The sequence below is a fragment of the Nocardia sp. NPDC052001 genome, from assembly GCF_040680615.1.
GTDB lineage: Bacteria > Actinomycetota > Actinomycetes > Mycobacteriales > Mycobacteriaceae > Nocardia.
Genome location: NZ_JBFAXC010000020.1, coordinates 1 through 57671 on the forward strand (window position 1 = coordinate 1; position 57671 = coordinate 57671).

At 66.5% G+C, this 57671-nt stretch carries 52 protein-coding genes and 1 other RNA gene (1 of these 53 running past the window's edge); 27 read left to right on the top strand and 26 right to left on the bottom strand.

The window, feature by feature from the left end; genetic code table 11:
• Positions 1-87: 87 nt before the first annotated feature.
• From sigJ to AB0L82_RS41645, 4 genes are all read right to left on the bottom strand, one after another.
• A complete protein-coding gene (gene sigJ / locus AB0L82_RS41630) occupies positions 88-1041 on the bottom strand; it encodes an RNA polymerase sigma factor SigJ (RefSeq protein WP_364650393.1) in 954 nt (317 codons plus the stop codon).
• A gap of 127 nt (positions 1042-1168) precedes the next feature.
• Positions 1169-2104 (bottom strand): cobalamin biosynthesis protein, encoded by a 936-nt coding sequence (locus AB0L82_RS41635; protein WP_364650396.1) that lies wholly within the window; start codon positions 2102-2104, stop codon positions 1169-1171.
• Between the two features lie 79 nt (positions 2105-2183).
• The gene (locus tag AB0L82_RS41640) at positions 2184-3134 is read right to left on the bottom strand and encodes an SURF1 family cytochrome oxidase biogenesis protein (RefSeq protein ID WP_364650399.1); all 951 of its coding nucleotides are present in this window, start codon (positions 3132-3134) and stop codon (positions 2184-2186) included.
• A complete protein-coding gene (locus AB0L82_RS41645; RefSeq protein ID WP_364650402.1) occupies positions 3131-3622 on the bottom strand; it encodes a low molecular weight protein-tyrosine-phosphatase in 492 nt (163 codons plus the stop codon). Before AB0L82_RS41645 ends, AB0L82_RS41640 begins: the two co-directional genes overlap by 4 nt.
• 528 nt (positions 3623-4150) lie before the next feature.
• Here AB0L82_RS41645 and cobC point away from each other — a divergent pair.
• Together cobC and AB0L82_RS41655 are read left to right on the top strand one after the other, a co-directional pair.
• On the top strand, positions 4151-5302 hold the full coding sequence (cobC, locus tag AB0L82_RS41650; protein WP_364650405.1) for an Rv2231c family pyridoxal phosphate-dependent protein CobC: 1152 nt from the start codon (positions 4151-4153) through the stop codon (positions 5300-5302).
• A gap of 31 nt (positions 5303-5333) precedes the next feature.
• Positions 5334-6464 (top strand): Nif3-like dinuclear metal center hexameric protein, encoded by a 1131-nt coding sequence (locus AB0L82_RS41655; protein ID WP_364650408.1) that lies wholly within the window; start codon positions 5334-5336, stop codon positions 6462-6464.
• A gap of 191 nt (positions 6465-6655) precedes the next feature.
• On the opposite strand, the gene AB0L82_RS41660 is transcribed toward AB0L82_RS41655, so the two are convergent.
• Positions 6656-7099, bottom strand: a complete 444-nt coding sequence (locus AB0L82_RS41660; RefSeq protein ID WP_364650411.1) for an OsmC family protein — start codon at positions 7097-7099, stop codon at positions 6656-6658.
• Between the two features lie 167 nt (positions 7100-7266).
• Between AB0L82_RS41660 and AB0L82_RS41665 the strand changes: the two genes are divergently transcribed.
• Both AB0L82_RS41665 and AB0L82_RS41670 read left to right on the top strand, forming a co-directional pair.
• Positions 7267-8004 carry a C4-type zinc ribbon domain-containing protein gene (locus AB0L82_RS41665; protein WP_364650414.1) on the top strand — a complete coding sequence of 246 codons (738 nt, stop codon included), beginning with the start codon at positions 7267-7269 and terminating at the stop codon, positions 8002-8004.
• Between the two features lie 225 nt (positions 8005-8229).
• The gene (locus AB0L82_RS41670) at positions 8230-9504 is read left to right on the top strand and encodes a bifunctional RNase H/acid phosphatase (RefSeq protein WP_364650418.1); all 1275 of its coding nucleotides are present in this window, start codon (positions 8230-8232) and stop codon (positions 9502-9504) included.
• 6 nt (positions 9505-9510) lie between these two features.
• On the opposite strand, the gene AB0L82_RS41675 is transcribed toward AB0L82_RS41670, so the two are convergent.
• A complete protein-coding gene (locus tag AB0L82_RS41675; RefSeq protein ID WP_364650421.1) occupies positions 9511-10398 on the bottom strand; it encodes an alpha/beta fold hydrolase in 888 nt (295 codons plus the stop codon).
• Positions 10399-10428: 30 nt separating this feature from the next.
• Here AB0L82_RS41675 and rnpB point away from each other — a divergent pair.
• The 4 genes from rnpB (at position 10429) to AB0L82_RS41695 (ending at position 13950) form a co-directional block, all read left to right on the top strand.
• An RNA gene (gene rnpB / locus AB0L82_RS41680) (RNase P RNA component class A) lies at positions 10429-10853 on the top strand.
• Positions 10854-10946: 93 nt separating this feature from the next.
• Positions 10947-11738, top strand: a complete 792-nt coding sequence (locus tag AB0L82_RS41685) for a slipin family protein (RefSeq protein ID WP_364650422.1) — start codon at positions 10947-10949, stop codon at positions 11736-11738.
• A 232-nt stretch (positions 11739-11970) separates the two neighbouring features.
• Complete coding sequence (locus tag AB0L82_RS41690) at positions 11971-12471, top strand: hypothetical protein (RefSeq protein ID WP_364650425.1); 501 nt, start codon at positions 11971-11973, stop codon at positions 12469-12471.
• Positions 12472-12486: 15 nt separating this feature from the next.
• Complete coding sequence (locus AB0L82_RS41695; protein WP_364650428.1) at positions 12487-13950, top strand: RNB domain-containing ribonuclease; 1464 nt, start codon at positions 12487-12489, stop codon at positions 13948-13950.
• Between the two features lie 218 nt (positions 13951-14168).
• Here the strand turns inward: AB0L82_RS41695 and AB0L82_RS41700 are convergent, their stop codons facing one another.
• The 4 genes from AB0L82_RS41700 to AB0L82_RS41715 form a co-directional block, all read right to left on the bottom strand.
• Entirely contained in the window at positions 14169-15314 is a 1146-nt protein-coding gene (locus AB0L82_RS41700) for a DUF6596 domain-containing protein (RefSeq protein WP_364650431.1), read from the bottom strand.
• Positions 15311-15718 carry a YciI family protein gene (locus AB0L82_RS41705; RefSeq protein WP_364650434.1) on the bottom strand — a complete coding sequence of 136 codons (408 nt, stop codon included), beginning with the start codon at positions 15716-15718 and terminating at the stop codon, positions 15311-15313. Before AB0L82_RS41705 ends, AB0L82_RS41700 begins: the two co-directional genes overlap by 4 nt.
• Positions 15719-15735: 17 nt before the next feature.
• Positions 15736-16233: a pyridoxamine 5'-phosphate oxidase family protein gene (locus AB0L82_RS41710; protein ID WP_364650437.1), complete on the bottom strand. Its 498-nt coding sequence runs from the start codon at positions 16231-16233 to the stop codon at positions 15736-15738.
• 191 nt (positions 16234-16424) lie between these two features.
• Positions 16425-17372 (bottom strand): DUF4436 family protein, encoded by a 948-nt coding sequence (locus AB0L82_RS41715; protein ID WP_364650440.1) that lies wholly within the window; start codon positions 17370-17372, stop codon positions 16425-16427.
• A 97-nt stretch (positions 17373-17469) separates the two neighbouring features.
• Between AB0L82_RS41715 and AB0L82_RS41720 the strand changes: the two genes are divergently transcribed.
• On the top strand, positions 17470-18060 hold the full coding sequence (locus AB0L82_RS41720) for a TIGR00645 family protein (RefSeq protein WP_364650443.1): 591 nt from the start codon (positions 17470-17472) through the stop codon (positions 18058-18060).
• On the opposite strand, the gene AB0L82_RS41725 is transcribed toward AB0L82_RS41720, so the two are convergent.
• The 4 genes from AB0L82_RS41725 to panB form a co-directional block, all read right to left on the bottom strand.
• On the bottom strand, positions 18040-18987 hold the full coding sequence (locus AB0L82_RS41725; RefSeq protein ID WP_364650446.1) for a CHAD domain-containing protein: 948 nt from the start codon (positions 18985-18987) through the stop codon (positions 18040-18042). The genes AB0L82_RS41720 and AB0L82_RS41725 overlap by 21 nt on opposite strands.
• Positions 18988-19944 carry a prolyl aminopeptidase gene (gene pip, locus AB0L82_RS41730; protein ID WP_364650449.1) on the bottom strand — a complete coding sequence of 319 codons (957 nt, stop codon included), beginning with the start codon at positions 19942-19944 and terminating at the stop codon, positions 18988-18990.
• On the bottom strand, positions 19944-20423 hold the full coding sequence (locus tag AB0L82_RS41735; protein WP_364650452.1) for a hypothetical protein: 480 nt from the start codon (positions 20421-20423) through the stop codon (positions 19944-19946). The genes pip and AB0L82_RS41735 overlap by 1 nt, the downstream gene beginning before the upstream one ends.
• Before the next feature lie 222 nt (positions 20424-20645).
• A complete protein-coding gene (gene panB, locus AB0L82_RS41740) occupies positions 20646-21497 on the bottom strand; it encodes a 3-methyl-2-oxobutanoate hydroxymethyltransferase (protein ID WP_364650455.1) in 852 nt (283 codons plus the stop codon).
• Positions 21498-21758: 261 nt separating this feature from the next.
• Here panB and AB0L82_RS41745 point away from each other — a divergent pair, with 261 nt between their 5' ends.
• The 4 genes from AB0L82_RS41745 to AB0L82_RS41760 all read left to right on the top strand — a co-directional run bounded on the left by AB0L82_RS41745 (position 21759) and on the right by AB0L82_RS41760 (position 28410).
• Complete coding sequence (locus AB0L82_RS41745) at positions 21759-23270, top strand: alpha/beta hydrolase (protein ID WP_364650623.1); 1512 nt, start codon at positions 21759-21761, stop codon at positions 23268-23270.
• 55 nt (positions 23271-23325) lie between these two features.
• The gene (locus tag AB0L82_RS41750) at positions 23326-24666 is read left to right on the top strand and encodes a glutamine synthetase family protein (protein WP_364650458.1); all 1341 of its coding nucleotides are present in this window, start codon (positions 23326-23328) and stop codon (positions 24664-24666) included.
• 174 nt (positions 24667-24840) lie between these two features.
• Entirely contained in the window at positions 24841-27837 is a 2997-nt protein-coding gene (locus AB0L82_RS41755; RefSeq protein WP_364650461.1) for a bifunctional [glutamine synthetase] adenylyltransferase/[glutamine synthetase]-adenylyl-L-tyrosine phosphorylase, read from the top strand.
• An 84-nt stretch (positions 27838-27921) separates the two neighbouring features.
• Positions 27922-28410, top strand: a complete 489-nt coding sequence (locus AB0L82_RS41760) for a hypothetical protein (protein WP_364650464.1) — start codon at positions 27922-27924, stop codon at positions 28408-28410.
• Between the two features lie 47 nt (positions 28411-28457).
• Here AB0L82_RS41760 and AB0L82_RS41765 read toward each other — a convergent pair whose 3' ends face one another.
• Positions 28458-28979 carry an RICIN domain-containing protein gene (locus AB0L82_RS41765; RefSeq protein WP_364650467.1) on the bottom strand — a complete coding sequence of 174 codons (522 nt, stop codon included), beginning with the start codon at positions 28977-28979 and terminating at the stop codon, positions 28458-28460.
• Between the two features lie 248 nt (positions 28980-29227).
• Between AB0L82_RS41765 and AB0L82_RS41770 the strand changes: the two genes are divergently transcribed.
• Positions 29228-29584 carry a cupin domain-containing protein gene (locus AB0L82_RS41770; protein WP_364650470.1) on the top strand — a complete coding sequence of 119 codons (357 nt, stop codon included), beginning with the start codon at positions 29228-29230 and terminating at the stop codon, positions 29582-29584.
• Here the strand turns inward: AB0L82_RS41770 and AB0L82_RS41775 are convergent.
• Together AB0L82_RS41775 and AB0L82_RS41780 are read right to left on the bottom strand one after the other, a co-directional pair.
• Positions 29572-30939 carry a hypothetical protein gene (locus AB0L82_RS41775; RefSeq protein WP_364650473.1) on the bottom strand — a complete coding sequence of 456 codons (1368 nt, stop codon included), beginning with the start codon at positions 30937-30939 and terminating at the stop codon, positions 29572-29574. The genes AB0L82_RS41770 and AB0L82_RS41775 overlap by 13 nt on opposite strands.
• Positions 30940-31024: 85 nt before the next feature.
• Positions 31025-31849 carry a class I SAM-dependent methyltransferase gene (locus AB0L82_RS41780; protein ID WP_364650476.1) on the bottom strand — a complete coding sequence of 275 codons (825 nt, stop codon included), beginning with the start codon at positions 31847-31849 and terminating at the stop codon, positions 31025-31027.
• Positions 31850-32010: 161 nt separating this feature from the next.
• On the opposite strand from AB0L82_RS41780, the gene AB0L82_RS41785 reads away from it, so the two are divergent.
• Together AB0L82_RS41785 and AB0L82_RS41790 are read left to right on the top strand one after the other, a co-directional pair.
• Positions 32011-33087 (top strand): endonuclease/exonuclease/phosphatase family protein, encoded by a 1077-nt coding sequence (locus tag AB0L82_RS41785; RefSeq protein WP_364650479.1) that lies wholly within the window; start codon positions 32011-32013, stop codon positions 33085-33087.
• Between the two features lie 102 nt (positions 33088-33189).
• Entirely contained in the window at positions 33190-34635 is a 1446-nt protein-coding gene (locus tag AB0L82_RS41790; protein WP_364650482.1) for a metallopeptidase, read from the top strand.
• Positions 34636-34639: 4 nt separating this feature from the next.
• Here the strand turns inward: AB0L82_RS41790 and AB0L82_RS41795 are convergent, their stop codons facing one another.
• From AB0L82_RS41795 to AB0L82_RS41805, 3 genes are all read right to left on the bottom strand, one after another.
• Entirely contained in the window at positions 34640-35479 is an 840-nt protein-coding gene (locus AB0L82_RS41795; RefSeq protein ID WP_364650485.1) for a lysophospholipase, read from the bottom strand.
• Between the two features lie 149 nt (positions 35480-35628).
• A complete protein-coding gene (locus AB0L82_RS41800) occupies positions 35629-37035 on the bottom strand; it encodes a M20/M25/M40 family metallo-hydrolase (RefSeq protein WP_364650488.1) in 1407 nt (468 codons plus the stop codon).
• A complete protein-coding gene (locus tag AB0L82_RS41805; protein WP_364650491.1) occupies positions 37032-38684 on the bottom strand; it encodes a CocE/NonD family hydrolase in 1653 nt (550 codons plus the stop codon). Before AB0L82_RS41805 ends, AB0L82_RS41800 begins: the two co-directional genes overlap by 4 nt.
• 163 nt (positions 38685-38847) lie before the next feature.
• Here AB0L82_RS41805 and AB0L82_RS41810 point away from each other — a divergent pair, with 163 nt between their 5' ends.
• The gene (locus AB0L82_RS41810; protein ID WP_364650496.1) at positions 38848-40812 is read left to right on the top strand and encodes a serine/threonine-protein kinase; all 1965 of its coding nucleotides are present in this window, start codon (positions 38848-38850) and stop codon (positions 40810-40812) included.
• Here AB0L82_RS41810 and AB0L82_RS41815 read toward each other — a convergent pair whose 3' ends face one another.
• The 3 genes from AB0L82_RS41815 to AB0L82_RS41825 form a co-directional block, all read right to left on the bottom strand.
• Positions 40813-41727: an oxygenase MpaB family protein gene (locus tag AB0L82_RS41815; RefSeq protein ID WP_364650500.1), complete on the bottom strand. Its 915-nt coding sequence runs from the start codon at positions 41725-41727 to the stop codon at positions 40813-40815.
• Between the two features lie 100 nt (positions 41728-41827).
• A complete protein-coding gene (locus AB0L82_RS41820; RefSeq protein ID WP_364650503.1) occupies positions 41828-43222 on the bottom strand; it encodes an AarF/ABC1/UbiB kinase family protein in 1395 nt (464 codons plus the stop codon).
• Positions 43223-43273: 51 nt separating this feature from the next.
• Positions 43274-43942 (bottom strand): TetR/AcrR family transcriptional regulator, encoded by a 669-nt coding sequence (locus AB0L82_RS41825; RefSeq protein ID WP_364650506.1) that lies wholly within the window; start codon positions 43940-43942, stop codon positions 43274-43276.
• A 175-nt stretch (positions 43943-44117) separates the two neighbouring features.
• On the opposite strand from AB0L82_RS41825, the gene AB0L82_RS41830 reads away from it, so the two are divergent.
• From AB0L82_RS41830 to kstD, 7 genes are all read left to right on the top strand, one after another.
• Positions 44118-44753, top strand: a complete 636-nt coding sequence (locus tag AB0L82_RS41830; RefSeq protein WP_364650509.1) for an SRPBCC family protein — start codon at positions 44118-44120, stop codon at positions 44751-44753.
• Complete coding sequence (locus AB0L82_RS41835; protein WP_364650512.1) at positions 44750-46312, top strand: NAD(P)/FAD-dependent oxidoreductase; 1563 nt, start codon at positions 44750-44752, stop codon at positions 46310-46312. Before AB0L82_RS41830 ends, AB0L82_RS41835 begins: the two co-directional genes overlap by 4 nt.
• Before the next feature lie 425 nt (positions 46313-46737).
• On the top strand, positions 46738-47205 hold the full coding sequence (locus tag AB0L82_RS41840) for a hypothetical protein (protein WP_364650515.1): 468 nt from the start codon (positions 46738-46740) through the stop codon (positions 47203-47205).
• 293 nt (positions 47206-47498) lie between these two features.
• Positions 47499-48269, top strand: a complete 771-nt coding sequence (locus AB0L82_RS41845) for a TetR/AcrR family transcriptional regulator C-terminal domain-containing protein (protein ID WP_364650518.1) — start codon at positions 47499-47501, stop codon at positions 48267-48269.
• Complete coding sequence (locus AB0L82_RS41850; RefSeq protein ID WP_364650521.1) at positions 48266-49147, top strand: LysR family transcriptional regulator; 882 nt, start codon at positions 48266-48268, stop codon at positions 49145-49147. Before AB0L82_RS41845 ends, AB0L82_RS41850 begins: the two co-directional genes overlap by 4 nt.
• A gap of 103 nt (positions 49148-49250) precedes the next feature.
• The gene (locus AB0L82_RS41855; protein ID WP_364650524.1) at positions 49251-49844 is read left to right on the top strand and encodes a helix-turn-helix domain-containing protein; all 594 of its coding nucleotides are present in this window, start codon (positions 49251-49253) and stop codon (positions 49842-49844) included.
• 80 nt (positions 49845-49924) lie between these two features.
• Positions 49925-51592 carry a 3-oxosteroid 1-dehydrogenase gene (gene kstD / locus AB0L82_RS41860; RefSeq protein ID WP_364650528.1) on the top strand — a complete coding sequence of 556 codons (1668 nt, stop codon included), beginning with the start codon at positions 49925-49927 and terminating at the stop codon, positions 51590-51592.
• On the opposite strand, the gene AB0L82_RS41865 is transcribed toward kstD, so the two are convergent.
• The 3 genes from AB0L82_RS41865 to glnA all read right to left on the bottom strand — a co-directional run bounded on the left by AB0L82_RS41865 (position 51585) and on the right by glnA (position 55023).
• A complete protein-coding gene (locus tag AB0L82_RS41865; protein WP_364650532.1) occupies positions 51585-52502 on the bottom strand; it encodes a tyrosine-protein phosphatase in 918 nt (305 codons plus the stop codon). The genes kstD and AB0L82_RS41865 overlap by 8 nt on opposite strands.
• A gap of 168 nt (positions 52503-52670) precedes the next feature.
• A complete protein-coding gene (locus AB0L82_RS41870; RefSeq protein WP_364650535.1) occupies positions 52671-53153 on the bottom strand; it encodes an SRPBCC family protein in 483 nt (160 codons plus the stop codon).
• Between the two features lie 433 nt (positions 53154-53586).
• Entirely contained in the window at positions 53587-55023 is a 1437-nt protein-coding gene (glnA, locus tag AB0L82_RS41875) for a type I glutamate--ammonia ligase (protein ID WP_364650538.1), read from the bottom strand.
• Positions 55024-55460: 437 nt separating this feature from the next.
• Here glnA and AB0L82_RS41880 point away from each other — a divergent pair, with 437 nt between their 5' ends.
• From AB0L82_RS41880 to AB0L82_RS41890, 3 genes are all read left to right on the top strand, one after another.
• On the top strand, positions 55461-55994 hold the full coding sequence (locus tag AB0L82_RS41880) for an RDD family protein (RefSeq protein WP_364650541.1): 534 nt from the start codon (positions 55461-55463) through the stop codon (positions 55992-55994).
• A gap of 215 nt (positions 55995-56209) precedes the next feature.
• A complete protein-coding gene (locus AB0L82_RS41885; protein ID WP_364650544.1) occupies positions 56210-57109 on the top strand; it encodes an alpha/beta hydrolase-fold protein in 900 nt (299 codons plus the stop codon).
• A 100-nt stretch (positions 57110-57209) separates the two neighbouring features.
• Positions 57210-57671, top strand: partial view of a sulfite oxidase-like oxidoreductase gene (locus AB0L82_RS41890; protein WP_364650547.1) — the 5' portion only. Its footprint extends 138 nt past the window's final position; 462 of the gene's 600 nt are visible here — the first part of the coding sequence; it begins with the start codon at positions 57210-57212; the stop codon falls past the right edge of the window.

Genomic DNA, 57671 nt, shown 5'->3' on the forward strand with positions numbered 1-57671 from the left:
GCCGCGCGGCATCGTATTCAGCTTGCTGTCTTTGACCGATTTCGGAGGCCCGCAACCGAATTCGGTTGCGGGCCACCACTGTGCGATCTATTCGGGGGCGTTGGTATTCAGCACCCAGTCCGGCTCGCCGTCCTCGGGGAGGTTGCGCAGCTTATCCGGATTGCGCACCACATCGATATTGGTGATGCGGCCGTCATCGATGGTGAAGGAGAACACGCCGGTGTTCTTGCCGTCGAACACCACCAGGCCCGGACGGCCGTTGACCATGATCGAACGACCCCAGCCGCCACCGACCTCGGTCGCGAACCGCAGGAAGCCCACCAGCGTCTCGGCCACCTTGTTCGCACCGTGCAGCGGATGCCGGAAGGCATTGACCTTGCCGCCGCCGTCGGCGGTGAAGGTGACATTCGAATCCAGCACGCCCAGCAGGGCACTCAGATCACCCGAGCGCCACGCCACCGCGAACGCCGACACCACCTTCTCGTGCTCGGCCGGATCTGCCGGGAAGCGCGGGGTGCCGGACTCCACATGCTTGCGCGCGCGAGAAGCCAACTGGCGCACCGCGGCCGGGGTCCGGCCCACCACCTCGGCGACCTCGGGACCGGTCATGCCGAAGACATCCTGGAGCACGAAAGCGGTGCGCTCGGCCGGGGACAGCGACTCCAGTACCACCAGCAGCGCGGTGGTCACCCGCTCATCCTGCGATACCCGATCGGCCGGATCATCCACCCAACTGGTGATCTCCGGCTCCGGCAGCCACTCGCCGACGTACTGTTCGCGCCGCGCCCGCGCCGATCCGAGATGATCCAGTGCCAGCCGCCCCGTCACCGTGGTCAGCCAGGCGCGCAGATTCTCGATCTCCGCACCGTCATTCGTCTCGTAATACCGCTGCAGCCGCAGCCACGCCTCCTGCACCACATCATCGGCATCACTCAGACTCCCCAGCGTGCTATACGCGACCCGCCGCAAATAGCCCCGATGCTCCTCGAACCGCCGCGCCAACTCGGCCTGATCGGGTACCCCGTGCTGTCCGTCGCTCATTGCCGCCTCACCATTCCTGACCACGCGCCCATCCGGACGACCCTCACCAACCAGACGAACCAACTCCCCACACTGTGACATTCCCCAGCTCGGAGCCGGAACGCGACCTCGCCGAGGCAGCGGGTTTTCAGCGGCGGGCGTACGCGACGGTTGCCGCGGTGAGTGCGGTGGCAAGCTGCACTGCCTCGGAGAGCCGGACCGCGCGGCGTAGATCGGCTACGCGCGGGGCCGGGCCATCGCCGAGGGTCGGGCGCATTTCGATGCCGTGGCGGTACTGCGTCAGCCCGCCGAGCTGCACACCCAGCGCGCCCGCCATGGAGGCTTCTGCCACACCGGCATTCGGGCTCGGATGTTTGCCCGCGTCTCGCCGCCAGGCGCGCCAGGCGTCGGCGGATCGGCCGCCGATCACCGGGGCGAGCAGCGTTGTGATCAATCCGGCGACTCGGGCCGGGCCCAGATTCGCGACGTCATCGGTGCGCGCCGCCGCCCAGCCGAACCGGTTGTAGCGCTTGTTTCGATATCCGACCATGGCGTCGAGCGTGTTGATCGCGCGATACCCGAGCAGCCCCGGCACCCCCGCGATCGCGCCCCAAAACAGTGGTGCGACAGTCGCATCCGAGGTGTTCTCGGCAATCGACTCGAGAGCGGCCCGGGCCAGCCCATCCGCATCCAGCAGTTCGGGATCGCGGCCGCACAGGGAGGGCAACAGCTCCCGAGCGCCCGCGATATCCCCGGACTCCAGGAGATCCGCCATTTGCCGCCCGGTCTCGGCCAGGGTTGTTCCGCCCAGCACGGTCCAGGTGGCGGCTGCGATCATCGCGGCTTCGCCGGCCGACCCGCGAATAGCTCGCTGGGCGAGGACTCCCAAGCCAATGACGCCGCCGACCAGTACGACCTCGTGCACAACCCCGGCCAGTCGCTGATCCCGATAGGTGACCTGTTCCAGCTTCATCGCGGTGGTGCCGAACCCGGCCACCGGGTGCCAGCGGCGCGGGTCGCCTAAGACGCGATCCGCCGCGAAGCCGATCAACAAGCCAGCCGCAGCAACACTCCCGGAACGCACCAGCCGAGGTTATCGACTCCGCCGCACCCGGTGGACACCACCTCTACGACAGCGCCGCGATTGTTCGCCCGGTGTGGAGTCAGCGGCGGGTGTTGCCGTAGCGGTCGGCGAGACGGGCTTCGTTCGTCGGAGGTTTCGGAATCGATGGGGTCGGTACCGGTGCCGCGGTTGTGGTGGTGGGTTCCGCATCCGAATCCGTGTCGGCCGGGGTTGTGACAGGCGCGGTGCTCGAAGCCGGTGCGGCCGCCGATTCGGCGCGTTCGCGGCGGCGGGCTCGGATTTCGGCGTAGATGAAATAGCCGAGGCCGAGGGGAGCCATGATGCCGAAGGCCAGCCACTGCAGGCCGTAGGAGAGGTAGGGGCCCGCGTCCAATTGGGGGAGTGGGACGGGACTGAACGCGCCCGGCTGGTTCTCGTCGAGTTGCAGGTAGCCGCCGCGGCCATCGGTGGGGATGGGGGTGAGCGGCAGGTTCAGGACTGTCGAATCCTGTTGGGTGTCAATGGAATAGACCTGGCGGTAGCCGTCCTCGGTGAGCGGCGGCTTGGTGTCCACGATGCCCTCGGAGGCGCGGACCCGGGCCTCGAGATGTTGCGGTCCGGTCGGCGGGGTGGCGATCACGGGCGGGCGGGAGCCGTTCACGGCGGCGACCAGACCGCGATCCACCAGTACGGTGCGGCCGTCGTCGAGGGTGAACGCGGTCAGCACCGAGAACGCCGGGGCCGAATCCAGGTGGCGCAGGCGCACCAGCACCGTGGAATCCGGGACATAACTGCCATTGGCGGTGACCCGCCGCCATTCGGTGTTCTTATCCGAGCCGCCGAACATGGTGCTCACATCGACCGGATCGGCGTGCACCGAATCCGCGATGCGGGTATTGCGCTCGGAGGTCGAGGTGTTCTTGCCCAGCTGCCACGGCGCGAGCACCGAGAAACACAGGTACGCGAACCCGGCGACTACCACCGCGAGAATCACCCAGCTGGGCCGCAAGAGAAACGTGAGCCGACGAAGCATGGAATTACCGGAACTCATGCGCGATCGCCTTCGCCGAGCTGTAGGCGCACCCAGTCGAGCAGTCCCGGCACCGCGGCCTCGATCTGCTCGCGCACCAGCGCGAAATCGGATTGATCCCCGTAATACGGATCGGGCACATCCGTCCCACCGGCGGCCGGATCGAAACTCCGCAGCAGCCGCCGTCGGTCCGACGGCACCCCCATGCGCGCCAGCGCCCGCTCATGCCCGGTATCCAGCGCGATCAGCAAATCCGCGTCCAGATGATCGTCGCCGATCACCGCCGCGCTATGCCCGACCGGATACCCGTGACTCCGCAATTCGGCATTCGTCCGCGGATCCGCCTCATCCCCGATATGCCAGCTCCCGGTTCCGGCACTGCTCACGCGCACCCGATCGGCCAGCCCGGCTCGTTCCAGATGCGCCGCGAACATCTTCTCGGCCATCGGAGACCGGCAGATATTGCCGGTGCAGATGAAGGTCACATGCAGGTCGCCCACGACAGCCATTCTGTCCCGAACCCCTCGAGCCCGGCCACGTAGGGTGTTCGCTGTGCCCGAGCACACCACCCCACGCCCCGCCCCAGCCGTCCCGGCCCGCTCCGAAACCAGCGCCCACGGCTCCCGAACCCATGCGCCGAACACGATGCCGCCCGGCAACGCCGCCATCGCCGCAGCGCGGTGGACTGTCGCGCCCGGCAAGGCGTCAGCCGCCGGGGCGAACGATCGGATGAAATCCGTGCCGTTCGGCGATCTCGCCGCCGACGGGAGCGATTGGCGGTCGAATCTGCCGACCGATGGTGCGGCAGCTGCCGACGCGGGTCACGCGCCGCGAAGCGCTTCGGGTGTGGAATCAAGCGCTTGGTTTTCTCCCGCACGTGAGCATGAGGTCGTCGCTGACCTGGGCCGCGTGCCCGAGAGCGTTTCGGACGTTGTATCGCGTGTCCCGAGCGGGGCGGCGTGTCACGCGGCTGATTCCGTGCACGGCATCGCGCGGGCCGGGCGGCTCGTGCGGTCGATATCTCGACGGGCCGCGAAATGAGCGATGTGGGTGGCGTGAGTGGTCTTGATGATGCGGACTATGCGAAGTTGCGGCATCACGGGGATGTGGAGACTCGGGTGGGGATGATCGATTTCGCGGTGAATGTGCAGGGGAGTGGGCCGCCGGAGTGGTTGCGGGAGCGGCTGGCCGGGCGGTTGGGGGAATTGGGGCGGTATCCGGATGCGGGGGAGGAGCGGGCCGTTCGGGAGGCGGTGGCCGCTCGGCATGGGCGGCGGGCCGATGAGGTGCTGCTGTTGGCGGGTGCCGCCGAAGGGTTCGCGATGCTGCCTCGGTTGAGGTCGAGGCTGGCGGCGGTGATTCACCCTTCCTTCACCGAACCCGAACTCGCACTGCGGGAGGCCGGGGTTCCGGTGGCACGCGTGGTGCTGGAGCCGCCCTACAGCTTGGAATCGGTTGCGGGGCAGGCGAATATACCTGACGGTGCGGTCGGTGCGGTCGGTGCGGTCGGTGGTAAGGCTGAAGCGTCGGTGCTTGGGGCGCGGGGGGCGTGGGTGCCGGAGGCGGCTGACCTGGTTGTTGTGGGGAATCCGACCAACCCGACCTCGGTGTTGCATTCGCGGGAGAGTCTGCTGGCCCTGCGGCAGCCGGGGCGGGTTGTGGTTGTCGATGAGGCTTTTGCGGATGCCGTGGTTGGTGAGACTGAATCACTTGCGGGGGAAAGCTATTCGGACGTATTGGTGCTGCGGAGTCTCACCAAGACCTGGGCGCTGGCGGGGTTGCGGTGCGGGTATTTCCTGGGGCATCCGGATTTGCTGGCGCGGTTGAATCAGGGGCGGGCGCATTGGCCGTTGGGGACATTGCAACTGGAGGCGATCGCCGCCACCTGCACGCCGGAGGCGGTGGCGGAGTCGCAGCGGCTGGCCGAAAGCATTGCGGCGCATCGGGATGCGATGATTCCCCGGTTGCGGGCACTCGGGATCGAGGTGTGCGAACCGGCGCGCGGGCCGTTTCTGCTGATTCGTGTGCCGGATGCGGAACTATTGCACAAGCGGCTGGCGGGCAAGGGGATCGCGGTGCGGCGCGGGGATACCTTCCCCGGGCTGGAATCGGGATTCCTGCGGCTGGCGGTACGGCCCGCGGCGGAGGTGGATGTGCTGATCGAGGCCATCGCCGAGCTCGGGCTCTAGTGAAAACAACTGTGTCGGAGGAGGTTCGGTGATGGCGACGGTGCGATTGGCCGAGGTGATGGCGGCGCTGGACGCGGCGTATCCGCCCGGACTGGCCGAATCATGGGATTCGGTGGGCTTGGTCGCCGGTGATCCGGACGAGGCGGTAGCGCGGGTGCTGTTCGCGGTCGACGCCACCGCCGCCGTGGTCGACGAGGCGATCGCATGGGGCGCACAGGCTTTGGTGGTGCATCACCCGCTGCTGTTGCGCGGTGTCGACACCGTCGCGGCGGATACCCCGAAAGGCGCACTGCTGCACCGGCTCATCCGTTCCGGCTGTGCGCTGTTCACCGCGCACACCAATGCCGATTCCGCCGATCCGGGCGTCTCGGACGCGCTGGCGCACGCCGTCGGCCTGACCGTCACCGGCCCGTTGGAGCCGAAACCGCTTACCGCCCTGGACGAATGGGAAATCATCGTCCCGCACACGCATACCGAACAGGTGCTCGAAGCCCTGTTCATCGCGGGCGCGGGCGGTACCGGAAACTACCGCGACAGCGCCTGGCGTTCGGCGGGCACCAGCCAGTTCCATCCGGTCGAGGGCGCGAACCCCGCCGTCGGCGCGATCGGCGAACTGCACAGTCAGGATGAGGATCGCATCGAGGTGGTCGCCCCGCCATCCCGCCGGACCGCCGTCCTCGCGGCCCTGCGTGCCGCGCACCCGTACGAAGAGCCCGCCTACCACGTCACCGAGCGCGCCAAGCTGCCTTCTACGCGCGGCATCGGCCGCATCGGCGAACTCCCGGCCCCGGAAACCTTGCGCGAGTTCACCGCTCGCGTCCGCAAGGGCCTGCCCGCCACCACCTGGGGCGTCCGCGCCGCCGGTGACCCGGACCGCGTGATCCGCACTGTCGCCGTCTGCGGCGGCGCGGGCGATTCCTTCCTGAACACCGTCGCCCGCCTCGGCGTCGATGCCTACGTCACCTCCGACCTGCGCCATCACCCCGCCGACGAACACCTGCGCGCGGGCGGCCCCGCCCTCATCGACGCCGCGCACTGGGCCACCGAATTCCCTTGGTGCGCACAGGCGGAAGGCGTGGTGCAGGCGGCACTCCCCACCGTCGAGACCCGCGTCTCCGCAATCCGCACCGACCCGTGGACGGTCGGCGCGGCGGATTGTTGACAGCCGTGCGAACGAGGAGTGCTGCTCGCAGCGTGCGGCGCCCCGGATGTCGTGCGTTCAATGCGTGGTGTGCGCGCTGCACCGTGGGCGCGCGATTCGGGTTGGGTGGCTGAACTTTTCGTGCGATCGGTGGCGCGTGCTGCGGGGAAACCGTCGAATCAGGTGCTCGATCGCACGAGAAGTTCAGTGATTCAGCCTTCGCTGACGATCGTGGGCTCGTGTGCCACAGGGAAATTCACCGAGTTCGCGATGAAGCAGCGCTTATGCGCCTCCCCGTGCAGTTGCCGCGCGGTGTCGATCATGCCGGGCTCGCGCACGGTGACGCGGGGGCGCAGGGTGACCAGCTGGAAGCGTTCGTCGTCCATGACGCCGACGGCGGTGTCGTGATAGTCGGTGACCACCACGCCCGCCTCCGCGCACAGGTGCAGGTACCAGAGCATGTGACAGTCCGATAGCGACGCGACCAGCAGTTGTTCCGGATTCCAGCGCGCTTTGTCGCCCCGGAATTTCGGATCGGCGGTGGCCGGAATGCTCGGCCGCCCGTCCGCGAGCAGTTCGTGATTTCGCGTGTAGTCCCGGTATCCGGTGGTCGCGCCGGACCACGTGACCTCGACCTCATAGCGGTGTTCGCCCATATATCGACCCTGACATATCGGGCTGGTCGCGCGCCCGTGGATTTTCCGCGCGCCCCGGCCGGTCGCGATCAAATGTCCAGGTTGCGGTGGGGTTGGACAATCCGGCTGGCTCGGACGGGTACGGTGGGAGTCTTGCACCGTCCATAGCGTCCAGGAGACCTTCCGCGTTGAATGCCGAACCTTCGATCCAGTCCAAGCTGCTCGACCTCGCCGCCGTCGACGCCGAACTGACCCGGATCGAGCATCGCCGCAAGGTGCTGCCCGAGGAGCAGGAGGTGCAGCGGCTGGAAGCCGAGCGGACGGCCCGCAAGGACGCGTCGGTGAAGGTGGAAATCCTCATCGACGATCTGGACCGCGATATCCGCAAGCTGGAAGGCGAGATCGACGCCGTCCGCAAGCGTGAGGACCGCGACCGCGGCATGCTGACCTCGGGTTCGGTCGGCGCGAAACAGCTTTCGGAGCTGCAGCACGAGCTCACCAGCCTGGAGCGCCGCCGCAAGGTGCTCGAGGATGACGAGATCGACGTCATGGAGCGCCGCGAGGCCGCCGCCGCCGATCACGCGCACGCCGGCGCCAACCTCGACAAGGCCGAAGCCGATCTGATCGATGCCGAACGCCGCCGCGATGACGCCGTCGCCGACCTGAACGTCGCCCAGCAGCGCTGCGAATCCGACCGCGCCGCCCTGTCCGGGAGCTTCCCCGCCGACCTGCTCGCCGCCTACGAGAAGCAGCGCGCCACCGCCGGTATCGGCGCGGCCCTGCTACAGGCCCGCCGCTGCGGCGCCTGCCGCATCGAACTCGACCGCGGTGAAATCTCCCGCATCGCCAAAGCCGCCCCCGACGCCGTGGTCCGCTGCCCCGAATGCAACGCGATCCTGGTGCGCACCAAGCACTCCGGGCTGTAAACACCCGCCCTGCGCGGCCCCGGTGGCCGGAATCGAATTCGCTGAGTCGACGTTGCCGCTGTTCGGCGGTGGCGCGGGTGGCGTCACCGATGCCGGGCGGTCGGCTGGCAGGATGTGGCGCAGTCGGAGTTGAGCCGGGTCCGCGGACCCGGATCGGACGTTCCCTCGGCGGAATCGCGACAGTGGAACCGTCGGGCGGCAGACACCTTTGGAGGGTGAGAAGCGGTGACGGACAAGGTTGTGGTCGAGGCTGACGGTGGGTCGCGGGGGAATCCCGGGCCCGCCGGGTACGGGGCGGTCGTCTGGGATGCCGGGCGCGAGGCCGTGCTCGCCGAGCGGAAGGAATTCCTCGGGGTCGCGACCAATAACGTCGCCGAATATCGCGGGTTGATCGCCGGGCTCGAGGCCGCCGCCGAACTCGGTGCGCGCGAGGTTTCCGTGCGGATGGACTCCAAGCTGGTCGTCGAGCAGATGGCCGGGCGGTGGAAGGTCAAGCACGAGGCCATGATTCCGCTGGCGGATCGGGCTCGGCGGCTGGTCGCAGGGTTCGATCGGGTGAGTTTCGAGTGGATTCCGCGTAAAGAGAATTCGCATGCGGATCAGCTCGCCAATGAGGCCATGGATGACGCGGAAGTCGTCGGTGAGGTGCGGAACGCGCTGAACCAGCCGGTGGCGGAATCGTCCTCCGCGCAACGAGACTCGGGCTCCCGTGCGGCGTCGGATCTTGCCGCCGCTGCCGAACTCTCGGACCCGCTCGCCGCTACTCGGGGTCCGGCGGTGGCCACTACTTCTGCGGACACCGGAACAGCCGCACCTTCCGATCGGGCGGGCACCACGCCCGCGGCGAAGGGGACTTCGACGCCCGCGCCGGGGTGGACCGGGGCGGTGGGGCGGCCTACTCGGCTATTGCTGTTGCGGCATGGGCAGACGGAATTGTCTGTGGAGCGCAGGTATTCGGGGCGGGGGAATCCGCCGTTGACGGAATTGGGGCGGCAGCAGGCCGCCAATGCGGCGAAAATGCTTGCGGGTAAGGGGAATATCGCGGCGATCGTGTGTTCGCCGCTGGGGCGGGCGCGGGAGACGGCGGAGGCGGCCGGGAAGGCGCTCGCGTTGCCGGTGCGGGTGCTCGACGGGTTGATCGAGACGGATTTCGGTGCGTGGGAGGGGCTTACGTTCGCCGAGGCGCGCGATCACGATCCGGAATCGCATGCGCGCTGGCTGGGAGATCCCGCGGTGGCCCCGCCCGGCGGTGAGAGTTTCGATCAGGTGCGCGAACGCGTCGAAAGCGTGCGGCGCGATCTGGTCGCGCTGTATCCGGGCGCGAATGTGCTTGTGGTGAGCCATGTCACGCCGATCAAGATGCTGTTGCAACTCGCACTCGGCGTGGGCCCGTCGCTGCTGTATCGCCTGCACCTGGATTTGGCGTCGTTGTCCATCGCGGAGTTCTATCCCGACGGCGGTTCGTCGGTCCGGCTGGCCAACGACACCTCATATCTCTAGAACACGTCAGGGACGCAGTGTGGCGGTGAGGAATTCGAGTTGGTCGTGCACGGCCTTCTCGAACCACTCGTCGAAGTAGATATCGAAATGCCCGATCGGATACTGCTTCACGACCGCGTGCTTGGTGCGCTCGGCCGCGCGCAGCGTCGGTTTGGCGGGGGCGACGCTGTCGTTATCGCAGATGGCGTAGAACACCGGCGCTTTGATGTCCTTGGCGCGCCGAGCAGGTGAATCGAACAGCGTCGACATGCCGATGCGCGCGGGCACTTTCGGCCGATACTGACTGGATTCCTCCGCGAGCCGCCCATATCCGTCCGGTACGTCGGCCGCGCTCATCAACGCGGCCGAATGCTTCTTGCCCGCCAATCGCGCCGAGATCGGCCGCCGGATCACCGGGCTGACAATGATATCGGTCAATGCCAGCGTCCCGGTTTTCACCAGGCTGATCGGCCCCTTCGCCATGGCAGAGGACCAGCCGCTGGTGAATGGGCACTGCGCGACCACGGCCGCGATGTAGTGATCGTCCGGTGCGACCGAAAGTACATGCCCGCCGCCGAAAGAACTGCCCCACAGTGCGATTCGCGTCGCATCGATTCCCCGAATGGTGCGCGCGTAGGCGATCGCCGCATGCCAATCCGCGCGCTGGCGCGCGATATTGATGACATTGCGCGGCTCACCCCCGCTACCCCCGAAATGCCGATAATCGAACGCCAGCACCGCGATTCCCGCCGCGGCGAAACGCCGCGCATAGCGATCCAATCCCATTTCCCGATCGGCTCCGAGCCCGTGCCCCATGACTACCAGGGGACGTGGCCGTATCGGCCCATCCGGCAGATACAGCCATCCCGCACACTGCTCACCACCGGAAGGGAACCCCACCTCGACACGCTCCATGGCCCGTTACGGTACCTTGGTGGCCGCGGACGAGTCGGTTGGGCGGCCGCGGCGATGGGAACGGGCATGTGAATGCCGCCGCCCGTCGTCGAGGAAAGTCCGGACTCCACAGAGCAGGGCGGTTGTTAACGGCAACCCGGGGTGACCCGCGGGACAGTGCCACAGAAAACAAACCGCCGGTGCTCCGCTCGCGAGAGCGGAACGCCGGTAAGGGTGAAACGGTGCGGTAAGAGCGCACCAGCGCGCCGGGTGACCGGCACGGCTAGGTAAACCCCGCCCGGAGCAAGGTCGAAGGTCGCATTCGCGAGAGTGCGGCTGCGCGGACGTTCGAGGGCTGCTCGCCCGAGTTCGCGGGTTGACTGCTCGAGGCACCCGGCAACGGTGTGTCCAGATGGATGGTCGCCACCCGGTGTTCGCACCGGGGACAGGATCCGGCTTATATACCGACTCGTCCGCCCTTTCGGGGGCGATCTCGCGGTGCCATGATTGAGGGTGGGCCGCGGCCGGATACCCGTGGCACAGTTGGAAATTCGCGGGGGCGAAACACCATGGGCGTGCTGTATGGCCTGGCGGCCACAATCGCAGTGCTGTTCTTCATCGGAGCGTGGGTGGTCGCCTCGGGCGTCCGCGTAGTGGCCCAGTACGAAAAGGGCGTGGTATTCCGGCTGGGCCGGGTGCGCGCGGTACGAGAACCCGGCCTGCGCCTGCTGCTGCCCGGCGTGGACAAGATGCGCAAGATCTCCACACAGGTGATCACCATGCCGGTGCCCGCGCAGGAGGGCATCACCCGCGACAATGTGACGGTCCGGGTGGACGCGGTCGTCTATTTCCGGGTCATCGATCCGGCACGCGCCATTATCGAGGTGCAGGACTATCTGTTCGCGATCGCGCAGGTCGCACAGACCTCGCTGCGTTCGATCATCGGTAAGAGCGAACTCGATGATCTGCTCTCCAATCGCGAGGAGATGAACAAGGGCCTGGAGATGATGATCGACAATCCGGCCCTGGGCTGGGGCGTGCACATCGATCGCGTGGAGATCAAGGATGTGGCACTACCGGATTCGATGAAGCGCTCCATGTCGCGCCAAGCCGAGGCCGAACGGGAACGCCGTGCCCGCATCATCTCCGCCGAAGGCGAATTACAGGCTTCCACCATGCTCACCGAGGCCGCCGCCCGCATGTCCACTGCCCCGGCCGCATTGCAATTGCGACTGCTGGAAACGGTGGTTCAGGTTGCGGCCGAGAAGAACTCGACGCTCGTCCTGCCTTTCCCGGTCGAGCTGCTGCGCTTCCTCGAGAGCGGGACCCTCCGCAATGAGAAAGATAAAGAAGAAGGTTGAGCCCATGTCCACCTCGATGCTGATCCAGCCGCTGGCCGTGTTAGTACTTTTCGCTATCGCCTATCTGTTCAAGCTGCTCTCCGCAACGCTGCCGAACGGCCTGCGCGACAGATAGCGTGCAAACAGCCGGACAACACCGTGCCCGGCACTGTTCAAACCTCACGACGAGGTGAGATACACCGCTTCGCAAGAGCTGTGCGAGATCCGCCGAGTTGGGCGAGAATGACGGCGCGTGCATGGCGTGTTTCGGCGCGGCTCGGCGTGTCGACTGGGTTATCGGCCCGGAACTGGCATCGAACGTGATCGACGTCATAAAGTGTTGCGCGTTGGAAAGTTCCGTTGCGGCCTGCAACGGGCAAAGGGTCTCAACATCGAACTTCGGAAAGCAGGTCTCGTCTATATGCGAATTGCTCGCAAATTGGCAGCCGGTGCCCTCCTCGCCGCTGCCGCTTCCGTTTCGGTTGTCCTCGGCGCCGGCTCGGCCTCCGCATTCGCGGTGACTCCGCTTCCCGGCGGAGTTCAGGTGGATCTCACCCCGGCGGATACCGCCTGGGTGGCGAATTCCCACATCGGGCAGGCGATCGCGGGCCTGCCGCATCCGTCTGCCGCGTCCTTCGGCGAATCGCTCGATTCGGCGGCGGCGCTCTCGACTCAGTTCCCCAACGGTCGCGTGGTCTTCACGGTGTACGGCCCGTTCGATCAGTTGAACGGCACCATGCTGGCCCTGCAGTAGGGACAGCGCAGCTCAGTGGAACTGCATCAGCGGATTCTGTCGGCGCCGGTCGATTTCGGCGCCGTCCGAACCGAATTCGGATTGGCCTCGGACTACCCGTCCGAGGCCGTCTCGGAAGCTCGCGACGCGGTCGACGCGTTCGCGGGCGCCCGGGTCGATCGCCGCGATATCGAACTCGTCACCATCGATCCGCCCGGCGCCATGGATTTGGATCAGGCGCTCGCGCTCGAGCGCACTCCCGCCGGAGGGTTCCGGCTCTACTACGCGATAGCCGATGTGGCGGCGTTCGTTCGCCCCGACGGGCCACTGGCTCGGGTCTCGCTGGCTCGCGGAGAAACCTTCTATCTGCCCGACGGCACCGTGCCGCTGCATCCGCAGGTGCTGTCCGAGGGGCGGGCCAGTCTGCTGCCCGATCAGGATCGCGCGGCCGCGCTGTGGATCATCGACTGCGATGAGCACGCTGAGCCGCAAGGGTATTCGGTGACGCGCGCACTGGTGCGCTCCCGGGCCCGCCTCGACTACGCCACCGTGCAGGCCGCCGCCGATGCGGGCATCCTGCACCCCTCCATCGCCGCGCTGCCCGATTTCGGGCGGCTTCGTATCGAAGCCGGACTGAATCGCGGCGCGATCAGTTTGCGCCTGCCCGCGCAGAGCGTGGTGCCCGCCACCGGGCGGGACCATTGGCAGTTGGTGATCGAACCGCGCACGGCCGCCGATGATTGGAATGAGCAGGTTTCGCTGCTCACCGGGATGTGCGCCGCGCTGATCATGCTGAAAGGTGCGGGGGATGACCACCTCGGCCTGCTCCGCACCATGCCGCCGCCCGCCGCGTCCACGGTGGAATCCATGCGGCGCACCGCCGCGGCGGTCGGGGTCCCGTGGCCCAAAGGGGATTCGGTCGGGCGCGTGCTCGCGGGGCTCGACCCCAATACTCCCGCCGCCCTGGTTCTCATGTCCGAGGCCACCGGGCTACTGCGTGGCGCTTCGTACACGCTGCTCAACGGGCAGCCGCCGGATACCGTGCAGCACAGTGGAATCGGTGCGCCGTACGCGCACGTGACGGCACCGCTGCGCCGACTCTCCGATCGGTACAGCACCGAGATCTGCCTTGCCCGCTGCGCGGGAACCGAAGTACCCCAATGGGTTCGGGACGGCCTCGGCGCGGCGGCGGAATCCATGCGTCGCGGCGACGCCGTCGCGGGCAAGCTGGAACGCGCCTGCATCGACCTCACCGAATCCACCCTGCTGGCGGCGCGCACGGGCACCGACTTCGATGCGATAGTCCTGCGCGAAGCCAACGGCACCCGCCCCGCCGAGATCTTCGTCGCGGACCCACCCGTGCTCGCCAAATGCGCCGGTGGCCCACCCGAAGGCAAGAACGTGACCGTCCGCCTCACCGTCGCCGATCCGGCCACGCGCACAGTGACTTTCACGTACACCCCCGAACCGGATACCGCGCCTGCGGCAGTGGCGGACTAGCGGTCCGCCGATCGGAGTACGCGCGCCTGTTGAGTGCCCACTCGCTACGCGTGCCCGCATAGTCGGCAGTGTGGAGCGGCGGTCCCCGCCCAATCGCAGTGTGCTGGTCACTGTGGAGTAGCGGTCCGCGCGCTTGCTTAATGCGCATGTCCGCCTGCCATGTTCGCCCGACGTGATCGGCGGCGGTCTGGGCGAGTGCTGTTCTGCGGCAGTCGAGTTCAGGGGTTCAGGGTGCGGTGTATGCGGGCTGCTTCGCGGGTGAGGTGGTCGCGTTCGGGGAGGTTGGTGGCGGCGCGGGAGGCTTCGACGTAGAGGGCGGCGGCCTGTTCGAGGTTGCCCGCGCGTTCATTGAGGTAGGCGCGAACCGCGGTGTGGCGCGGCAGATTCGGGTCCAGGTCAGCCAGTGCGGCCAGACCGGCCGGTGCGCCGTCCGCTTCGCCGATCGCGACCGCGCGATTGAGCCGGACCACCGGGCTGTCGGTCAGCGCGAGTAGTTCGTCGTACCATTCGACGATCTGGACCCAGTCCGTTTCCTCGGTGCTCGGGGCGTCCGCGTGCAGGGCGGCTATCGCGGCCTGGGCCTGGTATTCGCCCAGGAGGTCGCGGGCCAGGGCGGTTTGCAGGATGTCGACGCCCTCGGCGATAAGGGTTGTGTCCCATCGTGTTCGGTCCTGTTGCGCGAGCGGGATCAGGTCACCGGCCGGGCCGGTGCGGGAGGCGCGGCGGGCGTGATGCAGCAGCATCAAGGCGAGCAGGCCCGCGACCTCGGGTGCGTCGGTCGCGGCGGCGAGCTGGCGGGTGAGGCGGATCGCCTCGGCCGCCAGGTCGAGATCGCCGCTGTAGCCCTCGTTGAAGACCAGGTACAGCACGCGCAGCACGGTGGCGAGGTCGCCGGGCTGGTTCAGGGACTGCCCGGCGATGCGCTTCTTGGCGCGGCTGATCCGTTGCGCCATAGTCGCTTCGGGGACGAGATAGGCCGTCGCGATCTGCTTGGTCGTCAAGCCACCGGCCGCGCGCAAGGTCAATGCGACGGCCGAACCGGGGGACAGCGACGGATGCGCGCACAGGAAGTACAGCCACAGCGAGTCATCGGTGCCGGGCACCGGACCGGCCTCGGGCTCGTCTTCCACGGCCAATTCCCTGCCGCGCCGCGAGGTTTCGGCGCGGGCGGCATCGAGGAACTTGCGCCAGGCCACCGCGACGAGCCAGCCCTTGGCATCGCGCGGTGGATCATCCGGCCAGGTCTCCAACGCTCGAATCAGCGCCTCCTGCACCGCATCCTCGGCCGCGGCGAAATCGGCTCCGCGCCGCACGAGGATGCCGATCACCGCCGGGACGAGTTCGCGCAGCAGGGCCTCGTTCACTCGGTCACCGTGGGCAATCCGGTGAAGAACGGGCGCACCTCCAGCCATTCCCGGATCGGCTTACCGCCCGCGCCGGGGGCCGCCGACAGTTCCGCGGCCAATTCGAGTGCCCGCTCATAGGTCTCGACATCGATGATCGTCCATCCGGCGATCAGATCCTTCGTCTCCGCGAACGGGCCGTCGGTGACGGGCGGGCGGCCTTCGCCGTCGGACCGGACGAAGGTGCCCAGCGGGGACAGCGCCTGATGTTCGACGAATTCGCCGGTCTCCTCGAGGCGTTTGCCGAAATCCGCCATGTACTGCACGTGGGCGGTCACCTCGTCCGGGGTCCACTGGTCCATCGGCACATCGTTCTCCGATGCGGGCGCGCCTCGATAGTGCTTGAGCAGCAGGTACTTGGCCATGATGTGTTCTCCTCGGTTCAGGCGTTCTGGCGCTCGGCGCGCTGCCGCACCAGCTCTTCGACGGCGGTCGGAAGCGTGTTCTCGAAGTCGATCAGCTTGGCCCAGGTGGGCGTGATGACAATCCGCACCATCCCGTCATACAGCGATCGCACCTCGGCCTCCCACTCCACCCGCTGTTCGGCGCTCATGTCGTAGCTGCCGTTCATCTGCAGGTACTCCTCCGGAATCCCGTCCACCTCATCGAGCTCCACCCGCCCGCGAATGAGCAGGATCTTCGGCGGATGCACCTCGGTATCGATGGTCAGCGCCACCGCCGGATTCGCCCGCAGCGAATGCAGCTTCGGCGCGTTCTTCGTAGTGCACACCACGATCTCCGCACCATTCCAGGTGAACGCGATCGGCACATTCCGAGGCGTCCCATCCTTGGCGACATACGCCATCCGCAACACATCCCGCCGCAACAGCTCCCGGCTGAACGCCCGCCCCAAAACCTCGCCAACCTGATCCGCGTCCATGATCCCTACTCCTTCGTCGATGTCACCGACCCGCTCCGGGCCGCTCATACCCCTGGGACGGAGCCACCCAACCGTTCTCGACATCCCCACCGAAAAAATCTTCAAACTTTTTCCCGGTGCCCGGCAAGCCGCCCACTGGACCCTGGATCGGATCATCCCGGCACGCGCGCGATCCCCCCGCAGATGCGGTGTTAGGGATGGCGCTGCTGGTACTGCTGCGGCCGGTGGTTGGGTGCGGATTGCTGGTGGGTGGCCTGGTCTCGGAGCTTTTGCTGTAGTTCGGCTTGTTCCTTGGCGGATTCGACGCGGTAGCCGATTACCACGGTGCCTACGAGGGCGATGGAGATGACGCCTTCGGCGATGAAGAAGGAGGTGAAGTCGATGAGGGAGCCGATCGGTGGGGCGCCGGGGACGGCGTTGCGGAGGGGGACGAGGGCGAAGAGGAGGGCGCCCATCATGGAGCAGGCGGGGAACATGAGGCCGCGTTTGCCTTTGAGGACGTAGTAGCAGGCGGTGGCGGCGGCCAAAGCGAGGCCGAGCATGAGGAGCATGATGAAGAGGGCGAAGACCATTGAGGGGAGGGAGCGTTCGGCGTGGAGGGTGACGTCTATGCCGGTTACGACGCCTTCGGCGGGGGTTTCGGTTACTTCGAAGAAGGTGTCGCCGCTGGCTATGCTCGCGGAGATCGGGAGTTCGCGGTCGGCGCTGAAGATGTCGAAGGCCAGGATGCTGTCGTAGGCGTCGAACGGGTAGTCGGTGACGGTGCCTTCGACCACCACCTTGACCTCTGCCGCCGAGATCGGCTGGCCCGCTTTGATTTTGATCGGATCGGCCTTCAGCGCCGAGGTGTAGACAGTGGCGTCGGCGGTGAAGAAACCGTGTTTGTCGGCGAGCGCGCCGCGCGGATGCGCCATCACCTCGATGGTGGCGGTCTGAGTGGCCGGATCGATCTTGCCCACCCAGATCGACAGATCCACGCGATCCGCGACGGTGGTATTGCCGAAGGGATGCGTTGTCTCCGAACGACTTCGGCCGACCTCATAGGTCGAGAGCGCGAGCACCAGGCCCACAATGGTCAGCGTGACCGTCACAACGGCCCAGAAGGCTCCGCCGCGCCGCTTCTTCATTCCGTGTTGCACGCTCCGAAATTAGCGGCGCGCAATAATTTTCAGCTCACGACCAGCGATGATGCCTTGATTATCCGGATATGATGGCACGCGTGCTGTATTGAGCGGCATGGCACTTCATTCCCAGCCAAGGAATCTCGGCTACTTCATCTTCCTGAGCCGCTGGCTGCAATTCCCGCTCTATCTCGGATTGATCGTCGCGCAGGCCGCGTACGTCTGGCAGTTCCTGCGCGAGCTGGTGGAACTGGTGCGCGGACTGTTCGATCACGGCAGCGAGGAAACCACCATCATGCTCTCGGTGCTGGGCCTGATCGATGTCGTGATGATCTCCAACCTGCTGATCATGGTGATCGTCGGCGGCTACGAGACCTTCGTATCCAAACTGCGCATCGACGATCATCCGGATCAGCCGGAATGGCTGGCGCAGGTCAATGCCAATGTGCTGAAGGTGAAGCTGGCCATGTCGATCGTCGGCATCTCCTCGATCCACCTGCTCACCACCTTCATCAAGATCAGCTCGGATCCGAATCCCGGCGCGCACAACGGCCGCTACCTGTGGCCGGTGATCATCCACCTGAGCTTCGTGGTGTCGGCGGTCATGCTGGCCTGGATCGACCGCATCATGCCGCACGCCGCGCACAAGGAACACCGTCCCGACACGCACCTCGTACCGAGCAGGTCAGAGCGCGTGATGGCGTAGGAATTCGATGGCCGCCGGATACTCCTCGAGCGCCTTGGCGGCCGCGGCCTCCTCGGCATCGCACATGCGCTGATAGCCGGGCTCATCGGCCGCCGCACTGTGCGCGCGCAGCGTCTCCAGTGCCTCGATGGCATCGCGATGATCACCGAGCACGGTCTGCAATTGTTTGGCCCGCCGCCCCAGCAGGGTGGCGGGTTCGCCCAGCACCGCGGCCGCGGCCTCGGCGGAATAGCGCAATCGCTTGGCGGCCTTGCGAATATCGTGCAGGCGTTCGATGCGTTCGGCTTCGGATCCCTGCGGTTCGGTGCGCACCAGACGGCGCAGATCCCGGAAGTCATGCCGCAGTACGCCGGTGAACACCTCGGTGGCGGGTGCGTCCGCCTTCGCCGCGCGCAATGGCGGATCGTTCAGCATCGCACCCAGTCGATCGAGCAGCGCCCGGTACCGGTGGGTGTCGAATGCCGCCACCGCCTCGGCGTGCGCGGCTTCGTAGCGCGCCCGCTCCTCGGCCACCAGTTGCGCGCCGAAATCCATTCGCGGCGTTGACTTCTCATCGGTAGCTGCCTCGTCCGGCACCGGCTTCTTCTTCCCGACCGATTTCCGTTTCGGCGACTCCTCGACCGGATCGTCGAACAGTCCGCCGCCCTCCCCGAGTAGTGCCGCGAACCGCTCCCCGCGCACCTCGGCATCGCGCGCCACCCCGAGCAGCCCTGCCAGCCAGCGCAATTCATCACTGAGTTCGCCGCCCGCCTTACGCGTGACGGCCCCCCGATACGACCGCAGCAGACTGCGCAATCGCCGGGTGGCCACCCGCATCTTATGCACCGAATCCGGAAGATCCTGCCGCACTTCGGGTTCGGCCGCACGCAGCCGGTCCACATCGGCGGCCAGAGCGTCGACCAGGGCGGGACCGGCTGTGCTGTTCATTTACGTCCTGTATTTGTCCGTGGCCTCGACCAGATGATGGGTGATGCCGGGTTCGGAGGCGGCGTGCCCGGCATCGGGAACCATATGCAGTTCCGAATTCGCCCACGCCTGATGCAGATCCCACGCGCTGACCGCGGGGCAGACGATGTCATGCCTGCCCTGCACGATGACGCCGGGAATATGCGCGATGCGATCGATATCGCGCAGCAGACGGCCCTCGTCGAGGAAACCGCGATTGTGGAAGTAGTGGTTCTCGATGCGCGCGAACGCCAGCGCGAAGCGCGGATCCGCGGTTTCGGCAACCCGATCCGGTTGGGGCAGCAGCGAACTCGTGGCGCCCTCCCAGGTGGACCACGCGACGGCCGCGTCGGTGGCGAGCTTCTCGTCGGGGGAGTGCAGCAGGCGGTGATAGACCTCGATCAGATCGCTGCCGCGTTCGGCCACCGGAACCGGCGCCAGGAACTTCTCCCACTCATCGGGGTAGACGAACCCCGCAGCGCCATTGTAATACCAATCGATTTCCTTGCGGCGCAACAGGAATATCCCGCGCAGGATCAGCTCGGTGACCCGCTCCGGATGCGATTGCGCGTACGCCAGCGCCAGCGTCGAACCCCAGGATCCGCCGAACACCTGCCACCGCTCGATGCCCAAATGCGTTCGCAGCGCCTCGATATCGGCGACCAGATGCCAGGTGGTGTTGGCCTCCAGACTCGCCCCGTCCGCGATATGCGGTGTCGACTGCCCGCAGCCGCGCTGATCGAACAGCACGATGCGGTACGCCGCCGGATCGAAGAACTGCCGGTGATAGGGCGCGGTACCGCCGCCGGGCCCGCCGTGCAGGAACACCACCGGCTTACCGTCCGGATTGCCGCTGACCTCCCAATACACCTGCTGACCGTCGCCGACATCGAGCATGCCCCGCTCGTACGGCTCGATCGGTGGATAGAGGGTGCGCATCAGCCCGCCAATCCCGATGCCAGATTCGGGATCTCCAGCGCCGAAATCGCTTGGTCGCGAACGTCGGAGCAATTCTTGGTGGTGACCCGGTCGACCACATCCTTATCGCCCAGCACCTGGAGATTGATGCCGCCATTGCGCAGCGCCCACTCGTGCACGCTCGCGTTCAGCGAGATCTTGCCCAGCGTCGGACCCTGCACCCGCCAATCCGAGAGCTGCGGACGCAGCATGTCGCACAACTGCTTTCCGGCCTCATCGGACACGGTGACCTGCGATCCGGAGGTGGTCGGGCTGCTGCTGCCGGACGGCGCGGGCTTGCCATTGGTGCTCGTCAGCGGTGAGGAAGAGCCCTGGGGCTGTGACGATCCCGAGGTGGTGCCGCCGCCACACGCGGCGGTCAATGCGAGGACGGCGGCCGTGCCGACGAGTAGCGGTACCCGCAGAACTCGGCGGCTACTGATCCAACGGCGATGCGACATGAAGTTCCCTTTGGTCGGACGTGCTCGTTGCTCCCACTCTGCCACCAAAATGTGAAGGTGGTTTGTGAAGACGGTGCGGAACCGCGAATAAATAGCAATCCGCTATACAAGGCGGCTGTACCCACTCGTGGTGAGTCGCACGGCGGCCCGTCGCGTATAAGCGAACGCCCCCACCGGCTATCCGGTGAGGGCGTTCCACACATCCGAACCCGAGTTCGGAACTCAGTAGCTGTGCTCCGGCCCGGGGAACACCCCGCGCCGCACCTCATCCGCGTAAGTGGCTGCGGCACTGCGCAATTGACCACCCACATCGGCGAACTGCTTGACGAACTTCGCGGTCTTGCCGCTGGTGTACCCGACCATGTCCTGCCACACCAGCACCTGCGCGTCGCATTCGGAGCCGGCGCCGATGCCGACCGTCGGAATGGTCAGCTTGCGGGTGACCTGCCCGGCCAGCTCGGCCGGAACCATCTCCATCACGACCGAGAACGCCCCGGCCTCCTGCACCGCGATGGCATCGGCGATGAGCTGTTCGGCCCCGTCACCGCGCCCCTGCACCCGGAACCCGCCGAGGGTGTTGACGCTCTGCGGCGTGAACCCGATATGCGCCATCACCGGAATACCGGCGGCGGTGATCTTGTGGATGGTGTCGGCCATACGCTCGCCGCCCTCCAGCTTCACCGCGTGCGCGCCGCCCTCCTTCATGAACCGGACGGCCGTGGCCAGCGCCTGCTCCGGCGAGGACTCGTAACTGCCGAACGGCAGATCCGCCACCACCAGCGCGTGCGGGGCGCCGCGCACCACGCCGCGCACCAGCGGAATCAACTCGTCGACCGAAATGGCGACCGTGGTGTCGTAGCCGTACACCACATTGGCCGCGGAATCGCCGACCAGCAGCACCGGAATCCCGGCCTCTTCGAACAGTCGCGCGGTGGAGTAGTCGTACGCGGTGAGCATCGACCAGCGCTCACCCTCGGTCTTCATCTGCTGCAGATGCTGCACACGCGTCTTGCGCTTGGCGGTTTTGGCGGGTGCGGCACCGTAGGCGGGGGTTTCCGCATCGGATACGGACATCGTCGTCCCTCTTTCGTCGCTCCTCGAGGCCCATGCGGGTCCCCGGGTTCAAATGACGCCTCTCAGTCTGCCACCGCGACCGGTCCGCATCCGGATGTAATTCCTCACACTCGCGGGCGCTAGCGGCTCCGAACTCTTTGCGATGCTCTCGCGTTGTTGCGGGTGCGTGCCGCGGACGCGATCCAGTAGGGCAGACGGCGCGGTGACCGAAGGGATTCGAGGGTGCGTACAGCGGGATGGCACGATCGGGGGATGGGTTTGATGCGAACCAACCGGGTCGTTTTGATGGCGGCGGCGTTGGTCATGACCGCGGCGGGCTGTTCGACCGTGGTGGATGGGAATCCCACGGCGATCGCGCCGGCCGGTATGGGGCAGTTCTACAACCAGCAGGTCAACTGGGGTAGCTGCGCGGAATTCGGGGAGGGGGATATGCCTTCCGGAGCCGAATGCGCCCGGGTCACCGTGCCGGTCGACTATGAGAATCCCGACCGGGCCACCGCGAAGATCGCCGTCTCTCGAATCAAGGCCACCGGCAACAAGATCGGTTCGCTGCTGTTCAACCCGGGCGGACCGGGCGTGCCCGGGATATCCATGGTGAATATCGCCGACGGCACCCCGCTCGCCGAGCGGTTCGATCGCGTCGGCTTCGATCCGCGCGGTATCGGCTCCTCGCAGCCCGCCATCAAATGCCTCACCTCCAAGGAGAACGACGCCGAACGCGCCGAAGCGCCCAAGGACAATTCGCCCGCGGGCATCGCGGCCGCCGAGACCGAGAACAAGCAGTACGCGGATAAATGCGTCGAGCGGACCGGTAAGGATTTCCTCGCGCACGTCGGCACCCGCGAGGTCGTGCAGGACATGGACGTGATCCGCGCCGCGCTCGGCGATGCCAAGCTCAGCTATGTCGGGTACTCGTACGGCACCCGCCTGGGCTACGCCTACGCCGAGAAGTTCCCGGACAAGGTGCGCGCGCTCGTGCTGGACGGCGCGCTCGACCCCTCGCAGGATCCGGTCAAGGAATCGGTGCTGCAGGCCACCAGCTTCCAGAACACCTTCACCAAATTCGCGCAGGACTGCGCCACCAAACCGGACTGCCCGCTCGGCACCGATCCGGCCCAGTTCGTCGCCCGCTATCGCGCCCTGGTGAACCCGCTGTGGGACAAGCCCGTTCCCACCGATGATCCGCGCGGCCTGCACTACGGCGATGCCATCACCGGTACCCAGCAGGCGCTGTACACCAACCGGTTCTGGCCCGTGCTCACCAAGGGCCTGCGTGAACTCGCCACCGGAACCGGCGACACGCTGTTGAAGCTGGCCGATATGTACGACGGCCGCGCCGAGGACGGCACCTACGACAACAGCCAGGACGCCTTCAACTCGATTCGCTGCGTGGACGATCCGCCGATCACCGATCGCGCCGTCGCCGCCAAACAGGACGCCGAATATCGCAAGGGTGCGCCCTTCCTGGATGACGCGCACGGCAGCGACGCCGCGCCGCTGGAGCTGTGCGCCATCTGGCCGGTGCCCAACACCAGCACCCCGCACCGCATTTCGATTCCGAACCTGCCCAAGACCGTGGTGATCTCCACCACCAACGATCCGGCCACCCCCTACCAGGCCGGTGTCGACCTGGCTGACCAGCTCAAAGGCAGTCTGATCACGTTCAACGGGGATCGGCACACGGTGTCGCTCTCGGGCGTGCAATGCGTCGACGACCCGGTGATCGCGTACCTGGTCGACCTGACCACACCCGCGGCGGGTCTTACATGCTGAGGTTCGCACCCGCTATGTAACACGGATTTAACTCCGGGTGCCTACGCTCGCGGTCATGGACCGTCAGAAGGAATTCGTCCTCCGCACGCTCGAAGAGCGCGATATTCGCTTCGTGCGACTCTGGTTCACCGATGTGCTGGGCTATCTCAAGTCCGTAGCGATCGCGCCCGCCGAACTGGAGGGCGCTTTCGAGGAGGGCATCGGCTTCGACGGTTCGGCCATCGAGGGGTTTGCCCGGGTGTCCGAGGCCGACATGGTGGCCAAGCCGGACCCGTCCACCTTCCAGGTGCTGCCGTGGTCCACCTCGAAGGGGCATCAGCATTCGGCGCGCATGTTCTGCGATATCGCCATGCCGGACGGTTCGCCGTCCTGGGCGGATCCGCGGCACGTGCTGCGCCGGCAGTTGAACAAGGCCGCCGACCTGGGCTTCAGCTGCTATGTGCATCCGGAGATCGAATTCTTCCTGCTCAAGCCCGGACCGCATGACGGTTCCACCCCGATCCCGGTGGATCAGGGCGGCTTCTTCGATCAGGCCGTGCACGACGAGGCGCCGAACTTCCGCCGCCACGCCATCGACTCGCTGGAGTCCATGGGCATCTCGGTCGAGTTCAGCCATCACGAGGGCGCGCCCGGGCAGCAGGAGATCGACCTGCGCTACGCGGACGCGCTGTCCATGGCCGATAACGTCATGACCTTCCGCTACCTGATCAAGGAAGTGGCCATCGACGAGGGCGTGCGCGCGACGTTCATGCCCAAGCCGTTCGCCGATCACCCGGGTTCGGCCATGCATACCCATATGAGCCTGTTCGAGGGTGAGCAGAACGCCTTCCACGATCCGGATGACCCGATCAACCTGTCCGACACCGCGCGCGCGTTCATCGCGGGCATTCTCGAGCACGCGCATGAGATCAGCGCCGTCACCAATCAGTGGGTGAACTCGTACAAGCGGCTCATCCACGGTGGCGAAGCGCCGACGGCCGCGTCCTGGGGCCGGTCGAATCGCTCTGCGCTGGTTCGCGTTCCGATGTACACCCCGAACAAGTCGTCCTCGCGCCGGGTCGAGGTGCGCAGTCCCGACAGCGCCTGCAACCCGTACCTGGCCTTCGCGGTGATCCTGGCCGCCGGTCTGCGCGGTATCGAGAAGGGCTACACTCTGCCGCCCGAGGCCGAGGACGATGTGTGGTCGCTGACCGCCGCCGAGCGTCGTGCCATGGGCTTCCGCGAGTTGCCCGCCAGCCTGGACGAGGCGCTCAAGAACATGGAGAAGTCCGAACTGGTCGCCGAGACCCTGGGCGAGCACGTCTTCGACTTCTTCCTGCGCAACAAGCGCCGCGAATGGGCGGGCTACCGCAACCAGGTCACCCCGTACGAGCTCAAGGAATACCTCGGGCTGTAATTTCTGCCCTCCGCTTCGCTGCCCCGCTCCACTCAGTCCAGAACCGGGACGGGCCGCGAACTCGGTGGTCCTTGGGCTCGAGGTGGAGGCGGGCTGGCGGCAAGCGCGCAACGATGTCTGTTATACGAGGGTTGGCTGGCGCGCTGACGGAATGTGACATGTAATTTGAACGACATGGTCCGGCCACCGACGACTCGTTCCGCTGTCCCCGGCGTCGGCCGGCTCGGTTTGATGGAGCCGTCGGCCGCCGATTCCTTACGAGAGTTGGCGTGGGACAACGTCGACAGCGTTCCGCTGCTGTGGGCGCTGTCCCGTTCCCCCGATGCCGATCTGGCGCTGCTGACGCTCATGCGGTTGCGCGAGCAGCTCGGAAGCGATTGGGGCGCGCTGGATTCGGCGTTGCGGGCCAATACCTCGCTGCGCGGGCGATTGTTCGCGCTGATCGGGTCGTCGAGCGCGTTCGCCGATCATCTGGTGGCCGATCCGGGGTGCTGGCAGCTACTGCTGCGGCCCGAATTGCCCTCGCGCGATGAGGTGCTCACCTCGCTGCTCGATGCCGTGCACGCGACGCCGGAGACCGGGCCGAACGCCGGGCCCATGCTGTTCCGCGCCGGGATCTCCGGACCGGACGCGGTTGCGCTGCTGCGCAAGCGGTATCGCGATGAACTCATGCTGCTGGCCGCCATCGATCTCGCGGCCACCGTGGAGAACGAACCGGTGCTGCCGTATCAGCAGGTCGGCTGGCATCTCACCGATCTCGCCGATGCCGCGCTGACCGCGGCGCTGTCGGTGGCCGTGGCCCGGGTCTGCGTCGATCGTGAGGTGCCCGCCCGGCTGGCCGTCATCGCCATGGGCAAATGCGGTGCGCGGGAACTGAATTACGTCTCGGACGTGGATGTCATCTTCGTCGCCGAACCCGCCGACACCACCTCAACCCGGCTCGCCGCCGAAATGATGAGCGTCGGCAGTGCCGCGTTCTTCGATGTGGACGCGGCGTTGCGGCCCGAGGGCAAGGCGGGTGCGCTGGTGCGTACCCTGGAATCGCATATCGCGTATTACAAGCGCTGGGCGCGCACCTGGGAATTCCAGGCGCTGCTCAAAATGCGTCCCGCCACCGGCGATCTCGAACTCGGGCAGCAGTATCGCGAAGCGCTCATGCCGATGGTGTGGGCGGCCTCCGAGCGCCCCGATTTCGTCACCGATGTGCAGGCCATGCGCCGCCGCGTCGAGGATCTGGTGCCCGCGGATCTGCGTGAGCGCGAACTCAAGCTCGGGCACGGCAGTCTGCGCGATGTCGAATTCGCGGTCCAGCTGCTGCAATTGGTGCACGGTAAGGCCGATGAGGCGCTGCATACCCAGGGCACGGTGGAATCGCTCGGCGCGCTCGCCGCGCGCGGTTATATCGGCCGCGATGACGCCGCGAATCTGACTGCCTCCTATGAGTTTCTGCGCCTGCTCGAGCATCGCCTGCAATTGCAGCGGCTCAAGCGCACGCACACCCTGCCCGCGCCCGAGGACGAGGAGGGTATGCGCTGGCTGGCCCGCGCCGCGCATATGCGCCCCGACGGCCGGCAGGACGCGGTCGGCGTGCTCACCAGCGAGATTCGGCGCAATGCGGTGCGGGTGCGCCGCCTGCACGCCAAACTGTTCTACCGCCCGCTGCTGGAATCGGTTGCGCGCCTTGACGCGGACTCGCTGCGGCTGAGTCCGGCGGCGGCCGTGCGGCAGTTGGCGGCACTGGGTTACGCGGCCCCGGAGAACGCGCTCGGGCATCTGAAGGCGCTCACCGGTGAGGTCGGCCGCAAGGGCCGGATTCAAGCGCTGCTACTGCCGACCCTGCTCGAATGGCTCGGTGAGACACCGAATCCCGATGCCGGACTGCTCGCGTACCGGCGGGTGTCCGAGGGTCTGGACAATGAGATCTGGTTCCTGCGCGAACTGCGCGATGAGGGAGCCATCGCACAGCGCCTGATGATCGTGCTCGGCTCCTCGGCGTATCTGCCGGATCTGCTGATCAACGCGCCGGAAACCATCCGCATGTACGCCGACGGCCCGAACGGGCCGCTGCTGCTGGCCCCCGCAACGGCCGATGTGGCGCGCGGAATCCTATCCGGCGCAAAGCGTTACGACGAGCCGCGGCGTGCTGTCGCCACCGCGCGCTCGCTGCGGCGGCATGAACTCGCGCGCATCGCCTCCGCCGATGTGCTGGGCATGCTCGATGTGCCGCAGGTCTGCGAGGCGCTGTCCTCGGTGTGGATCGCGACCCTGGAAGCCGCGCTACAGGCCGTGATTCGCGCGAGCGGCCCGCAGCCCGCCGATTTCGCCGTCATCGGCATGGGGCGTCTGGGCGGTATGGAACTCGGTTACGGCTCGGACGCCGATGTGCTGTTCGTCTGCGATCCGCGCCCCGGCGTGGATGAGACGGTCGCAGTCAAATGGGCGAACGGCGTGGCCGAACAGGTGCAGCGGCTGCTCGGTGCGCCCAGTACCGATCCGCCTTTGCAGGTCGACGCGGGTCTGCGTCCCGAGGGCCGAAATGGTGCCCTGGTGCGGACTTTGGCCGCCTATGCCGCCTACTACAAACAGTGGGCGCAGCCCTGGGAGGTGCAGGCGCTGCTGCGTGCGCGCCAGGTGGCCGGTGATCCCGAATTGGGTGTGCGCTTCCTGCACACCGTCGATCCGGTCCGCTATCCCAGCGGTGGCATGTCCCCCGAGGGTGTCCGGGAGATCCGCCGCATCAAGGCGCGCGTGGACGCCGAACGCCTGCCGCGCGGCGCGAACCCGGCCACCCACACCAAACTGGGGCGCGGCGGCCTGGCCGATATCGAGTGGACCGTGCAGCTGCTGCAATTGCAGCACGCCCATGATGTCCCGGCCCTGCACAACACCTCCACCCTGCAATGCCTGGACGCCATCGAGGCGGCCGATCTGGTGTATCAGGAAGATGTGTCCCTGCTCCGGGAATCCTGGCTGACCGCGACCAAGGCCCGCAATGCCCTGGTCCTGGTGCGCGGCAAACCGGCCGACCAACTCCCCGGTCCCGGCCCGCTGCTGTCCGCGGTGGCCCGGGTGGCGGGCTGGCCCAATGACGACGGCAGCGAATTCCTCGATCACTACATGCGCGTCACCCGCCGTGCGAAAACAGTCGTGGAGCGCGTGTTCGGCGGCTGATCCGCGCCGGGTACCGTGCAGTTATCGGCCGAATTCGGCCGTGCCGGTCATGCACGACTTATCCGCTAGGACAGGAGTCGAAAAATGCGAGGCATTCTGAAGGTCATGGCGGTATCGGTCCCGCCGCTGGTCGCACTGGCGGTATCCGCCGCACCCGCGTCCGCGGATCCGGTGTCGTTCGAACCCGCACACGTCGATGTGAGTCCGGGCTGCGCGGGCACGGTCAAGGCCGAACTGTCCGCCAGCCAGGGCCAGCAGGCGGGCGAATTCGCGGACTTCATCGACAGCTCGGCCCGGGTCAGCGTCAATTTCACCCCCGACGCCGCGAACAATCCGCTCGGCTCGCTGTCCGCCGCCCCGGTCAACAACGACTGCCAGGTCACCACCACGGTCACCATGCGCAATATCGACACCGGCGCGACCACCACCGACACCCGCACCACCCAGCACGACGGCCACTACGGCTGGAACGCGGCCTCCTTCACCCTCCCCGGTTCGGGCCGCGTCTCCGTCACCGTCAGTACCAACCCCACCCCGGGCGAACTCACCATCGAGGTCCCCGCGCCCCGCTGACTTCATAACCCTGGGATTCGCTGGGCGGCAGTGGCTTTCGATTGCGGTCAGTGGCCGATGACCATCAGGACGAATTCCTGGGTGGGGTTGTTCTGGGCAGGACGGGTGACCACGCCGTAGTCCTTCTCGGCGATTTCGTGTGCGTCCACGTAGCGGTCGTTGGACGCCTGCTGGATGGTGTACTTGCCGCCGCCGATGGAACGGATATGCCACAGCTGGGTGGTGTTGCCCTGGGCGGGCCGGGTCACCAGGTGGTAGTCGAGCGATTCGATCTCGTGGGCATCGAGGTAGCGGTGACTGCTCACCTGCTGGACGGTCCCGGTCCCGGTGCCGCTGTCATCCCAGTGGATCCGCCACTGCTGGCTGGCGTCACCCTGATTCGGCCGGGTGACGACGTTGTAGTCGTGCGTGCCGTCCGCCCATGCGTCCAGATAGCGCCCGCTGGAGAGCTGCTGGATGGTGACGATATCGTCCGGTTGCGCGGCGTTCGCGGTGCCGGGTACGGCGGCGAGGGCGAGCAGCGTGCCGAAGAACAGTCCGGCTGCGGCGCGAGTGCTGAAACGTGTCATGGGGGGATCCTTCGGAGGGGAGGGAGGCGCTGTGCCCGTGCTATCCATCCTTGGACGAGGGCAGCCGGTCTGAAAGGCACCCTCGGGAGGTATGCGCATCGCCGGGGGTGCGGAAAAACCACCAGGGAGTGGGCATGTTGCAGCCCGGATAGGCCCGTGGCCGTGGCTACGGAATGTATTGTGCAGCCGCTTGATCTGGACGATCTGTCGGCGGGAATTGGGCGACCCGGACCCTAGGCTCGATATTCATGAGCGCTGATGATCAGTTGATTCCGAGCTTCGCCCTGCATGTTTCCGATGTCGACCTGACGCCCGATCCGATCGATCCGGCCCAGATCATTTCGGGTGCCCCGGAGATAACCAGCACGGTGCTGTGGGAATCGGCCGATGGCGCTCGGACGCATGGCATTTGGCAGATCACCCCCGGTGTGGTCAGCGATGTCGAAGCCGAGGAACTGTTCGTCGTGCTGTCCGGCCGCGCGACCGTCGAGATCGAGAACGGGCCGACGCTGGAATTGTCGGCCGGGGATGTGGGCGTGCTGCGGGGCGGGGAGCGGACTATCTGGACCATTCACGAGACCCTGCGCAAGGTTTATTCGGTGTAGTCGAGATCGGTTCCGGCCGCTGGGATTTCGGCTCCGAGGACGGCGGGGACGGTGGGCGGTGGGGTGCCGAGGAGTTCTTGCTGGCGGTTGCGGATGAGCCATTCGGGGGTGCGGTGGGTGGCGTCGGCGTCCGAGGCGGGGCGGCCCGGTGTGGGATGCATGCCAGGCAGGAAGCCCGTCGGCTGGGCGGCGGGGCTGGACAGGACGGTGGAAGGTGTTGGTGTGGAGCGGGTTCCGGGCGGTGGGGGACCGGGGTAGCTGTGGCCGGGATCGGGGGTGGCTCCGGGCGGCTGGCGCAGGTTCGGGAATCCGTGCGGGGTGACCGCGGCCGGGAGTCCGATCGGGGAACGTGGCGTGGTGCCGAATGATCGGTTCGGGGCGACCGTGGTGCGTGGATTTCCGCCGCTGGGAGTGCCCGCCGGGGTGGTGTCGGGGTCGGCGCTTCGATCGAGGTCCGGGGCGACGCCGTCTCGGACGGCCGATGCGGCCGTCGCCGGAGAGGTGTCTTCGTCGGACAGTGCGCTCGGGTGGTCGCCGCGGTTCGGTTGTCCGTTATTGCGCTGGGCCGCTGGTCGATTCGGGTTGCTGGAGGCTGCGGGGTGCGCGGAGTGGTCGGCTCGGCTGGGATCGGCCTGATGTATCGCGCTGATCGGCTCGGTGCGGGGGAGTGCGCCGCCGCGCAGGGAACTCGTATGTGCGGGCGGGGATTCGAGCCCCTCCGATGCGCTCCCGGCGGGCATATCGTGCGAGGTGAAGGCGGGTACACCGGATCCGGCGGGCGGGTAGGTCGGAATGTAGTTGGCTTCCATCGCGGCGACGGCGATGTGATGGAGCTCCTCGCGGGCGTCCTCGCGCGAATGCGCGCCGGGAGTCGTGCCGATGACGGTGGACAAATAGGGCGTGAGGGGGTCGGTGCCGGCGGCCGAGGGCGGTGGGACGGTGCGGCGGACGGCTTCGGCTCCGTAGGCGGCGGCGATCATGCGGTGGCCGGTGCTGTGCGCGATTTCGGTGATATCGGTTGCCCACTGCACGAATTCGCGAGCGGTGCGGGCCGCGGCGTCGCCGATATGACCCCGGATGCCGTCGGCGAGTGCCGATTGCACGGTGCTGTGCAGGCCGGTGATCGCGCCGGTGAGGTTATCGGCGATATCCACCCAGACGGCGGCCTGTGCGTGCATGGTGCCGGGATTCATGGCTTGCGCGTGGGCGTAGATTTCCGCGTGCGAGAGCCCCGGGAAGTGTTCGAGTCGCTGAATGTAATCGGGGTCCACCCCGCCCTGCGAGATTCGCCCCTGTTCGCGTTGCGCCCCCTGCTGGGCCTGTTCCGCGCTGTGGCGCAGCTTCTTCGGGTCCACCGATTTCCCCCTTCACTCACTGACTTGGACGCCGGAAGGGGGCGAGTGGTTCCGGCGGCTGTCGGTTATCTCTGGAGCTCCTGGCTCAGGATCGGTCCTTTCGCGCTTGCAGGGTGTAGGACAGCGGCAGCCGCTCGCGATGCTCGATGAGCCGCCATTCGCCGTGCTTATCGTGAATCATCTTGCCGGGCAGTGCTTCCCAGGGCACGCTGTCGTGTTCGGTCACACCGGTGAGTGTCAGTCCGGCGGTGAGCAGTGCCCCGATGATCTCGCCGAGGCCGTGATTCCATTCGTGCGTAACGGTTTTGGTGATCTCCCCGTCGGTCTCGACGTAGGTGCTCCCGTCGTCGAAGACCGTGGGCGCGGTGGTCTCGAAATACGGGTATCCGATCACCAGCCGATCCTGTGTCTCGTCGATGGACCACAGCACCGGATGCCCTTCGCGAATGAACAGTCGCCCGCCCGGCCGCAGCAATCCGGCCACGGTCTCGGCCCACCGCCGCACATCGGGCAGCCAGCACAGTGCGCCGATTCCGGTGTACACCAGATCGAATTGCTCCGCGCCGAGCACCGGAATCGCCTCGTAAACATCGGATTCCACGAATTCGATGGCGGTTCCGGTGTCCTCGGCCAGTTTTCGTGCCTGTGCGAGCGAGGCGGGTGAGAAGTCGAGTCCGGTCATATCGGCCCCGAGCCGGGTGAGCGAGAGCGTATCGGTGCCGATATGGCATTGCAGGTGGACGCCGCGCAGTCCGCGAATATCTCCGAGCCGGGGTATATCGAAGCGCACCACCTCGCTCAGAAAGCTCGGATCGGCTTGGAATTCGGCGAAGGCATAGTCGGCGGACGCGGCGTGCAAAGGAGCGCGTTCATCCCAATTGTCGCGATTGAAAGTACGGTAATCGGTCACGTCCACTGACTGTGCCACGCTCGCACCGCCCCGCGCTCCTCATTTGCACGCGGGTCGCACGCAGGTCAGCGGCATTCGACCGTGCAGTAGGGTGGTCAGCGATTGCCGTAGGTGGGGGTTTCGGCGGGTTTGTCCCGCCGCGCTCGAATGGGATGCGGCATATGGCCGAATGGCGCGGTGTGCGCCGGATGGGGGGAGCAGTGGTCGAATATCAGCAGGCGGACGAGGTCACGGTGGTGCTGCCGCGTGAGCCGAAACGGCGGCGCGGCCGGATCCGCTCGATACTCGTGTCGAAACGCCCGAGGGGCTGGTTCGGCTGGACGGCGGTGGTGCTGGGCTGGCTCGCGCTGCTCACCGGGCTGACCGGTGTCGGACTGCACTACAACACGATGTCGTCGGAGTCGGCCATGCTCGCCGCCTCCTTCGCCCCGTACCTGATGCTGTTCGCGGTGCTCGCCCTGGTGATCCTGTTGCTCGCGCGCGCCTGGCGCGGTGCGCTGGTGGCATTGCTCGCCACCGCCGCCGCGCTGTGGTCGCAATTGCCGATGCTGTGGCCGGACGGCACCGCCGGGCCGGGTGTGGATGTGGCCGTCATGCAATCGAATCTGCTGTTCGGCAATGCCGATACCGATGCGGTGGTGCGGGCCGTGCGCGAGAACGGGATCGAGGTGCTCACGCTGGAGGAGCTCACGCCCGAGGCGCTCGCCCGCCTGGACGGGGCAGGTCTGGCCGAACTGCTGCCCTATCGTCACGTCGAGGCCGCGGCAGGCGGCGCGGGTTCGGGCATCTTCACCCGCTACCCCTTGGAGGCGGGCAGCAAGCTGTCCGGTTTCCTGCTGAACAATGTGCGCGCCAACATGATTCACCCCGATCGGGGTCCGGTCGCGGTCTTCCAGTTCCATCCGATCCCGCCGAATCTGAACTTCGACGCCTGGAGCAACGAACTGCGCACGATTCGCGATCTGCTCGATCAACAGCCCGGGCAGGTGATCGTGGGCGGTGATTTCAACGCCACCTTCGATCACGCCTCCTTCCGAGAGCTGTTGCGCGGCAGGTACGCCGACGCCGGTGAGCTGCTCGGCATCGGCGCCATGCCGACCTGGCCGGACGATCGGTCCTGGGGTCCGCTGCTGGGTCTGGATCGGGTGCTGGTCGCGGGCGGGCATGCCACGCAGGTTCGTTCACTCACAATTCCCCGATCCGATCATCGCGCCGTCGTTGCGCGCCTGCGCCTCTGAGCGATACAACGAGAGCAACCCGGAGACGCGGCACGGCCGAGTCCGGCCGTTTTCCGGGTGCCGGGACCGCGGCTGGGCCCGGAGCGGTACTCGGGAGGCGTTATGCGGAATACACGGCTGCGGTTGGGGCTCGGCATCGGATTGCTGGCGGCGGGACTGGTGATCGGCGGTTGTACCGTCGTGAAAAACAGTGAGCCACAGAATATTACGGCCCCGGTGGACAATCCCTTCGAACTCAGCGGGGCGGTGTCGGCGACCGGGCCGAACGGTCCGCGCAGCGGGGTGCCGGATACCACGCTCACCGCCGAGAACGCGGACGGCGGCAGCATCGACAAGCTGGCGCTCAATACCCTCGCCGATCTCCAGGAGTACTGGACCGCCCAGTACGCCAAGACTTTTCCCGGCACCTTCACCCCGGTGAACCGATTCATCTCCTGGGATTCCACCGCGCCGCGCAGTCAGGCCGTGCAGTTCTGTCGCGCCAGCACCTTTCAGGAGGTGAATGCCGCGTACTGCACGGTCGATCAGACCATTGGCTGGGATCGCGGCACGCTGCTGCCGGAGCTGGTGAAGAAATTCGGGGCCATGTCGGTGGTCATGGTGCTGGCCCACGAGTACGGGCATTCGATGCAGGCGCAGGCCAAACTGAACGGCTTCTTCACCGCGAGCGTGATCCGGGAACAGCAGGCGGATTGTTTCGCCGGTGTGTTCCTGCGCTCTGTGGCGGAAGGGAATTCGCGGCATTTCACGCTCAACACCACCGACGGCCTCAATGGCGTGCTCGGCGCAACCATCGCCGTGCGGGACAGCGAACCGGGCGCGAGTAAGGATGAGCACGGTTCGGCATTCGAACGCGTGACGGCGGTGCAGATGGGCTATACCGATGGGGCGCAGGCGTGTAAGACCATCACGCGCAAGGAGCTGGCCTCCCGGCGCGGCACCCTGCCGACCAGCTACACCACCCCCAACGAGGCGAATCAGCAACTGCCGGTGGACCGTTCATCGCTGGATATGATCGCCCAGACCCTCGCGACCAACGATCCGATCACCCGGCAGCCGGTGTACGACTACACCGGGGTGAGCAAGTCCTGCGCGAATGTGACCGTGACCAAACCGGTTTCGTACTGCCCCTCGGGCAATGCGATCGGCGTCGACGTCTCGACGCTGGCCAAACGGGCGCGCGGGGATGGTGACAGCGCGGTGCTCTCGGCCATGGTGGCGGGCGATTACAACGGATTCATCATCTTCATCTCCCGCTATATGCTTGCGCTGCAACAGGATCGCAAGCTCGGGCTGACCGGCGCCGAGACCGCCGGATTGCGCACCGCCTGCCTGTCCGGGGCGTTCAGCACCAAGATCAGTCAGCCGGGCGGCGATATCCGGCTCTCCGCGGGGGATCTCGACGAGGCCATCTCCGGACTGCTCGCGGATGGCCTCGCCGCCTCGGACGTCAACGGCAATGTGGTGCCCAGCGGTTTCGTGCGGCTGGAAGCCTTCCGCACCGGAGTGCTGGACGGCGACAACGCCTGCCTGAGCACCTACAAGTAGTCGCCTATGCCGGATCTATGTGCTGGTTCAGCCAATTCACCAGATCGGCGATGACCTTGTCCTGTTCCGGCTCGTTGTAGATCTCGTGGAAGAGACCGTCATAGCGGATGACGGTCTTGTCCTTCGACGCCGCATCGCGCTCGATCAGATCCGCGCCCTCGGGTGAGGCCAGCCCGTCCGCGGTGCCGTGCTGCACCAGCACCGGAACGGTGAGCTTATCCAGGTTCGCCAGCACATACGTTCCGGCGCGCAGCATTTCGGAGCCGGTGCGGGCGGGCACCCCGCCGTGGTACACCAGCGGGTCGGTGTCGTAGGCGCGTACCACTTCCGGATCGCGGCTCACCAGCTTCGAATCCAGTTTCAGCACGGGCAGATTCGGCAGCAGCTTGGAGACGACCGGTGCGAGCAGTCGCTGTACCGCGTTGCCCGCGTCGACCACGATCGCGGGACCGGACAGCACCACGCCGGTCACGTCCAGGGGTGTGCGGGTGGCGAGGTAGGCGACGGTGAGCCCGCCCATGCTGTGCCCGATGACGAACTTGGGCAGTCCCGGATGTTCCTTCATGGCGATATCCAGCAGCGCCTTGACATTGTCGGCCGCGCCGTCGAGGGAGACGACATTCGCCTTCCCGCCCTCGGACCGCCCGTGCCCGATGTGGTCGAGCGCGTAGGCGGCGATCCCGGCATCGTTCAGGCGTGCCGCCACGTGGGCGTAGCGGCCCGAATGCTCCGCGTACCCGTGCACGATCACGGCAACGGCCCGGGGCTCGGAGTCGGGCAGCCAGGCCTGCCAGTACACCCGCCCCGCACTGCCCTGGAATTCGCCGGTCTCGTTTCGGGTCATCGTCGCTCCCTCTCGGTCGGATATCGCACGCCGGGGCGACCGCGCACATTCCGGGGCGCTTCGCCCGGTTTGTCGCCACCCGGCCGAGTCATTCTCGCGCACCGCCGCCGCGCCCGCCGCGTCACGCCCCGAATTTCGTGCGCGCGGGTTCAGCGCCGGGCAAGGTGGTCGATCAGGAGCCGGTTGAAGGTGATCAGGCGCGCGTAATTGGCGCGGGAGATGCGCTCATCGGTGCCGTGGATGCGCTCGAGGTCCTGCGCGGTCAGGATGATCGGCGCGAAATTGCAGCGTGTCGCGGCGAGATCGTCGTAGTAGCGGGAGTCGGTGGCCCCGGGCACCAGGCCGACGGTGACCGCGACGCCGGGCACCACCGCGCGGGTGAGGTCGGCAATGAGATCGAAGGCCGGACCCGCCGCCGGATTCGCCGAGGGTTCGGACGCGTGACCCATCAATTCGATGGCGACGCCCCTGTCGCGGACGACGCGGCGGCAGTGCGCGACCACATCCGCCACCGAATCACCGGGCAGGATACGGAAATTCACGTATGCCTCGGCCCGCTGCGGCAGCACATTCGGTGTCACGCCGCCGTGGATCATGGTCGGCGCGGTGGTGGTGCGCACCAGCGCCTCGGTGGTCGGCCCGGCGGCCAGTACGCGCGCGATCGCTGGTCCGGCCACGCCGATCAGGCCGAGCAGGGTGCGGCGCGGTTCGGACATGAATTCCCGCAGCCGCGTGAGCATGTCGATGGTTACCGGAGTCAGCCGCAGGGGGAACGGCCGGTCCTGAATCCGGGCCACCGCCCGGGCCAGCTGCCCGACGGCGGTCTGCCTGCCCGGCATGGAGGAGTGCCCGCCGATCGCGGTCACCGACAGGCGAACCGTCGCGAAACCCTTCTCGCCCACCATGATCGTGGCGACGGGCAGGTCGATGCCGTCGGCCACATCGGTGGTGATGACGCCGCCCTCGTCGAGCAGCAGTTCGGCCCGGACTCCGGCGGACCGCAGCCGCTGCGCCATCCGTCCGGCCCCGGTATTGCCGAACACCTCTTCGTCATGTCCGAAGGCCAGATATACGGTCCGCGCGGGCCGGACCCCGTCGGCGAGCGCCGCCTCGACCGCCTCCAGGATCGCCATCACCCGGCTCTTGTCGTCGATGGCCCCGCGTCCCCAGATGAAGTCGTCATCCACCACGCCCGCGAACGGCGGATGCGTCCAGCCCCGTTCGTCATCGACCGGGACGACATCCATATGCCCGAGCAGAATCGCCGCGACCGGTTGGGTCGGCGCGATGCCGCCCGCAGGGTCATCGCCCGAGCCGGGCGCGGCGTCCCCGCTTCCCGGCCAGCGGTAGAGGCGGGCGTGGCCGAAGGTCTCGCATTCGAGATGCGCGTGCACCAGTGGGAAACACGCTTCGAGATGAGCTGTGAGGCGCTCGAATTCGCCGAGGTCGGTCTCGGCGGGATCCTCACGCGAGACGGTGACGCAGCGCAGCGCCGCCCCGAGTCGTTCGGCGGTGGCGTCGTCGACGGCCGGGGTGGCGGCTGCGGTCTGGGTCATCGATCTCCGGTCCTGGGTGGGAAGTCGATATTCACTGTCGCATTGTTCAGCGCGTCCGCGGGCACCATGAGGGCCTTCTCATTGCTCCACTTCGGGATGCCCTCGGAGATGCCGCCGGTCAGATCCGGGGTGCGCACCGCGCTGAGCAGCGGAAGTCGCACGCGCGCGGAGGTGACGGTGACCTTGGCCAGCGATGCGGGATGCGCCCAGATGTCGTCGAGCACATCGGTGATGCGGAAGGCGATGCGATGCCCGGCCGCGATCGGCCAATCCTGGGCCAGCAGCCGCAGCTCGGTGGTCGGGGTCGCGGGTGCGATGCCCCGGGTGATGACGATGCCGCGGCCGTTCGCGTCCACGTCGTACATTTCCAGGGTGACGCTCGCCTGCCGCGGCCCGTCCACGCCGAGGGTCGCGGTGACCGTGCCCGAGAGCTGCTGATCCTGCGCCAAAGGCTGACTCACCGACCAGATTTCGCGATCGGGGCCGGGAATCAGGCCGCGATCGGTGTACGCGCCGGTGCGCAGATCCACCGGCACCTGCCGCATATCCGCCGGGGGCCACTGTGTTTCGGACCGCCACTTACCGTCGAACTGTCCCACCGTGATGCGCGGTCCGGGTACCGGTGCGTCTTTGCCCGCCACCAGCCGATCGAAGAACCCGATCAGTTCGGAGGTGAATTGCGGTGTGCCGCATTTGTCATCGCAGGTGCGATGCCCCCACTGCCCGAACCACGCCTTGTGCTCGCCGGGGCCGAGCTCGTTCCAGAGCTGGAAGACGCGATCGGGTTTGGTGTTGTAGTCGATGAATCCCTGTCCCAGGAACAGCGGAATGGTGTTGCCCTTCAGCTTCGCCACCAGATCCCGGTCCTGCCAGAACGCCGAGGACGCATCATGATTCATGATCTGGTTCGCGTAATTGCCGTAGCAGGCGGGATCGATGCTGACCGCATTCGTCTGGTACTCCGGCGAATCCGCCCAACTGCCCGGCGTCGAGGCGATGAGCAGATGCTCGAGTCCCGCGAAATCGCCCGGCCGGACCCCGGTTTCGGTGACCGGCTTACCGGAGAACTTCCACGCGATGCCCTGCATGTACAGGTACGAATTGGGGTCGACGACCGGTTCGAACGCCGCGACCGCCGCCAGTCCGGCGGGTTTCTCGGCCAAGCCCATCAGCCCGGTCCACGCCTCATAGGAGATCCCCATCAGTCCGACCTTGCCGGTCGACCAGGGCTGTCCGGCCGCCCACTCCACCGCGGTCTTCACATCGGATCGCTCACCCGGCCCGCCGAAATCCGGGCAGCCGTTGGAGCCGCCGAAACCGCGCAGATCCACGATCACATAGGTGTACCCGGCGGCCAGCATGGCGGCCACCGGCAGATTCTCGGTCGACGGCCCGCCCTTGAGCAGCGGTGAGGTGAGATAGGCCAAATGTGATCGATACGGGCTCACGGTCATGATCACCGGCGTCTTCGCGTCATCGGCGATCCCGGTCGGCCGCAGAATATCCGCGTGCAAGCGCGTCCCATCGGCCGCGGTGATGTACTCCTGCTTCCACACGAACCCCTGATCGGCGACCGCCTGCCCCGGCACCGCCAGCACTCCCAACACCAGTAGCAGCCCGAGCAGGGCTCGCCACAACACCATCCGCATGATCACCATAGTGACCTTGGTGCCTGACGTCGTCGCAGACCAGCCCCCGGAAACAGGGTGCACGGCGGCGATCGGCGGGTGCGCACGGGATCCCTCGGACATAATCGTGCGGGCGACGTCCGAAACACGGGCGCTCGTACGGGGGTGGAAAGGCGGGTCACCGGTGGTACTCGAGCCGGGATCGGTATTCGCGGGTTATACGGTGCTGGAGCAAGCCGGATCGGGCGGGATGGGCACGGTCTATCGGATGCGGCATCCGCGATTGCAGATCGATGTCGCGGTCAAGGTGCTGCCCGCGCATGTCGGCAGCAGCGATCCCAAGGCGCTGGCCCGGTTCGAACGCGAGGCCCGGCTCACCGCCGCGCTACAGCATCCGAATATCGTGCGGGTGCACGACTGCGGCACCGATGGCGAAACACCCTGGATCGCCATGGATTTCGTCTCCGGATCGGATGCCGAGCGATTGGCCGGAGCCGGTCCGCTGCCGATCGCGCGCGCGGTGGAGATCGTCCGGCAGGCCGCGGCCGCACTGGATTACGCGCACGGCAAGGGCATCCTGCACCGGGATGTCAAGCCCGCCAACCTGTTGATCAGCGAACACACCGGTCAGCAGCATGTGCAGATCACCGATTTCGGCATTGCCCGCGGACTGGGGGAGCGCACCACCGCGACCGGTTCGGTGCGGGCGACCTTCGCCTATGCCGCACCCGAACAGCTCGGTGGCGGGCCGGTGGATCACCGCTGCGATGTCTACGCGCTGGGCTGCACGCTCTTTCATCTGCTGAGCGGCACGGTACCGTTCCCGCTGCGCACCGTGTTCGCGATCGTCAACGCGCACTTGAACACTCCGCCGCCGCGAGTGTCCATGAGCCGCCCGGACGTGCCCGCCGCGCTGGACGAGGTGATCGCGACCGCCATGGCCAAATCGCCCGGCGCGCGCTATCGCTCGTGCGGTGAATTGGCGGAGGCGGCGCTGGCCGCGATTCGCGAACCGCTCTGGCCGGAACCGATGAGCACCGCTCCGCCGCAAGATGATTCGGTGCGACCGGCCGCCGGAGCGGAGCCGCCGGTCTGGTCGACGCCGCTGTCGAACCCACCGCCGGTACGGGCGGCGGTCGATCTGATCGGGCATACCGGCGCGGTGCGCGTCATCGCCTTCGACCCCTGGGGTGCGCGGGTGGTCACCGCGGGCGCGGATCAGACGGTCCGGCTCTGGGATGCCCACGGCGGTAAGCAGATCGGCGCTCCGCTGGCGGTGAACATCGCGGTGCACGCGCTGGCCTTCAGCCTCGACGGCAGTCTGCTGGCCGCGGCGAGCGGTCGTAGTGCGCGCCTGTGGGATGTCGAGAGCGCGCAGCGGATCTGCGAAGACGTGTACACCGCGCTGCCGTCCACACCCGTATTCGGCCCCGACGCGGCCGTGCTGGCGGCCACCAACCCGCAATCGGTACTGCTCTGGGATACGCCCGAGCGCAATGGATTCGGGAAGCTGGAGATGCATCCCGGGTTCGGTCTGGGCTACAGCTCATTGGCCTTCAGCCCGGACGCGGGCGTCTTCGCCATCGCCCGCCGAGACGAGGTCATCCTGCGCGACTACCACCGCGGGGCCGCGCCCCGGGGTTCGGCCATCGGCGCGCAGCGCGCGATCCTGGCGCATGCGGGTGAACACGTCCGCCGCGTGCTCTTCACCTCGGACAGTCGCACGCTGCTCACCGTCAGCGATCGTGTTGCCCGGCTGTGGGATTGCTCCGACGATCACTATCGCGTCGAACTGCTGCTGCCGATGGAACTGACCGGGACCGAGGTCGAGGCCGCGTTCGGCGTCGACGGCAGCCGCTTCGCGGTCGCCAATCACGATCGGGTGGTGTGCTGGAGCCGGAGCACCGGGCAATCGATCCACTTCCCGCTCGATACCGGGACCGGTCCGGTGCGATCGGTGACCTTCAGCGCCGATGGCGCGCTGCTCGCGGTGAGTACCCGTGCGCTGGTGCGCATCTGGGATATCGACAGCCGCAGGCAGCTCGGCCCGGATATGCCGCCGCCGGTGGTGTTCGCCCCCGACGGCATCACTTTCGCCGCGGCACAGCATGATCGGGTGTGCCTGCGCAATCTCGCCGAACTGCGCTGACTACATCGGCCGCAGATCGATGATCTTGCGCAGCCGGGCGCGGTCGCGTTCCAGGCGGCGTGCCTCATAGGCGATCGGGAAGTAGCGCACCCGTTCGGGCAGTACCGGAACGGTGCGGCCGATCACCCAGCCCAGCGCGCGCAGGGTGCGCTCATCGCTGGAAGTCCATGTCAGGCCCAGCTTTTCGCGAATGATCTCGGGTGTGGTGCCGACGGTGAAGAAATACTGCAGGCGGCCGACGGGTTTGGTGGCGGTGCGCCACAGCGGGCGCAGCGGTGCGGGAATCTGCTTGGGCGGGGCGATCTTCTGGATCACCCGCAGATAGTCGTCGGCGACATTGGTTGCCACCAGGTGGTTCTCGACCTGATCGCGGAACCACGGCTCCCATTCGGCGAAGGTCGCCGGAATCTCCTTGGGCGCCACCGAGAAATTGCGCATGAGCTGCACCACCTCGCGGTAGTACGCCTCCTTGTCGGCCTCGCTGAGTTTCACGGTGGAGAAGTACTTATCACCCTCGGTGAAGGCGAAGACCGCGGTGTGCAGCACCCACGCCCACGGTCCCGAGGACAGCGCCTGATGCTTATTGCCGTGCGCGTCAACGCTATTGAGGCTCGCGTGCATGGCGCGCAGTCGATCAGCTTCGGCCAGGGCCTCATCGCCGCCGTAGATCCACATCATGACCGAGGCGATACTGCGGAAGGCGCGTCCGGCCGGATCGGTGCGGAAGCTCGAGTGTTCGTCCACCACCGCGGCGATGGTCGGTTCCATGGTCTGCAACAGGAAGGCCGAGCCGGCGGTGAGGGAGAACGTGATGAGCCCGGTCTGCTCCCACATCTGGCTGCCGGGTGCGAACGGACGGCGTTCGGGCCGGGGTGCTCGGGAGTCATGATCGATCGGCGCGACGGCGGCGGTCATGGTGATCTCCTTTGATCACGGTCCTGCCGCAGCGCCACACTCCGACAGGATGAGAGAGTTACGTTCGAATCTTCTCATCTTGTCGGCCGAGTGGCAACCGTCACGCCCGCGCGCGCAGCCATTGTTGTTCGAGTGCGCCCAGTTCGGTGCGGGATTCCTCATCGTGCGACCACTCCCGCGCGATGCGATGCCAATTGCCGGTGGCGCGCAATTTGCCCAGCAGGGCGAGGGTGCCGTATTCCGCGCGGCGCGCGAGCGCGTGTTCGGCGGGGGCGTATTCGCGGCGCAGATTGTCGAAGTAGCCGCGGCGTGGATCGATGACGGCGAGCAGGGCGTTGGACGCCGAGTCCGCGCCGACGCGGGTTTCGGCATCGGTCAGTAGCCAGCCCGATACCTCGTACATCAGGCGCAGGCACTCCTCCGGTGTGACCGGCGAATGCTGTTCCAGCACACCGTAATCCACCAGGAGTGCGCGCAGGTCCGCGCCGCGGTACTCCGCTGCCGCGCGGGCGCAGTCGAGTTCGAATTCCACCGCCGTCGCGTCCATCTGTTTGAACAGGCCGAAATCCAGGAAGGCGACCCCGCCGTCGGCGGTGAGCAGGATATTGCCGGGGTGCGGGTCGCCGGTGAAACGTCGCTCCCGCAGCATCGATCCGACGTAGAAGCGCATCAGAATCTCGCCGACCCGATCCCGCTCGGCGTCGCCGAGCGCGGTGATCTCGTCGAAGCGCAGGCCCTCGACGAATTCGGTGACAAGCACCCGGGCCGTGCACAGTTCGACTTCGACCGCCGGGATGTGAATGAACGGGTGGCCCTGGAAGATTCGCGCGATGGTCAGATGGTGTTCGGCCTCGGCGCGGTAGTCGATCTCGGCCGCGATATGGGTCGCGAGCTCGCGGACCAGCGTGTGATCCGCGACCGCCGGTGCGACGCCGCGCAGCAGTCGCATCACCAGCGCGAGGTTCTTCAGATCCGCCCGGATCGCGATATCGATACCCGGATACTGCACCTTGACCGCGACCGCGCGGCCGTCGGTGAGCCGGGCCCGGTAGACCTGGCCGATCGATGCCGCGCCGATCGGCTCTTCGTCGAATTCGGCGAACACCTCATCGAGTGGGCGGCCGTAATCGCCCTCGATGACCGTGCGCATCTGCTCGAAAGGCAGTTGCGCGCTCTGATCGTAGAGTGCGGCCAGCTTGCGCTGGAAGCGTTCCCGCTGCCGCGGCGATACCGCACGATCGCCGAACGCGGCCAGCGGATCGAACATGGACAGCAATTGCCCGGCCTTCATGGCCAGGCCCTTCATGCTGCCCAGCACCGTCACGATGTCCTCGGCCGCCTCGATGAGGGCGCGTTCGGTGCGGGCGATGCGCTGTTCCTCGGTATCGCGGACCATCGACAATCGCACGCCCGCACCTCGAACCGCCTGGCCCGCAACGAGTTTGCCCAGTTCGGCGCCGCGTCGCGCCCGGGAGACGGGGATATCGTTCGGCATCGGCGACCTCATTCCGGCGAGAGGTGCGAGATTAACAGACGTCGGTGTCGACTAATCCGTTTCCGGCTGGAGCGCGCGCAGGCCCGGGGTGAGCACCGCGATCGCGCTGTCGATATAGGCGCGCCGATCCGATCCGCCGCGGCCCTGCAGGGTGCGCATGACCGGCGGGATGGTCAGGGCCAGCAGCATCCAGGACACCTCGCCGGTATCCACGTCGTCCCGGATGACGCCGGAATCGACTGCCCGGGAAAGGAATCGGTCAACTGTCGCCGCGAGCACACCGCCCAGGCCCAGGATTCTGGTGTTGAGCTCATCGTCGATGCCCGGCAGTTCGAACAGCATGGCGTTCATCAGCGCCGGATCCGATTCGGCGATATGGCACATCCGCTCGACCGCGCCGGACCAGGTCTGGATCAATTCCTCGATGGTGAACTCGCGGTCCAGCAGCGCGGGTTCGAAGACGTCCCCGGCGATTTCGGTGAGCAGCCGATCCAGGCCGTAGTCCACGACCTCGTCCAGAATCGCGCGCTTGCTGTCGAAATAGCGGTAGAAGGTGCCGTAGCCGATGCCCATCTCGGCGGTGATATCGGCCGTGGAGGCCGCCGCGTAGCCCTTGGTGGTGAACACGCGGTAGGCGGCCGCGATCAGCTCGCGCCGGCGCCGCTCGGTGTTCTGCTCATCGCGGGGGCGTCCGGGTCCGCGCTTGGCTGGTTCGGTCATCGAGCACATCGTATGCGCCCGTCCCGGTGGCGCCGCCGGATGCGGGTGCGCGGGATCCGACCCTTGCGCATCTGTCTGGGACGGTTTAGTTTGGTGACATCTTCGTCCGGTAATTGACTGCACGTCAGAACGGCATTCGTGGCTATCGGACGTTGTGAGACAAAGGAGTCGCTCCATGACGGGCATCACTTCATTCCTGCACACCCAGCACGCCGCGCGGCAACCGGTCGACGATTCGGTCTTCGACACCGCCGCACTGGTTTTCACCATCGAGCGCACCTTCGACGCACCGGTGCGCGCGGTGTGGACCGCCATCGACGATGATCGCGCCTGGAGTTGGCTGCCGTTCCCGCGCGTCGGCGTGCGCTACGACTCGCCCCTGCGCGGGGTCGGGGTGGTGCGGGATATGGGATCGGTCTTCGAACCACTGCGGTTCCTATGGGTCGAGCGCGAGAAATTCTGGCGCTACGAACCGAACCGGCGCATCACCTTCGGCGTGGTGAGCGGGAACTGGATGCAATACCTGCTGGTCAGCCAGTACGCCGAGGATATGACCTTCACCGATATCGGGAACGACCGGACCGGATTGGCCTGGACGGTCGCGGTCACCCCGCGCCTGCCGCTGCGCTTCTCCACCTGGGCTCCGCCGCTGTGGCGCGCCGCCTATCGGATCGGGGGTATCGGCCCGCTGTTCGACCGGCGCGTGCGGCAGGTCGCGCGGACCCTTCCGCCGCCACCGCGAGTTGTCCAGGCCAATGGCAAGGCCGCCCCGGCGGTGGGTAACCGTCGCACCGGGAAAGGCGTTAAATGACACCGCAATACGAGGTAATCGTCATCGGGGCGGGCATCGGCGGCATCTGCGCCGGGGTGAAACTCCAGGAGATCGGCATCGACGATTTCCTGATCATCGATCGAGTGGGCGGGCTCGGCGGCACCTGGTACAGCCACAGCTATCCCGATGCGGGCTGCGATATCCCGAGCACCACCTACCAGTTCTCCTTCGCCCGCAAACCCGACTGGGACCGGCTCTTCGCCAAACGCGATCAGATTCTGGAATACCTGGAGAAGGTCGCCGCCGACTACGACCTGCCGCGCCGAATGCGCTTCCACACCAGCGTCATTCGCGAGGAATGGGATGACGCGAACGGGCTGTGGCAACTGCACACCGAATCCGGGGAGGTGCTCACCGCGCGGTTCGTGATCAGCGCGGTCGGTGCGTACATCAATCCCAAGACCACCCCGGACATCCCCGGATTGGCTTCCTACACCGGTGTTTCCATGCATCCGGCGCACTGGGATCACGACTACGACTTCGCCGGTAAACGAGTCGGCATCATCGGTGTCGGGGCCAGCACCATGCAGATCGCACCGAAACTGGCGGAGCAGGTGGAGCGGCTGGATATTTATCAGCGCACTCCCCAGGTGTATCTGCCGAAGCCGGATTTCGTGCTGCGGCCGTGGATGCAGCGCCTGCTCGCACTGCCCGGCGGTTCGGCGATCGCGAACGGCCTCGCCCAGACCGTCATCGATTCGGCGCTGCGGGTCGCCATCTACACGCCCGCACCGCTCTGGCGTTCGGCGGCGCGCGTGGTCGATCTGGTCGGCCGTAACGCCTATGCCGGATGGGTACGAATCAAGGTGCGGGACAAACAAACCCGCCGGGTGCTGCGACCGGACTTCGGCATCGTCTGCATTCGCGGCGGCGCGGGCGGCGACTATCTGCCCACGCTCAATCGCGAGAACGTCGATCTCATCACCGCGGGCATCAGCGAGATCACCCCGACCGGCATTCGCGGCGCCGACGGTGTGGAACGCGAGATCGATGCCCTGATCCTGGCCACGGGCTATGAGGTCTTCTCCGATCCGGAGAGCTACAAACCCGGAACCGTCATCGGCCGTGACGGATTCGATCTCGGCGTCTTCTACAACACCGAGGGACTGCAGGCGTACTACAGCACCTCGGTCGCGAAGGTGCCCAACCGGTTCATCATGATCGGCCCGTATTCCTGGACCGGTACGGCCTTCCACTATTTCGTGGAGAACGCCATGCGCCATATCGCCACCGTCATCGACGAGACCCGGCGGCGGGGTGCGACGGTGGTGGAGGTCCGGCCGGAGGCGCAGCGCCGATTCCATGCCGACATGCTGCGCAGCGGCCGAAACCTGTCCTACTACCTGGAAACCCGATGCGAGGGCTCCAACAGCTATTTCGTCAACTCCCAGGGCAAATCCCCGTACATTCGGCCCTGGTCGCTGTTGAAGACCTATCGCAAGGCCACCCGATTCGACCGTGACGACTACAGCTACCGACCCGCCGTCGAAGTCGGCGAGCCCGCGGACATCCCCGCTGTGGAGTTCACCCACGGCTGAGCGCACGCAGCGCCGTCTTCCGCGCGATGCCGGATGCGAACACCGCCGACATGCCGGCCGGTCGAGCTGACCGGTCGGCTACTCGGTATCCGAATGGTCTGTGCGCTGATTTTCACGAGAGATTAACGGCCACCTGGGCTTTTGTTTGGAAGAGTGTTCTTTTCGGGAGAATCGAAGAGAACGGGAGTGCGATGAGCTCGGTGCACGCTTTGCCAATGGCGCGATCAGGGGCCTTGTTGAGTGTTATGCGAGCTCAGCTGCGCGAATTCATTGCACGGCAGAGTTTTACGCCGGATGAACGCACCGCGCGCGCGATCGCCAGTTCACCGCTCGGTGTGCTCGGTGGAGGGATCGCGCGGCGGTAGCGCAAGTGCGCCATGATTATTCGGTGTCCCGGTGGTTCTGACGGCGTATGATCGGCCAGGATGGGCACCAGGGCGCGGCACGACCAGAAGGCGATAACCGACTGGGACGTGTTCGCGAATGCCCTCGCGCGCGTACTCGCGGAATTACCCTCGCGCGCCACGCTCGTCATTGCCGCGACCGGAAATCGATACGTTCAGTTCCAGCAGTTCGACATCCGGCTTTCCGCCGAGCTCACCGGCAATTACTATCTCGCCGAACCGATTACGGAACCCGCCGCCCAGCGCCTGCGCGAGCTGGGCTGGACCGCTCCGGTGCCGAAACGGGAAATAGAGAACTGGCGGCAGACCCTGCTCTGGCCCATCCCGCCGAGCCGGTTGGCCGAATTGGCGCTGTCGGCCGTCATCGGCCTGCACGACGCCCTCGGTATCGCCTCGCCGACCGAACTCCGCGCCTCCGGCTGGACCGAGGCCAATAGCGATCTCGATCTCAGCGCGCTCGGGCCGATCGCTCGCCGGGGTCTCGGCTAGCCGTTCATCGGGTGCGTTCGTCCATTGGGATTCGATCGGTTCGTACGCGGGATGCGTTCGCGCGCGGGACTGATCAGCCTGTCCGCCAGGTATGTTCGCGCGCTGGTTCCCGAACGGCTCATTCATCGGGTTGATCATTCGTCTCGGCTATCGACGCTGATGGGGCATGTTCCGGTCTCTGGTCATAGGACGTTTGCGCCGATCGTTCGCAGATGCGCACACTGTGCGCTACTGTGATTCGCGTGCGGTTTCCGTCGCCTCCGGGCGCGACCGCGAGCCGGAACGGAGGTGCGGTGGATCGTCGAGCGGAACTACCGCAGCAGGAGGGCATCATCTCCGCATCGCATCCCGGCCTGTCGGTGTGGACCCGCCCGCAGCGTCGGCCGCGACCGGCGCTGAATCGGGAATTGATTGTGTCCGAGGCGGTTACGCTGCTCGACGCCGAAGGTATGGCGGCGCTGAGCATGCGCACCCTCGGCGCCCGCCTGAACGCGGGCGCGACCTCGATCTACCGGCACGTGGCCACCCGGGATCAGCTCATCGAACTCGCGGTCGACGCGGTATACGGCGAGATCGCCATTCCCGAACTCGCGGTGGCCGGGCAGTGGCGGGAGGCGGTCACCACCTGCGCGGAGAGCATGCGCGAGGTGATCCTGCGGCACCCGTGGATCGCGGAGGCGCTGCCCGGGGTCGGACTCGCCTATCTGGGGCCGAATGTGCTGCGGCTCAATGAATTCCTGCTCCGGGTGTTCGACGCCGCCGAATTCCCGCGCAATGAAACCGATACCGCCATCAGCACCGTCATGGGCTACGTGGTCGGCATCTGCCTGAGCGAGGCGGCCTGGCTCACCACGGTCGCGCGCAGCGGTGCGGACGAACAGCAACTCGTCGACCAATTGCTGCCCACGCTGGAGCGCATCACCTCCGCGCACCGGCGCATCGGGGAATCCATTGTGGCGCGGGCGGAATCGGGTATCGGCGCGGTGCGCGAGACCAAATTCCGGTACGGACTCGAGCGCATCCTCGACGGGCTCGCGACCCGGCTGCCGGGGTGGGCGGGATGACCGGCGTGGAGTTCGGCCGCATCGACCCGCTCGAGTTGGAAGCCTTCGTGGTACTCGCCGAGGAACTGCATTTCGGCCGCACCGCCGAGCGGATGGGACTGTCCCAGCCCCGGGTGAGCCAATTGCTGCGCTCGCTAGAACGCCGGGTGGGACGGCGACTGGTGGAACGCACCAGCCGTCGCGTCGAGCTGAATCCCTTGGGGGAGCGGCTACTTCGCGATGTCCGGCCCGCCTTCGACGATCTGCGCCGCGCCGTGGTCGGCACCCGCGCGGCGGCGGACGGCCTGCGCATCGGATTCCTGGGTCCGTACTTCAGCACGCTGGACGGTCCGCTGCTGCGACTGCGGGAGCGCTACCCCGACTGCGAGGTGACGCTCACCCAATTGTCCTGGAGCGATGTCTACGGACCGCTGCGCCGCGGCGAGGTCGATATCCAGACCTGTCTGCTGCCGGTGGAACAGCCCGACCTCACCGTCGGACCCGAAATCGGGGTCTTCCCACGACGATTGGCCATCGCCCGCAAACATCCGCTCGCAGCCGCGCCCTCGCTGGATATCGAGCACCTCGCCGAACTCACCATCATCGGCCCGCCCTCGGTGCCGCCGGAACTGGCGCGCAGCTTCTGGCCGCCGGAGGTCACCCCGTCGGGCAGGCCCATCCGGCGCGGCATCACCGCCATCACCGAACCCGAAATGCTCGGTGCGGTGGCGCACGGTGCGGGCGTTTTCGTGACCACCGCCGCGATGGCCCTGCATTTCGTCCACCCCGATGTGGTGTTCGTACCGTTCACCGGCATGCCCGATGTGCATGTGGTGCTGCTGTGGCGCAATGACACCGACAACCCGCGGGTCCGGGAGCTGGCGAGCCTGGCGCGGTAGTAAGTTCCTTCTTGACAGTCTCTGTCATGAACCAAGATACTGTCACGGCGTGGTAGATCGCGGTGGTCGATCCCGCAGCCGCGCACGACTTGGAGGAACGCCGATGTCACTACGTGAACGGCAACGCAGGCAGATTCGAGCCGAGATACAGCGCGCGGCCTTCGAACTGTTCGCGCACAAGGGATTCGACGAGGTGACCACCGAGCAGATCGCGGCGGCGGCGGGCATCTCGCCCAGCACGTACTTCCGGCATGTGCGCAGTAAAGAGGATCTGCTGCTCGAACCGGTGCGCGAGGGCGGTGCGGGCATCACCACGCTGCTCGAGGAGCGCGACGCGGCCGAACCGGCCGATATCGCACTGGCACAGTCGATTCTGACGCGATCCAATACCCTCGCCGCGGCCGAACTCGAACAGTGGCGATCCGCGTTCGCCACCGCGCCGCATCTGCTCGACCGGGTCGCGCTCATCACGCCTGAACATCGCGCCCGGCTGGTGGAACTGGTCGCACAGCGCATGTCGCGCGATCCGCTGGTGGACAGCACACCCGGGCTGCTGGTGCATCTCATGCTCGCGGCCGCCGAATTCGGCTATCTGCAATGGCTGCGCAGCACCGACCATCCGGGGGCCTCGCTGCCGGTATGCGTCGAAGGCGCACTGAACGCCGTCATCGGCGAACGGTGGCGCACCGCGCACTGAGCGCGGCCGACTTTCCGGCCGATCGGCCGAAATCCCGCTGCCGGCAGGCAGACTCACTATTTCTCCCTTGGGGTACAAGCATGCGCACTGAAGCATTCGACCTGGTGGTCGTCGGGTCCGGCGCGGCCGGAATGGCCGCCGCGCTCACCGCGGCCCACCACGGACTGTCCGCGATAATTCTGGAGAAGGCCGCACACTGGGGCGGCTCCACCGCCCGCTCCGGCGGGGGAGTGTGGATACCGGGGAACTCCGTACTCCGGCGACAGGCTCCGGCGGACGATATCGAATCCGCCCGCACCTATCTGAAGTCCATCACCGGCGAATACGGCGAGGCCGAGCGCATCGATACCTATATCGATCGCGGACCGGAAGCCCTGGAGTTCCTCATCGAGCATTCGGCCCTCGAATTGCAGTGGGTGCCAGGCTATTCCGACTATTATCCGGAAGCTCCCGGCGGGCGTGCGCACGGGCGCTCGGTCGAACCGAAGCCGTACGACGCCAAGGGGCTCGGCGATGATCTGGCCACGCTGGAACCGGATTACGCCGCCGCGGCGAAGAACTTCGTCGCCACGCAGGCCGATTTCCGGCAGTTCCATCTCGGGCTGCGCAACCCGCGCGCGCCCTTCCGGGTGCTGCGCATCGGGGCGCGCTGGGCGAAGGGGCAACTGTTGCGGCAGCATCTGCTGGCGCGCGGACAGGCGCTCAGCGCGATGCTGCGCGAAGGTCTGAACGCGGTGAATGTTCCACTGCGACTGAATAGTCCGGTGCTCGAACTCCGGGTCGAGGATGGTCGCGTCAGCGGTGTGGTGGTGCTGCGCGATGGTGTCGAACAGGTCATCACCGCCCGGCGGGGCGTGGTGATCGCCGCGGGCGGATTCGATCACAACGAATCCATGCGCAAGCAATATCAGCGCGACCCCATCGGCACCGAATGGACGGTCGGCGCGCAGGGGAATACCGGTGACGGCATCCGGGCGGGCCAATCCCTCGGTGCGGCAGTGCGATTCATGGATGACTCGTGGTGGGGGCCGTCCATTCGGCTGCCGCGTCAGCCCTGGTTCTGCCTGGCCGAGCGCAATCTCCCCGGCAGTCTCATCGTCAACGATCGCGCCGAACGCTTCATGAACGAATCGCTGCCCTACGTGGAAGCGACCCACCGGATGTACGGCGGTGAGAACGGGCTCGGCCCCGGGCCGGGTGAAAACCTGCCAGCCTGGCTGATTTTCGATCAGCGGTATCGGAATCGGTACCTCTTCGCGGGATTGCCTCCGCGCCAGCCGCTGCCCGGCCGGTGGTTCAAATCCGGAGCGCTCACCCGCGCCGATACGCTGGCGGAATTGGCGGGCAAGCTGGGTATTTCGGCGGACGCGCTGCAATCGACGGTGGCGCGCTTCAACACCTTCGCGCACACCGGCCGTGACGAGGATTTCGGCCGGGGTGAGAGCGCCTACGATCGCTACTACGGTGATCCGCGCAACCGGCCCAATCCGAATCTCGGTGCGCTGCGACAGGGGCCGTTCTACGCCGCGAAACTCGTTCCCGGCGACCTCGGCACCAAGGGCGGCCTCGTCACCGATACCGCCGCCCGCGTACTGCGGGACGACGGTTCGGTGATCGAAGGGCTCTACGCCGCGGGCAATGCCAGCGCGCCGGTCATGGCGCACACCTACGCCGGGCCCGGCGCGACCATCGGTCCCGCCTTGGTATTCGGCTATCTGGCCGCCCTCGACGCCGCTCGCGTCAGCTGACCAGGTTCTTGCGCAGTTTCAGGAGGGTCCCGGCATCGAGTCCGAGGCCCTGCGTGAGGAACTTGCCGAAATCGCCGAACTGGGAATCCACCTGGGATACAGCGATATTCAGGTAGTCCTCACGCACCTCCTGCAATGGGATCAGCAGATCCGGATTCTGCATGATGCCGCCCTGCTTCAGCTGCGCCCGCAGTGCGGCATCTGCCGCGGCCCGGTACTGATTCGACAGCAGATAGTCCTGCCGGGCCGTGCCCTCGGGCACTCCGACGGCGCGCAGCGTCACATAGGACAGCCAGCCCGTGCGGTCCTTACCGGCGGTGCAGTGGAACAGGGTGGCATTGCCGGTGTTCGCCAGGTCCCGCACACTCTGCCCGAACTTGGTCAGGGAATCCGGTGTGAGGAAGCTCCGGTAGACATCGCCCATGATCTGCTCGGCCTTGCCTCCACCGAGCAATGCCTCCTGCTGCACCGGATCCTTCGATCCGATCGCCTGATACATCTTCGTGAACATCCCGGTGTCGTCAATGGCGCGCGCCACCAGTGGAACTCCCGAAGGCAGGCGATCCGCGCCGAGCGCCTGCACCTCCGCCGGAGTCCGCAGATCGATCACGGTTTGCAGGTGCAGCGACCCCAGCTTCTGCACATCGGCATCGGTCAGTTTGCCCAGCGCGTCCGATCGAATAACCTTCCCGCTCTTGACCTTCGCGCCGTCATAGGTCCGATATCCCCCCAGATCCCGAACATTCACCGCCCCCTGCAACTCGATCTTGGCGGGGCCACCGGCCCCGGCGGCATCCGGCGCGGCGTCTGCCGCCCCGACCGATCCCGCGCTGAGCATCGCCGCCGCGAGCGGAACAATCGCAACCGAGAAAGCGGACCGTCGACTTCGAGCAATATCAAAGAATTTCATCTGCGCGACGCTAAACGCGGCTTACCAGCGCCCACCCGATTCGGTGAACCGCACCCGCCCAACAGGACCCGAGGCCCTCTCACCGAGACTGGCTCTACCGCAGCGCAATAACGGCTGCTAGGTCGGGCGCTTCCGGAAAGCTATTCTACCGAAACATATTTCGATCAGTCACATATCGGAAGATGAGCTCTCGTACCGATCCTGCAACCCCTGCAGCGTCGCCTCGATCCCCGCGGTATTTCCCCGCACGAAACCCGTTGCCTCGTAATACTTCACCCGATTCTTGATCGGCGTCCCCCGATAGTCGAACGTCTCGGTCACCAGCGTCCGCGTAGGCGACAGCGCCCGAAACTCCCACCGCCACAAATGCCCGAACGGATGCCGCCACTCGACAACCTCATCCGGCGTATACGCGGTCACAACGCATGTCATCCGATAGGGCACCCCATACATCCGCATCTTCGTGGAAAACCGAGCCCCCACCCCCATCCGCTCCGGCACCCGAATGTTCTCCCGCACCGTCCCCGACCCATCCACCTCATGATGCCGCCGAGGATCACCCACCATCGCGAACAACTCCCCAGCCGGCGCCCCCACCTCCACCGCCCGACTCACCTGAAATGGCCCCCCATCAACAACCAAAACCGCCATAACCACACCTTTCATATCCCGAACTAGAACAGATTCTAGCTACGAGATTCCCTCCCCACCGGGCGTATCCCACTCCACCCCAACAACTTCAGCCACCCACCGATCAGGCTGTTCCGCAGTCTCCCACCTCAACCGCAACTCGCACCTGAAGACTTCCTCGATCACCCCTCGCAATTCATCCTGAGCCTCCGATCGGTCAGCGCCCGGAGCGGCAGTCACCAACGCCCCGTCCAGAACCCCGCCGCGATCGAAGAACGCGGCCCATCGCCACCGATCGGGCGTTCTGTACAGCACGAGTCCGGTCGGTGTTCCCAACTGCTCCCGCATCGACCGCCGTTTACGTGCCATGGCTCATTTTCTATCCGGGAAATGGGCGGAGCCCCATTCGCTGAGGCGAATGGGGCTCCGTGAATTCTGGTGCTACAGGGAGGATTTAGACGTCGAAGTAGAGTTCGAACTCGTAGGGGTGCGGGCGCAGGTTGACCGGGGCGATTTCCTGGGTGCGCTTGATGTCGATCCAGGTCTCGATCAGGTCCTCGGTGAACACGCCGCCCTCGGTGAGGTACTCGTGATCTTCCTCGAGGCGGTCGATGACCGACGCGAGGGAGGTGGGGGCCTGCGGGATGTTCTTGGCCTCCTCGGGCGGCAGCTCGTAGAGGTCCTTGTCGACCGGAGCCAGCGGCTCGATCTTCTTCTTGATGCCGTCGATGCCGGCCATCAGCATGGCGGCGAACGCCAGGTACGGGTTACCCGAGGAGTCCGGCGCGCGGAACTCGATGCGCTTGGCCTTCGGGTTCGAGCCCGTCACCGGGATACGCACGGCAGCCGAACGGTTGCGCTGCGAGTACACCAGGTTGATGGGGGCCTCATAGCCCGGCACCAGACGGTGGTACGAGTTGACGGTCGGGTTGGTGAACGCCAGCAGCGACGGGGCGTGGTGCAGGATGCCGCCGATGTAGTGACGCGCCAGATCCGACAGACCCGCGTAACCGGCCTCGTCGTGGAACAGCGGCTTGCCGTCCTTCCACAGCGACTGGTGGGCGTGCATGCCCGAGCCGTTGTCACCGAAGAGGGGCTTCGGCATGAAGGTGACAGTCTTGCCTTCCTGCCACGCGGTGTTCTTCACGATGTACTTGAACAGCTGCAGGTCGTCAGCGGCGCCCAGCAGCGTGTTGAAGCGGTAGTTGATCTCGGCCTGACCGGCGGTGCCGACCTCGTGGTGGCCGCGCTCCAGCTCGAAGCCCGCGTTCTGCAGGTTGGTCGAGATCTTGTCGCGCAGATCCACGTAGTGGTCGTACGGCGCGACCGGGAAGTAACCACCCTTGTTGCGAACCTTGTAGCCACGGTTCGGGGTGCCGTCCGAGTTGTACTCCGCGCCGGTGTTCCAGGAACCCGAGATCGAATCGATCTCGTAGAAGGAACCGTTCATCGCCGAGTCGTAACGGATCGAGTCGAAGATGTAGAACTCGGCCTCGGCACCGAAGTAGCAGGTGTCGGCGATGCCGGTCGAACGCAAGTACTCCTCCGCCTTACGCGCGATGTTGCGCGGGTCGCGGGAGTACGCCTCACGGGTGAACGGGTCGTGCACGAAGAAGTTCAGGTTCAGCGTCTTCGCGGCACGGAACGGATCGATCCGGGCGGTGCTGAAATCGGGCAGCAGCAGCATGTCCGACTCGTCGATCGACTGGAAGCCGCGGACGGACGAACCGTCGAACGCGAGGCCCTCTTCAGCCAGATCGGCCGTGAAAGCCTTCGCCGGGATCGAGAAGTGCTGCTGCACTCCGGGGAGGTCGGTGAACCGTACGTCGACGTATTCGACCTCCTCCTCCTTGAGGAACTTGATGACCTCGTCGGCCGTGCTGAACGCCACTTAGTACTCCTTACGGATCGGTTCCCAGCCAGTTCAACTGCATGGGTTCGTCGCGACCAGACGCTATGGACGCCGTGTTTCCCCGCAATCAAGGCTGTGTTTCGCCAGTGTTACACGTACAGCTGGCCGGGGGTTCGGCGGTGCCCCCGAGACTGCGGAGGGCACGCGTCGGTCGCCGAGTGGCGTTCGACCAGCACCGATATCCTGTCATCTACCTCGGCCGCAACACCGACAAGACTCCGAAAAGATAGGGGTATTGCCGTGTCGCGCGCGCCGACCGTGAGAATCCTCACCGCTCGCGGCAGCCGTCCGGTTACCCCGCACGCCGTCCGGTCGTCGGCGTGTGCGAGGTAGCTTCGCACCGATTCGGCGTTCGCGCATCTCGTGCGAGGCAGGGGTGCGGATGCCGGGGGAGCGGCGGCGAATAAGGTGGACCCATGGCACGCATCACCGGCTCCTGGCTCTCCGGACCGAACGCCGATTCCGGAGACAGCCCGTCCGGTGACTACCAGGGCAAGGAACTGGGGCTGCCGAAAACCGGTGTGGGAGCGCTCGCTCCGATGACGCGGCGCATTCCGGCGCTGATCCTGGACTGGTTCATCTCGCTCGGTTTGACCGCGATTCTGGTCCGCCCCAATGCCGATGCGCTCATCGCGAAATTCGTCAGCGCGAATCCCGGCAAGACGCCGCCCTCGCATTTCGAGGTGATCATCAATTCGCTCGCCACGCCCAATCTCGGGGTGTGGTTCGTGCTGGGGATTGCCACGGTGACGCTGTTCGGGTTCACCCCGGGCCAGTATTTCCTGCGCATCCGGGTCAGCCGCATTGATATCGACGGACCGGTCGGATTCGTTCGAGCACTCGCCCGGCAAGCGATCCTGGTATTCGTGGTGCCCGCCCTCTTCACCGACGGCGACGGCCGCGGCATGCACGACCGCGCCACCGGAACCGCCCTCGTCTACAGCCGCTGAACAGCGCGTCCATTCGATTCGGCGGGATCCGAATCCTCATGAATAACTCATACATCCAGGTACATCATGGCTTTGCCAGGTAAATGTCCGTGCGGCCGTAGCCCATTGTTCACCCCGTGTTGCCTTCGATCGGTAGGGTCGCAGGCGGTCCGCCGGGGCGCGCTCGATGAGCTAGCGAATCGGCGGATAGCTGTTGATGTGCTGATGGAGGATCGATGGGTACGGGCTACCGGGCTGCCGCGCGGAGTTTCAGCCGGCGGTCGCTGCTCGCGACCACCGGTCTGCTGGGCTTGGCGGCCACCGGTGCCGCGGTGAGCGCGGGTGTCAACGCCGCGCCCGACGGTGACAGTCTGCAGAATGCCCTGCCGCGCGGTCCGCAAACCATCTTCGGCATCGAACCCATCGTCCGGACCGATCGCGTGTATTCGGCCGCGCGCGGACGTCAGGTGGACGTCATCACCATTCTGCCGCCGGGTGTGCCCACCGAGGGCCTGCCCATGTCGCTGCTGCTGCACGGTCTGCACGGCACCGCCCGCACCGCCGCCATCGGCGATATCGGCGGGGTGCTCGCCGCGGCCGTGGCCGCCCGCCTGGTGCCCGCCTTCGGATTCATGGCCATCGACGGTGGTGACAACTATTGGCACCAGCACTTTTCCGGTGACGACCCGATGACCATGCTGCTCGATGAGGCACCCGGCTGGCTCGGTGCGCGCGGGCTCAATACCGAACCGTTCGCCTGCACGGGCACGTCGATGGGCGGTTTCGGCGCGCTCGTCTACGGTCGCCGGCGCGCCGAACGCGGCCGTCCCGCCAATGCCATCGCCGCCATCTCGCCGGGTCTGCTCACCTCGTGGAACGAGATGAGCAAGCGCAACGCGTTCGCCACCGCCGAGGAATGGTCCGCCCTGGACCCGCTGCAGAACATCGCCAAGCTCGGCCCGTCGCCCACCGGCGTCTGGGTAGGCGATCGCGACCGCTTCATCGACGGCTGCCGCCAGTTCATGGGCCGGGCCCGGCTGGAGGTCGCGCTGGTGACGCCGGGTGCGCACAACGACGATTACTGGAGCACCATCACTCCCGACGTCGTGCGGTTCCTGGGGTCACACGTTCGCTGATCTCGCGCCCGAAACGTCGGGTTGCCGGTTGGGTGAGCGTACTCTTTTCAGATGCCGCGAGGCACACGCGGCCATGTACCCCGTACCGCCGGAGGATCACATGAATGTCTTTTCGCCAGGCTTCCAGGGCCGCCCCCGGCCCACGACCGACCGGCTACCGCCCGGTCAGTACCTGACCGAGGATTTCCCGGTGCTGTCCGCGGGCCCCACCCCGCGCGTCGATCTGAACCGCTGGCAATTCACCGTCACCAATGAGACCGGCCGCCAATACGCCTGGAGCTGGCCGCAATTCATGTCACTGCCGCAGAGCAAACCGCACGTCGACATCCATTGCGTGACACGGTGGTCCAAACTCGACACCACCTGGCAGGGCGTCTCGGTCGACACCCTGCTCGAAAATGTCGAAACCCAAGCGGAATTCGCGGCGATCACCAGCTACGGCGGCTACACCACCAACCTCCCGCTGGAAGATCTGCTGGACGGCAAGGCATGGATCGTGCACAGTTTCGGCGGCCAGGATCTGGATCCGGAACACGGCGGCCCAGCGCGCCTGCTGGTCCCG

Coding starts and splice junctions, on each gene's coding strand:
- AB0L82_RS41755 (WP_364650461.1), top strand. CDS start 24,841: ATGGTCCGGCCACCGACGACTCGTTCCGCTGTCCCCGGCGTCGGCCGG.
- AB0L82_RS41855 (WP_364650524.1), top strand. CDS start 49,251: ATGTCACTACGTGAACGGCAACGCAGGCAGATTCGAGCCGAGATACAG.
- AB0L82_RS41820 (WP_364650503.1), bottom strand. CDS start 43,222: ATGCCGAACGATATCCCCGTCTCCCGGGCGCGACGCGGCGCCGAACTG.
- AB0L82_RS41830 (WP_364650509.1), top strand. CDS start 44,118: ATGACGGGCATCACTTCATTCCTGCACACCCAGCACGCCGCGCGGCAA.
- AB0L82_RS41835 (WP_364650512.1), top strand. CDS start 44,750: ATGACACCGCAATACGAGGTAATCGTCATCGGGGCGGGCATCGGCGGC.
- AB0L82_RS41885 (WP_364650544.1), top strand. CDS start 56,210: ATGGGTACGGGCTACCGGGCTGCCGCGCGGAGTTTCAGCCGGCGGTCG.
- AB0L82_RS41825 (WP_364650506.1), bottom strand. CDS start 43,942: ATGACCGAACCAGCCAAGCGCGGACCCGGACGCCCCCGCGATGAGCAG.
- pip (WP_364650449.1), bottom strand. CDS start 19,944: ATGCGCACCCTCTATCCACCGATCGAGCCGTACGAGCGGGGCATGCTC.
- AB0L82_RS41870 (WP_364650535.1), bottom strand. CDS start 53,153: ATGGCGGTTTTGGTTGTTGATGGGGGGCCATTTCAGGTGAGTCGGGCG.
- AB0L82_RS41655 (WP_364650408.1), top strand. CDS start 5,334: ATGGCGACGGTGCGATTGGCCGAGGTGATGGCGGCGCTGGACGCGGCG.
- AB0L82_RS41760 (WP_364650464.1), top strand. CDS start 27,922: ATGCGAGGCATTCTGAAGGTCATGGCGGTATCGGTCCCGCCGCTGGTC.
- AB0L82_RS41735 (WP_364650452.1), bottom strand. CDS start 20,423: ATGTCGCATCGCCGTTGGATCAGTAGCCGCCGAGTTCTGCGGGTACCG.
- AB0L82_RS41795 (WP_364650485.1), bottom strand. CDS start 35,479: ATGACCCGAAACGAGACCGGCGAATTCCAGGGCAGTGCGGGGCGGGTG.
- AB0L82_RS41800 (WP_364650488.1), bottom strand. CDS start 37,035: ATGACCCAGACCGCAGCCGCCACCCCGGCCGTCGACGACGCCACCGCC.
- AB0L82_RS41805 (WP_364650491.1), bottom strand. CDS start 38,684: ATGCGGATGGTGTTGTGGCGAGCCCTGCTCGGGCTGCTACTGGTGTTG.
- AB0L82_RS41840 (WP_364650515.1), top strand. CDS start 46,738: ATGGGCACCAGGGCGCGGCACGACCAGAAGGCGATAACCGACTGGGAC.
- AB0L82_RS41770 (WP_364650470.1), top strand. CDS start 29,228: ATGAGCGCTGATGATCAGTTGATTCCGAGCTTCGCCCTGCATGTTTCC.
- AB0L82_RS41640 (WP_364650399.1), bottom strand. CDS start 3,134: ATGAGTTCCGGTAATTCCATGCTTCGTCGGCTCACGTTTCTCTTGCGG.
- AB0L82_RS41685 (WP_364650422.1), top strand. CDS start 10,947: ATGGGCGTGCTGTATGGCCTGGCGGCCACAATCGCAGTGCTGTTCTTC.
- kstD (WP_364650528.1), top strand. CDS start 49,925: ATGCGCACTGAAGCATTCGACCTGGTGGTCGTCGGGTCCGGCGCGGCC.
- AB0L82_RS41750 (WP_364650458.1), top strand. CDS start 23,326: ATGGACCGTCAGAAGGAATTCGTCCTCCGCACGCTCGAAGAGCGCGAT.
- cobC (WP_364650405.1), top strand. CDS start 4,151: ATGAGCGATGTGGGTGGCGTGAGTGGTCTTGATGATGCGGACTATGCG.
- AB0L82_RS41865 (WP_364650532.1), bottom strand. CDS start 52,502: ATGAAATTCTTTGATATTGCTCGAAGTCGACGGTCCGCTTTCTCGGTT.
- AB0L82_RS41675 (WP_364650421.1), bottom strand. CDS start 10,398: ATGGAGCGTGTCGAGGTGGGGTTCCCTTCCGGTGGTGAGCAGTGTGCG.
- AB0L82_RS41705 (WP_364650434.1), bottom strand. CDS start 15,718: ATGGCCAAGTACCTGCTGCTCAAGCACTATCGAGGCGCGCCCGCATCG.
- AB0L82_RS41645 (WP_364650402.1), bottom strand. CDS start 3,622: ATGGCTGTCGTGGGCGACCTGCATGTGACCTTCATCTGCACCGGCAAT.
- AB0L82_RS41815 (WP_364650500.1), bottom strand. CDS start 41,727: ATGACCGCCGCCGTCGCGCCGATCGATCATGACTCCCGAGCACCCCGG.
- AB0L82_RS41720 (WP_364650443.1), top strand. CDS start 17,470: ATGGCACTTCATTCCCAGCCAAGGAATCTCGGCTACTTCATCTTCCTG.
- sigJ (WP_364650393.1), bottom strand. CDS start 1,041: ATGAGCGACGGACAGCACGGGGTACCCGATCAGGCCGAGTTGGCGCGG.
- AB0L82_RS41880 (WP_364650541.1), top strand. CDS start 55,461: ATGGCACGCATCACCGGCTCCTGGCTCTCCGGACCGAACGCCGATTCC.
- AB0L82_RS41745 (WP_364650623.1), top strand. CDS start 21,759: ATGCGAACCAACCGGGTCGTTTTGATGGCGGCGGCGTTGGTCATGACC.
- AB0L82_RS41765 (WP_364650467.1), bottom strand. CDS start 28,979: ATGACACGTTTCAGCACTCGCGCCGCAGCCGGACTGTTCTTCGGCACG.
- AB0L82_RS41710 (WP_364650437.1), bottom strand. CDS start 16,233: ATGGACGCGGATCAGGTTGGCGAGGTTTTGGGGCGGGCGTTCAGCCGG.
- AB0L82_RS41850 (WP_364650521.1), top strand. CDS start 48,266: ATGACCGGCGTGGAGTTCGGCCGCATCGACCCGCTCGAGTTGGAAGCC.
- AB0L82_RS41660 (WP_364650411.1), bottom strand. CDS start 7,099: ATGGGCGAACACCGCTATGAGGTCGAGGTCACGTGGTCCGGCGCGACC.
- AB0L82_RS41790 (WP_364650482.1), top strand. CDS start 33,190: ATGCGGAATACACGGCTGCGGTTGGGGCTCGGCATCGGATTGCTGGCG.
- AB0L82_RS41785 (WP_364650479.1), top strand. CDS start 32,011: ATGGCCGAATGGCGCGGTGTGCGCCGGATGGGGGGAGCAGTGGTCGAA.
- panB (WP_364650455.1), bottom strand. CDS start 21,497: ATGTCCGTATCCGATGCGGAAACCCCCGCCTACGGTGCCGCACCCGCC.
- AB0L82_RS41725 (WP_364650446.1), bottom strand. CDS start 18,987: ATGAACAGCACAGCCGGTCCCGCCCTGGTCGACGCTCTGGCCGCCGAT.